Origin of the sequence: Cellulomonas sp. KRMCY2, assembly GCF_000526515.1 — a bacterium.
Taxonomy (GTDB): Bacteria; Actinomycetota; Actinomycetes; order Actinomycetales; family Cellulomonadaceae; genus Actinotalea.
In genome coordinates this window covers 2058721-2115891 of sequence record NZ_JAGF01000001.1, presented here as the reverse complement: position 1 = coordinate 2115891, position 57171 = coordinate 2058721, and the positions used below count along the sequence as shown (strand labels likewise).

Genomic DNA, 57171 nt, shown 5'->3' with positions numbered 1-57171 from the left:
CTTGTTCTTGAACGCCGATCCGCACAGCACCGGGTACGCCTCGCTGGCGATGGTCATCTTGCGGATGCCCGCCTTGATCTCGGCGACCGAGATCTCCTCACCGTTGAGGTACTTCTCCAGGAGCTCCTCGGAGCTCTCGGCGATGGCCTCGATGAGGTCGGCACGGTACTGGGCGGCCTTCTCGACCAGGTCGGCCGGGATCGCCTCGGTCGAGTACTCCTCGCCGAGGGCGGTCTCGCCGCGCCAGATCAGGGCCTTCTGCTCGACCAGGTCGACAACCCCGGTGAACTCGCTCTCCTCACCGATCGGCAGCTGGATGACCAGCGGCTTGGCCTTGAGGCGGTTCACGATGGTGCTGACCGTGAAGTAGAAGTCGGCACCGAGCTTGTCCATCTTGTTGACGAAGCAGATGCGCGGGACGTCGTACTTGTCCGCCTGCCGCCACACCGTCTCCGACTGGGGCTCGACGCCCTCCTTGCCGTCGAAGACGGCAACCGCACCGTCGAGCACCCGCAACGAACGCTCGACCTCGACCGTGAAGTCGACGTGACCCGGGGTGTCGATGATGTTGATCTGGTTGTTCTTCCAGTAGCAGGTCGTCGCGGCGGACGTGATCGTGATGCCGCGCTCCTGCTCCTGCTCCATCCAGTCCATCGTCGACGCACCGTCGTGCGTCTCGCCGATCTTGTAGTTGACCCCCGTGTAGAAGAGGATCCGCTCGGTGGTCGTGGTCTTGCCGGCATCGATGTGGGCCATGATGCCGATGTTGCGGACCCTGTTCAGGTCGGTCAGCACGTCGAGTGCCACGTGTGAAGCCCTTCTTCAAGCAGTCGGAGTCCGGCGCTGCGGCGCCTGCCGGGGTTACCAGCGGTAGTGCGCGAAGGCCTTGTTCGACTCAGCCATCTTGTGCATGTCCTCGCGACGCTTGACCGCGGCACCCAGGCCGTTGCTCGCGTCGAGGATCTCGTTCATCAGGCGCTCGGTCATCGTCTTCTCGCGACGGGCGCGCGAGTAGTCGACGAGCCAGCGCAGCGCCAGTGTCGTCTGGCGGACCGGACGGACCTCGACCGGGACCTGGTACGTCGCGCCACCCACGCGGCGCGAACGCACCTCGAGGGACGGGCGCACGTTCTCCAGGGCGCGCTTGAGGACGACGACGGGGTCGCCGCCGGTCTTGTCGCGGGCACCTTCGAGGGCGCCGTAGACGATGGCCTCGGCGACGGACTTCTTGCCGTCCAGGAGAACCTTGTTGATCAGCTGGGTCACGACGGGTGAGCCGTAGACCGGGTCGATGATGAGCGGCCGCTTCGGGGCCGGGCCCTTGCGAGGCATCAGCTCTTCTCCTTCTTGGCGCCGTACCGGCTGCGGGCCTGCTTGCGGTTCTTGACGCCCTGCGTGTCGAGGGCGCCCCGCACGATCTTGTAACGGACACCGGGGAGGTCCTTCACCCGGCCGCCGCGCACGAGCACGATCGAGTGCTCCTGCAGGTTGTGGCCGACGCCCGGGATGTAGGCCGTGACCTCAATCTGGCTCGAGAGCTTGACGCGCGCGACCTTGCGGAGCGCGGAGTTCGGCTTCTTCGGCGTGGTGGTGTAGACGCGGGTGCAGACACCGCGCCGCTGAGGGCTCCCCTTGAGAGCCGGCGTCTTGGACGACGTCTGCTTGGACGTCCGCCCCTTGCGCACGAGCTGCTGAATCGTGGGCACTACTTCTCCGTCGTGTCGGTCTGGCTCTGGTCGACCGGTGGTTGCCCGGTCATGAGGTCCGGCTGCTGCCGATCCTGGGATCTTTCGTCCTGCACCGACCCCCGCATCCGGGCGTGTCGCCCACCTGAGCGCGGCGCCGACCGCCAGGTTCTTCTGGACGGTTGGACCGCGCGGCGGTGGACAGCCACCCGGCACCCGTTCCGAGCGCCGCTCCCCGGTCACCCGGGGGACGTCGTCGAGCGTGGTGCACGCGCGAGGGCCCGACGGCGCGGGCACGGTCTCCTACGGTACCGGCACGTCCCGGCATCGTCAAAAGCGACCGCGCGTCGCGCCCGGTACCCCGCCGTTCGGCAGGCCGGTCGAACGGCCGAGGGGGCCGACCCTCGCAGGTCGACCCCCTCGGCGCCGTGCAGGTCGACCTCAGCGAAGGTCGCCGAAGTCGATGTCCTCGAGCGGGATCGCCTCGCCCGAGCCCATGCCGAGCGGCGGGAAGTCGATCTCGTCGTAGCCGAAGCTGGGGTACAGCTCGGCCTTGGCGGCCTCGGTCGGCTCGACCGTGATGTTGCGGTACCGGGGAAGCCCGGTGCCCGCCGGGATCAGCTTCCCGATGATCACGTTCTCCTTGAGGCCGAGCAGCGGGTCGCTGCGTCCGCTCATCGACGCCTCGGTGAGCACGCGGGTCGTCTCCTGGAAGGAGGCCGCCGACAGCCACGAGTCCGTCGCGAGCGAGGCCTTGGTGATCCCCATGAGCTCGGGCCGGCCGGACGCCGGCTGTGCACCCTCGGCGATCGCCCGGCGGTTGAAGTCCTCGAAGCGACCGCGCTCGGCGAGCTCGCCGGGCAGGAGGCCCGTGTCACCGGAGTCGAGCACCGTCACGCGCCGCAGCATCTGCCGCACGATGACCTCGATGTGCTTGTCGTGGATGTCCACGCCCTGGGAGCGGTAGACCTCCTGGACCTCGTCCACCAGGTGCTTCTGGGTGGCGCGGGGGCCGAGGATGCGCAGCACCTTCTTCGGGTCGACCGCACCGAAGACGAGCTGGGTGCCGACCTCGACGTGGTCGCCGTCCGAGACCAGCACGCGCGAGCGCTTGGTGATCGGGTAGGCGATCTCCTCGGAGCCGTCGTCGGGTGTCAGCACGATGCGCCGCACCCGGTCGGACTCGTCGATCGAGATCCGGCCGGAGAACTCGGCGATCGGGCCCTCACCCTTGGGGGTGCGCGCCTCGAAGAGCTCCTGGACGCGGGGCAGACCCTGCGTGATGTCCTCCGCCGAGGCGACGCCACCGGTGTGGAAGGTACGCATGGTCAGCTGGGTCCCGGGCTCACCGATGGACTGGGCGGCGATGATGCCGACCGCCTCACCGATGTCGACGAGCTTGCCGGTGGCCAGCGAGCGGCCGTAGCACTTGGCGCAGGTGCCGACCCGCGACTCGCAGGTCAGCACGGAGCGGACCTTGAGCTCGGTGACCCCGGCCGCGAGGACCGCGTCGATGACCACGTCACCGGCGTCGTCCCCGGCCCGTGCGATGACGGTGCCGTCCGCCGCGACGACGTCCGTCGCGACCGTACGGGCGTAGATGCTCGTCTCGACCTTGTCGTGACGACGCAGCACACCGCCCGGTCCGACCTCGCCGATCGGCAGGGTCAGGCCGCGCTCGGTCCCGCAGTCCTCCTCGCGGACGATGACGTCCTGGGACACGTCCACCAGACGACGCGTCAGGTAGCCCGAGTCGGCGGTCCGCAGAGCGGTGTCCGCCAGACCCTTGCGGGCGCCGTGCGTCGCGATGAAGTACTCGAGGACGGACAGGCCCTCGCGGTAGTTGGACTTGATCGGGCGCGGGATGATCTCGCCCTTCGGGTTCGCCACGAGACCGCGCATACCGGCGATCTGACGGACCTGCATCCAGTTGCCTCGGGCACCGGAACCGACCATGCGCATGACCGTGTTGCGCGCAGGGAAGTTCTTCTGCATCGCCTTGGCGACCTCGTCGGTCGCCTGCGTCCAGATCTCGATGAGCTCCTGACGGCGCTCGTCGTCGGTGATCAGACCCTTCTCGTACTGGGCCTGGATCTTGGCGGCCCGCGCCTCGTGCTCCTCGAGGATCGCCGCCTTCTCGCTCGGCGTCGCCACGTCGGAGATCGCGATGGTCACGCCCGAGCGGGTCGCCCAGTGGAAGCCGGACTCCTTGAGCGCGTCGAGGCTCGCCGCGACCTCCACCTTGGGGTACCGCTCGGCGAGGTCGTTGACGATGCCCGAGAGCCGCTTCTTGTCGACGACCCCGTTGACGTACGGGTAGTCGACGGGCAGCAGCTCGTTGAACAGCGCACGACCCAGCGTGGTCGGCACGAGGCAGCGGTCGCCAGGCTTCCAGTCCTCGGCCAGGCCGAAGTCGCCGTCCCCGGGGATCAGGTCGTCCATCCGGATCGTGACCACGGCGTTCAGGTCGAGCGAGCCCTGGTCGAACGCCATGATCGCCTCGGAGACCGAGCTGAACATGCGGCCGGCGCCGGGTGCGTCCTCGAGCTTGTCGGCGGTCAGGTGGAACAGACCGATGATCATGTCCTGGGAGGGCATGGTGACCGGACGGCCGTCCGACGGCTTGAGGATGTTGTTGCTCGAGAGCATCAGGATGCGCGCCTCGGCCTGGGCCTCGGTCGACAGCGGCAGGTGCACGGCCATCTGGTCGCCGTCGAAGTCGGCGTTGAACGCGCCGCAGACGAGCGGGTGCAGGTGAATGGCCTTGCCCTCGACCAGCTGGGGCTCGAAGGCCTGGATGCCCAGACGGTGCAGCGTCGGTGCCCGGTTGAGCAGCACCGGGTGCTCGGTGATGACCTCTTCGAGCACGTCCCACACCTGGGGGCGGGCACGCTCGACCATGCGCTTGGCGCTCTTGATGTTCTGCGCGTGGTTGAGGTCGACAAGACGCTTCATCACGAAGGGCTTGAAGAGCTCGAGCGCCATCTGCTTGGGCAGACCGCACTGGTGCAGCTTGAGCTGCGGGCCGACGACGATGACCGAACGGCCCGAGTAGTCGACGCGCTTGCCGAGCAGGTTCTGACGGAACCGCCCCTGCTTGCCCTTGAGCATGTCCGAGATGGACTTCAGCGGCCGGTTGCCCGGGCCGGTGACCGGACGTCCGCGGCGGCCGTTGTCGAACAGCGCGTCGACGGCCTCCTGGAGCATCCGCTTCTCGTTGTTGACGATGATCTCCGGGGCGCCGAGGTCGAGCAGGCGCTTGAGCCGGTTGTTGCGGTTGATCACGCGCCGGTACAGGTCGTTGAGGTCGGACGTCGCGAACCGGCCACCGTCGAGCTGGACCATCGGCCGCAGGTCCGGCGGGATCACCGGGACGGCGTCCAGGACCATGCCCTGCGGCGTGTTGCTCGTCGTCAGGAACGCGTTGACGACCTTGAGCCGCTTGAGGGCGCGCGTCTTGCGCTGGCCCTTGCCGTTCTTGATCGTGTCGCGCAGCGAGGTCGCCTCGGCGTCGAGGTCGAAGTCCTGCAGGCGCTTCTGGATCGCCGCAGCGCCCATCGCGCCCTTGAAGTAGTTGCCGTACCGGTCGGTCAGCTGACGGTAGAGCAGCTCGTCGCCCTCGAGGTCGGCGACCTTGAGGTTCTTGAAGCGGTCCCAGACCGCGTCGAGGCGCTCGAGGTCGGCGTCGGCGCGCTTGCGGATCTGCGTCATCTCGCGCTCGGCGGAGTCGCGGACCTTGCGGCGCGCGTCGGAGCGCGCACCCTCGGCCTCGAGCTCGGCCAGGTCGGCCTCGAGCTTGCGCGCACGCTTGTCGATGTCGACGTCGCGCCGCGTGGTGATCTCCTTCTTCTCCAGGTCGATCTCGTTCTGGAGGTTGGGCAGATCCTCCTGCCGGCCGTCGATGTCGACCTCGGTGATCATGTACGCAGCGAAGTAGATGACCTTCTCGAGGTCCTTCGGCGCCAGGTCGAGCAGGTAGCCGAGGCGCGACGGGACACCCTTGAAGAACCAGATGTGGGTGACCGGGGCGGCCAGCTCGATGTGGCCCATGCGCTCACGGCGGACCTTCGACCGGGTCACCTCGACGCCGCAGCGCTCGCAGATGATGCCCTTGAAGCGCACGCGCTTGTACTTGCCGCAGTAGCACTCCCAGTCCCGCGTGGGACCGAAGATCTTCTCGCAGAAGAGACCATCCTTCTCCGGCTTGAGCGTGCGGTAGTTGATGGTCTCAGGCTTCTTGACCTCGCCGTGTGACCACCCGCGGATGTCCTCCGCGGTCGCAAGACCGATGCGCAGCTCGTCGAAGACGTTGACGTCGAGCAAGATGTCCTACTTCCTTCGTCTGTCTGTGTTCACCGTGACAAGGCCGGTGAGAGCCGGTGGCCGGGGGGCCGGGGGGCGCTGGGCCCCCCGACCTCCGACGGGATCAGATCTCTTCGATGCTGGAGGCGTTGGGACGGCGGGACAGGTCGATGCCCAGCTCCTCCGCTGCGCGGTAGACCTCGTCGTCGTTCTCCTTCATGTCGATCGAGACGCCGTCCGAGGACAGCACCTCCACATTCAGGCAGAGCGACTGCATCTCCTTGAGGAGCACCTTGAAGGACTCCGGGATGCCCGAGTCGGGGATGTTCTCCCCCTTGACGATCGCCTCGTAGACCTTCACGCGGCCGGGGACGTCGTCGGACTTGATGGTCAGGAGCTCCTGCAGGGTGTGGGCGGCGCCGTACGCCTCGAGTGCCCACACCTCCATCTCGCCGAACCGCTGTCCACCGAACTGCGCCTTACCACCGAGCGGCTGCTGGGTGATCATCGAGTACGGGCCCGTCGAACGGGCGTGGATCTTGTCGTCGACCAGGTGGTGAAGCTTGAGGATGTACATGTAGCCGACCGCGACCGGGTCCGGGAACGGCTCACCGGAACGGCCGTCGAACAGACGAGCCTTGCCGGTCGAGTCGACCATCCGGACGCCGTCACGGTTCGGCTGCGTGACATCGAGCAACCCGGTCAGGACCGACTCGGGCACACCGTCGAAGACCGGCGTCGCCACCGGGGTGCCTGCGTCGCTGCGAACAGCGGCCGGCGGCACGTCCTTGACCCAGGTCGCCGACGGGTCGGCGAGCTCGATGTCCCAGCCCTGCTTGGCGATCCATCCGAGGTGGGTCTCCAGGACCTGGCCGACGTTCATCCGGCCGGGCACGCCCAGCGGGTTGAGCACGACGTCGACAGGGGTGCCGTCCTCGAGGAACGGCATGTCCTCGACCGGGAGGATCTTGGAGATGACGCCCTTGTTGCCGTGCCGACCGGCGAGCTTGTCACCGTCGGTGATCTTGCGGCGGGCGGCGATGTAGACGCGGACCAGCTCGTTGACACCGGCGGGCAGCTCGTCGCCGTCCTCACGGTTGAACGTGCGGACCTCGATGACAGTGCCGGACTCGCCGTGCGGGACCTTGAGCGAGGTGTCGCGCACCTCGCGCGCCTTCTCGCCGAAGATCGCACGGAGCAGCCGCTCCTCCGGGGTCAGCTCGGTCTCGCCCTTGGGCGTGACCTTGCCGACCAGGATGTCGCCGGCGGTGACCTCGGCGCCGATCCGGATGATCCCGCGCTCGTCGAGGTCCGCGAGGACCTCCTCGGAGACGTTCGGGATGTCCCGCGTGATCTCCTCCGGGCCGAGCTTGGTGTCGCGCGCGTCGACCTCGTGCTCCTCGATGTGGATCGAGGACAGGACGTCGTCCTGGACGAGGCGCTGCGACAGGATGATCGCGTCCTCGTAGTTGTGGCCCTCCCACGACATGAACGCCACGAGCAGGTTGCGGCCGAGGGCCAGCTCCCCCTCGTCGGTCGCGGGCCCGTCGGCGAGCACCGAACCGACCTCGACCCGCTCACCCTCGACGGCCAGCACGCGCTGGTTGTACGAGGTGCCCTGGTTCGAGCGGCGGAACTTCGCGACCCGGTAGGTCGACGTCGTCGCGTCGTCGTTGGCGATCGTGATCAGGTCGGCGGAGACCTCGGTCACGACGCCCGGCTTGCTCGCGACGATGACGTCGCCGGCGTCGATGGCTGCACGACGCTCCATGCCGGTGCCGACCAGCGGCGCCTCGGAGCGCACCAGCGGCACGGCCTGGCGCTGCATGTTCGCGCCCATCAGGGCACGGTTGGCGTCGTCGTGCTCGAGGAACGGGATCATCGCGGTCGCGACGGACACCATCTGTCGCGGTGAGACGTCCATGTAGTCCACGGCCTCGCCGGGGACGATCTCGACCTCTCCGCCCTTGGTCCGGACCAGGACGCGGTCCTCGGCGAACTGACCGCTGGGCTTGAGCGCCGCGTTGGCCTGGGCGATGACGTGCCGGTCTTCGTCGTCGGCCGTGAGGTAGTGCACCTCATCGGTGACGCGGCCCTTGGTGACCTTGCGGTACGGGGTCTCGACGAAGCCGAACGGGTTGATCCGGCCATAGGTGGCCAGCGAGCCGATCAGACCGATGTTCGGGCCTTCAGGCGTCTCGATCGGGCACATGCGCCCGTAGTGCGAGGGGTGGACGTCACGGACCTCCATGCCGGCACGATCACGGGACAGGCCGCCCGGGCCGAGCGCCGAGAGACGACGCTTGTGCGTCAGGCCGGCGAGCGGGTTGTTCTGGTCCATGAACTGCGACAGCTGAGAGGTGCCGAAGAACTCCTTGATCGACGCCACGACAGGGCGGATGTTGATCAGGGTCTGCGGCGTGATCGCCTCGACGTCCTGCGTCGTCATGCGCTCACGCACGACGCGCTCCATCCGGGACAGGCCGGTACGGACCTGGTTCTGGATGAGCTCACCGACCGCACGGATGCGGCGGTTGCCGAAGTGGTCGATGTCGTCGGTCTCGACGCGGACGTCGATGGCCTCGCCCGCCTTCTTGCCGGGGATCGTCGCGACCTCGGCGTGCAGCGCGGCCATGTACTTGATGGTCGCGACGATGTCGGTGACCGACAGGACCGAGTCGCTCAACGGCGCGTCGATGCCGAGCTTCTTGTTGACCTTGTAGCGCCCGACCTTGGCCATGTCGTAGCGCTTGGGGTTGAAGTAGAAGTTGTCGAGCAGCGCGCGGCCGGCCTCGACCGTCGGCGGCTCACCGGGGCGGATCTTCCGGTAGATGTCGAGCAGCGCCTCGTCCTCGGTGTTGACGTGGTCCTTCTCGAGCGTCTCCAGCACCGCCGGGAACTGGGCGAACTCCTCGCGGATCTCCGCCTCGCTCAGGCCGAGGGCCTTGAGCAGCACGGTGACCGACTGCTTGCGCTTGCGGTCGACCCGGACGCCGACGGCGTCGCGCTTGTCGATCTCGAACTCGAGCCACGCACCGCGGGACGGGATGATCTTGGACGTGAAGATGTCCTTGTCGGACGTCTTGTCAGCGGTGCGCTCGAAGTAGACGCCCGGCGAGCGGACGAGCTGGGAGACGACGACGCGCTCGGTGCCGTTGATGATGAACGTGCCGCGCTCGGTCATCAGCGGGAACTCGCCCATGAAGACCGTCTGGCTCTTGATCTCACCGGTGGTGTAGTTCACGAACTCCGCGGTGACGAACAGCGGCGCGGCGTACGTGAAGTCCTTCTCCTTGCACTCCTCGGCCGTGTACTTCGGCGGCTCGAATCGGTGATCCCGGAAGGACAGCGACATGCTGCCGCCGAAGTCCTCGATCGGCGAGATCTCCTCGAAGATCTCCTCGAGACCGGAGGTCTCCGGGACGTCCTGCCGACCTGCTTCGACGGCGGCGGCAACGCGCTCCTGCCATGCGGCGTTGCCGAGCAGCCAGTCGAAGTTCTCGGTCTGCAGACCCAGAAGGTCCGGTACCTCGAGCGGCTCGTGGATCTTGGCAAAAGAGACGCGGCGCGAAGCAGTGCGGTTCGCGATAGCGTCGGCGTTGAAGGCAGAAGGGGTGCGCGAGGCAGCCAAGAGGGGTCCTTCCCTGCGGATCGAGTGCACGCGCGCCAGCCGGAGAGGCCTACCTGCTCAACCAGCCCATGACGATCAGTTCGGCAGCCGGGCAGGGCTCGGGACCGAGTGGCGGGTTGAGGGGTGCAGGCACAAGCCAGCGCAAAGCGCTAGCGTACCCGCTCGTCCTTGGGGTGTCCAGTCGGTCATCCGACGACTCCCGGGCCGCGCTCAGGCTCCACTCTCGCACACACCTGCCCGGAGCCGCACGACATCCGCGCCCGGACCCGCGCGTCGCCGCGCGGGTCGGTGCGTGCCGCGCCCGCAGCCGCGCGGGTCGGCACGTGCCACCGCGCGCCGACCCGCAGCCACCGCCCGCCCGCGGCAGAGAGCCCCACCGCCGACGTGTGGAGCGTCCGAACCCCATGTGGAGCGTTCCGACCCGGCTCGCCCGGCGCGCCGCAGACCGATCGCTCCACTCGCTGACCGGACGCTCCACACCTCGGAGCAGGGTGGCGCTGCGGCGAGCCGGGTGTGCGCGAGCCGGGTGTGCGCGAGCCGGGTGTGCGCGAGCCGGGTGTGCGCGAGGCCCGCACCTCGGAAGGTGCGGGCCTCGCGTCATGCTGGTCGGCGCTGCTGCGCCGGGTGACTCAGAGGGACGAGCTCACTTGACGGTGACGGTCGCGCCGGCACCCTCGAGGGCTGCCTTGGCCTTCTCGGCAGCCTCCTTGGTGACGCCCTCGAGAACGGGCTTGGGTGCCTCGTCGACGAGGTCCTTGGCCTCCTTGAGGCCCAGGCTCGTCAGCGCGCGCACCTCCTTGATGACCTGGATCTTCTTCTCGCCGGCTGCCTCGAGGACGACGTCGAACTCCGTCTGCTCCTCTTCGGCCTCGACCTCGGCCGCGGCGCCGCCGACGGCCGCGACGGCGACCGGAGCGGCAGCGGTGACCTCGAAGGTCTCCTCGAACTTCTTCACGAAGTCGGAGAGCTCGATGAGGGTGAGCTCCTTGAAAGCGTCGAGCAGCTCGTCGGTGGTGAGCTTCGCCATGGTGGCGTGTCCTTCCTTGTTGCCCCGCTCGTGAGAGCAGGAGGGGTGGTGTGTCGAGAAGAGGCTGCGGAGCCGTCAGTGCTGCTGACTAGGCCGCCTGCTCCTCGGTCGCCCGCTTCTCGCGCAGGGCATCGATGGTGCGCACGGCCTTGGCCGTGGGCGCGGTGAACAGGTACGCAGCCCCGAAGAGCGACGCCTTCATTGCGCCGGCCAGCTTGGCCAGCAGGACCTCGCGGGACTCGAGGTCCGCGAGCTTGTTGATCTCCGCAGCGGTCAGGGCGCGTCCGTCGAGGACACCACCCTTGATGACGAGCTGCGGGTGAGCCTTGGCGAAGTCACGCAGGCCCTTGGCTGCCTGGACCGGGTCACCGGTCACGAAGGCGATGGCCGAGGGACCGGCGAGATGGGCGTCGATTCCCTCGACACCCGCCTGCTTGGCCGCGATGGCCGAGAGCGTGTTCTTCACCACGGCGTAGGTAGCGTCGCCGCTGAGCGCGCGCCGCAGCTGCTTGAGCTGGGCGACGGTGAGCCCGCGGTACTCGGTCAGCACGACAGCGCTCGACTCGCGGAAGTTCTCCGTGAGCTCTGCGACTGCGGCTGCCTTGTCCGGCCTCGCCATGGCAATCCTTCCGGTGGTCGTACCGCTGTCGTCGGACGCACCGAGGGCCACACAATGAGAAGAGCCCCGCGCAGGCGCGGGGCTCTTGGCCGGACCATGCGCACGCGTGCGCGCCGATCCTTCTGAGTCACTCACCTGCGCTGGTCCCCGCTCGTTGCGGAACTTCGGTCCACCACCTCGTCACCCGGGGGTTTCGAGGCAGCCGACGACCTGCGGTCTTGGGCAACGGACAGACTACGGGAGGCCGGGACCGGAGCCAAATCGCCGACCCTTCGCCGGTCACAGACAGCGCCGGCCACGCTCCTGATTCACCGACGGACCCGATCGGCGGGTCCACGGTCGGAGACGGGCCATGGTGGCAGCGACGGGAACCGAGACGATCACGGCAGCACCCGACGTCGCCGTGGCCTGCCAGCGCTGGTTCCAGGCCAGGCCCGTACCCGATCTTCCGGTGCCCGTGGCGCAGCTACCCAGGACGCCGACGACGGGCCGGGGCGTTCGGATCGCCCTGCTCGACGGGGAGGTCGACGGCACCCATCCCGACCTTCGGGGCGCCCACCTGCAGGTCAAGCCGGGCGCCCGCCCGATAGGGCCGGCCTCTCCCGCCGGGCAGGCCACTGCGCACGCCTCGCTCCTCGTCGGCCAGGGCAAGGCACATGTGCTGGGACTCGTCCCGGAGGCCGAGCTGCTCGTGGCGCCGGTGCTGGGCGCCGACGGCCGGACATCCGACGAGCTGATCGTGCGGGCGGTCCGCTGGGCCCTCGCCGAACGGGCTCAGATCCTGGTCCTGCCGTTCGGCCGTCGGCGTCTGGCTCGGGGCGTCGCGACCGCGCTGCGGACCGCGGTGGACCGGGGTGTGCACGTGCTCGTCTCCGCAGGCGACCTGGGGCCGGAGGTGCTCACCTTCCCGGCGTCCGTGACCGGTGTGCTGGCCGTGGCCGGCTACGACGACAGCGGGCTGCTCCCGGAGTCCAGCGCCCTGGCGGACCTTGCCGCACCTGGCCGTGACGTCCCGGCCGCCGGACCGGATCGAGCCGTCCGACTGCGGGGCTCCGCGCCTGCGGCCGTTCTCGCCGCCGGCGCGTGGGCGGCACAGTCGGCCGGCCTGCGACGGCGTGGCTGACCGGGGCTCGCGAGACTAGCGAGGCGGGTCGCCGCCGAACAGGGCCCCGTCCAGGATGACACCCGGCGCCGAGGCGAAGCAGGAGAGCGGGACAGGTTCGTCGATGCTCGAGCAGGCCGCGGCGAGCGCCGCCGGCGGCGGTAGGCCGTCCCGGAGGCTCCGGTGCATCGTCGGCATGACGGCCTCAGCGACGTCGTCGCGCAGCGGCGCGAGCGCGGCGACCACGGCTCCGGCGCCGAGGCGGAGCAGGACGCTCGCGAGCCCGAGGACCTCGCCGCCGGGTCGGACGGTCGCGCGCCCCACCTCGCAGGCGGACAGGACGACCAGCGAGCCCGGGAGCGACGACCCCTCGAGCTCGTGCGCGAACAGGGGTCCGTCGGCGAGCCGGACCCACGAGAACAACGGGTTCTCGGCCTCGTGGTGCCCGTGCACCGCGAGGTGCACGACGCCGGCCGTCCGCAGGGCGTCGGCGGCTGCCGCGCACACGGCGTCGTCCCCCACGAGGCTCGCGGCCCGCGACCAGACACCGGCGACGGCAGCCACCTCGTCCTGCGAGTGGGTCAGGCCCGGTCCGGCGACGGCGACGACACCCACGCCGGCCCGCCGTTCGTGACCGGACCCGGACCCGAGCCGGGTCCCGACGCTGGTGGCGAGGCCCTTCCGCGAGGGGGCCATCCCCCACGGCAGCGTGACCATCCCACCACCCGCGACCACGTGCAGGCACCCCGCGCAGCCGACGGGGGCCAGGAGAAGGTTGTCCAGGTGCGCCAGCCCGCGAGCCAAGGTCCGGGACGCCACGTCGCGCAGGGCCGGCGCGAGGATCGGGTTCGCCAGCACCTGAAGGTCGGCCCGCAGCCGCCGGGCGAGCTCGTCGACCTCGGCAGCGTCCGCGAGGTTCAGCAGGCGCAGCCCCGATGGGTCGGCGACGACGGCGTGCACGCGACCCCGGTGCACGACGTAGTCGACGACGGTGGCCGGGTCGCCCTCGGCGGCACCGCTCCGCACGGTCGCCACCAGGTCGTGGGCGCTCATCGCCCTCGGCGCACCGACGCCGTCACCGAGCTGCCACGACCGCTCGCGCGCGGCGGCGCGCAGGCGGGCGGCGTCACGTCGCAGACTCTCGCGCTTCGCGGTCGCGGTCGGGTCGGCATCTGGCGGGAGGAGCCGAACCCGCTCGACGCACTGCCGGAGCTCGGCAAGCACCTCGGCGAGGACCGGGTCGTCCGGAGGCCGCACGCGCGCCGGCCCGGCGAAGGTCGCGCGACCCCGCTCGACGGCATCGAGGACCGCTGCCGGGTCGGCATCGGCGAGCGCGGCCCCGACATCGGCCTCGGTGAGGTGGTCACCGTGCACGGCGGCCGCCGCCACGGCCTCCACCGAGCCGAGCTGCCGCCGGTGCTCGGCCAGGACGGCCTGGCCGGCCCGGACGTACCGCCGTGCCCGCAGCGTGTCGTGCTCGGCGAAAGCCAGCTGGGCCTTGACGAGGCGCACCTGGACGGCGAGAGCCAACGGCTCCCGCCCGGTCAGCCTCCCGGCCGAACCGAGCGCTGCGTGCGCCTGCCGACGGAGGCCGCCGGCTGCCGCGGCCTCCGCGGCCGTGACCAGCGCGAGCCGCGCGAGCTCGCGGCCGGCTGCGCCCCCGCTGGTCCGCGCGCGCGCGCTCAGCGCGGTCGCCTGCGCCGCGACCCTGCGGAGTGTCGCGGTCGATGGCGCCTCGGCCGCCAGGAGCACAGCGAGCTGCGCGCGGACGACCGTGAGGTCGGCCCGCGCCAGCCACGGCTGGTTGCGCCGCCGCAGGAAGGTACTGCGGGCCGAGCGCGCCCAGCGCAGGGCGTCCTTCGGGCGTCGCGCGAGGAGCGCGCAGTGCGCCCTGGCGAGCAGGACCTCGGCGAGGTCGTGCGGGAGCCGGTTGGCGGCGAACAGCTCCCCTGCCCTGCCGAGGCTGATGTCCGCCTCGGTCGTCAGACCGGCCTCGACCAGCACCCGGGCCCGGTCCAGGAGGGTCATCGCCGGCGAGGCCCCGTGCTCGATCCGCGCGGCCTCCGCCATCGCAGACAGCGCTGCAGGCAGGTCCCCCGAGAGGAACTCGAGGTACCCGAGGTTGTGGCGGGCCTTGTGCAGCAGCAGGTGGTTGCCGATCGACTCCGCCCGCCTGGCGCACGCCTCGAGGTCCGCCCGCGCCTTGAGGCGCCGACCGTGCTCGAGGTGCAGGGTCCCGCGGTTCAACAGGATGCGGCACGCGTCGACCGGCTCGGCGTCGTCGAGACGTGCGGCCGCACGGTCGAGCTCACGCAGAGCGGCCTCTGGCTGCCCGGCGCGCATCCGGAGCAGTCCCCGCTGCCCGAGGATCGCGACCTCGACAGCACGGGCCCCCGCCGCTCGGGCCCACCGGTCGGCGGTGTCGAGGATCGCGTTGCTGGCCTCGACATCCCCGCGCAGCTCGAAGCTGCTGGTGACCAGTCCGAGCAGGGCGCGGGCGCGCACGTACGCCGTCTCAGGGTCGGCCGGGTCGCCGGAGCCCGGCTCGGGACCGAGGCGGCGCAGCGCTGCACGGAAGCTCGAGGCCGCCCGGCCAGGGTAGCCGCGCGCGTTGTGCACGAGCCCGGCGTCGAGCTCCTGGCGGGCGGCCTCGAGCCCGCCCACGGCGATCATCGGCCGACTCCGTCGGGCCCGCCCGCGAACCACGGCGCCGGCGCGCCGGTCACGAGCCGGGCCTGAGACCCGTCGTCGTCGTGATGGCCTCCCAGGTGCGCTTGCACCGCGACGTCAGCGTGTCCTCCCACGAGGCGCCCTCGCCCGAGTCTGCACCTGTCTCCCGCTGCGCGAGCAGGGTGGCGGCGAGCTCACCGGCGAACACCGGCGCGGCGAAGGACGTTCCGCTCCACACCCCGAAGCCCCCGCCGAAGGAGTCGGGGTCGATCGTCGCCCGGTCCTCCCCCGTCGCGCTGCCCGGCAGAGCCCGCGAGGAGGTCTGCGCGCCGCCGAAGGTCGTCGGGAAGGTGCTCACCAGCGCGGCACCGGGACGCCGGCACGTGACCCACGCTCCGTCGTTGCTGAACAGGGCCGTCGTGCCGTCCGGGTTGAGGGCACCGACCGTGAGGACCGGTGGCTCCTCGAGGCTCAGCGCCCCGGGGTCAAGGGGCTTCGGCGGCTCGACGGTCCGGTCGAGCGCGGGCGCGAACGCGGCCGGGAACATCGGGCGCTCGACGGCGTGGTTGCCGGCCGCCGCGACGACCGCCACCCCGTGCCGGCGCAGGGCGGCGAGGCAGTGCGCCAGAGGCTCGTCGAAGGCCACATCCTCGGGGCGCTCGTGGTAGTAGCCGAGGGAGAGGTTGAGGATGTCGACGGGGTGGTGGTCGGCACGACCCAGCAGCCCGAGGATGTGGAAGAGCAGCAGACGGCGAAGGGACCGCAGCAGGTCCCACTCCGGGACGATGCCTTCGCCGCCGTACAGTCGGCAGGACAGGACGACGGCGTCCGGGCAGCCCTGGTGCACGAGGCCCGCGATGAAGGTCCCATGGCCGGCAGCCGGGTCGAGACCACCCGTCAGTGGCGCCAGCGACATGCCACCGACCTCCGCGTCCCGGACGGCCGGCTCGGCCGGCGGGTACAGGCCGATCGGCTCCCCGAGCACCCGCGGGTCACGCTCGACCACGGCGGCCCCGAGCCACGGGTGCTTGCCGGTGCCGGTGTCCAGCACCGCAACCACCGGGCGCCGGAGCCCTTTCGCGGTCCGATCGATCGACGCGCCCCGCTCATACCTCCTGGCGGGCGCCGGTCCGACCCAGGTCACCGGGGCCCGGCCGCCCCGTCCGGGCGAGGCGTACTCCGACAGCGGAGCAGCCGGGTGCGACTCGGTGTACGGGTGCGACTCGGTGTACGGGTGCGACTCGGTGTACGGGTGCGACTCGGTGTACGGGTGCGACTCGGTGTACGGGTGCGACTCGGTGTACGGGTGCGACTCGGTGTACGGGTGCGACTCGGTGTACGGGTGCGACTCGGTGTACGGGTGCGACTCGGTGTAGGGCGCACCGCCGATCGCGGGTCCACCGGTGGCGACCAGGACGTGGTCGAGGCTCAGCACCGCCCCGGCAACCGCCGAGCGGCCGCCGAGCGCCTCGACCAGCTCCCATGCATCGGGAGGCGGCGTCACGGATCCCACGGCCGGCTCGATGCGCAGGCCGAACCCTGACATGTCCTCGAGCACCGTCTGGACGCGGTCCCCGAGGTCGGCCCGACGCAGCAGGGCGAGGTCGGCCAGGTCACCAGGCTCAACCGTGACGGACCAGCCGCGCGCGGCCGCCGCCTGAGCCACGTCGGACATCTCCGGCGCACGGTCGGCCGTGATGCCGCGGACCAGGATGCGGTCACCGACGTACGTCGTCGGTTCTGGGGGCCGCACGCCGGCACGCCGGACCGCGGTCAGCGGGTTCAGGGTGCGGACGCGCCAGGCGAGAGCCGCCGGCCCTTCGTCCCGGAGCGCTCCGGGCTTCTGCTCCGCGCCCCGGTCCGGCACCTGCTCTGCGTCCTGACTCATCGGCTCCTCTTCTCAGGCAAGGCTGCGGACAACGGTGGTCACAGGTCGATGACGGGCGTGCTCACGGCGTGTCCCTCGCCGTCCAGACGCCGCAGGACCAGACTCGCCGGCCCGGGTGCGACGTCGGGCAGCGAGAACCGTCCGTCGGCGTCCGACCGGGTGCCGACGCAGCCGTCCGGCCGGTAGAGCTCGACCACGAAGGTCGTGGCCGGTGCGCTCCAGCCGTCGATGCGGACACCGCCGCCCGGCCCCGCCGAGAGCGAGATGAGCACGGTCACCGAGTCGGTGCTGAAGGTGATCGTCCGGGTCTCGACCGACGCCGTCCCCGTCCAGTCGCTCTCCCCGCGCAGTGCCAGAGCGGGCGTCTCGACCCGGCGCAGCTCCATGAGCTCGGCGTGCAGACCCTCGAGCGTCAGCGCGAAGAGGCTGCGCTCGACGAGGCCGTCCGGCACCGGGTCCGCTGCGCTGACGAGGCGGGCGAGGTCGGCCAGCACGGCGTGGTCCGACGACGTCATGGGCTCGTTCTCGGGGTACTCGGTCATGCGTCGGCCCACCCTTCGTCGCGGTCGAGCAAGGTGCGCAGCTTCGCGAGGCACCGGCCGCGGGTGACGCCCACGGCCGTGACCCGGACCCCGGTGGCCTCCGCGATGGCCTTGTAGTCGGGACGGTCGGCGATCGCGACGAAGCGCAGGATCTGCTGACACCGTTCCGGGAGGTCGCGGAACCGGCGCCAGAGCACCCGGTCCCGCTCGTCACGGAGCACCGGCTCGTCCGGCGGCGGGTCCGTCGACCGAAGCTCCCTGGCCGGCGACAGCTCCGCATCGGGCAGCTCGGTCGTCCGTCGGTCGTGCTCCCGGCGATGTCGCGTCGCCTGCCAGGCTGCCCGCCGCGCGCTGACCACGAGCCACTTCAGGACGGCGTCGGGGTCCCGGATCGACTCGGCGTTCCGGACGAGCGCGAGCCAGATCCCCTGGACGACGTCCTCGGCCTCGTCGCGTTCGACGCCCTGGGACCGGACGATGTGCCACAGCAGAGGCGTCGCCTCGCGCACGAGGTCGGCGAGCAGGTCGGTCCGCCCGGCGCGGTAGGCCGCCAGGGCCACCGAGGCGCGACCACTGAGCGTCGCAGGGGCGACGTCGATGTCGCCGGTCGTCCCGTCCGCAGTCCGGTTCATCGATCGGAGCCCTTCCCGGTCCTGGGGAGATCCGAGCGTACGGCCGCGTGTCGCCGGCCCACAACCACCCTCGCCATCGCGCCCCTCCTCGTCCGGCTGAGCGACGCAACCCGGAGCGCTGCCGTCCGGGCGCCGCACCTGAGATGTCGACCTCAGGACCTCAGGAGCGCGGTGGCACCGATCTGTGACCGTCCGGGGACGGGGAGCTCGATCGACGATCGTGCCGGGGAATGCCGCAGGCCCGGCCCCCGCACGGGGGACCGGGCCTGGTGCGACAGAGGGACGTCAGCCGGCGTCGGTCTCGTCCTCGGTCAGGTTGCGCGTCTTGTTCTGGTCGACCGGGATGCTCGGGCCCATCGTCGTGGCGACGAAGGCCTTGGTGATGTAGCGGCCCTTGGACGACGCGGGCTTGAGGCGCAGGACCTCGTCGAGCGCCGCGGCGTAGTTCTCGACCAGCTGGATGTCGGTGAAGGTCGTCTTGCCGATGATGAAGTGCAGGTTCGAGTGCTTGTCGACCCGGAACTCGATCTTGCCGCCCTTGATCTCGGCGACGGCCTTGGCGACGTCCATCGTGACCGTGCCGGTCTTCGGGTTCGGCATGAGCCCGCGCGGACCCAACACCTTTCCGAGGCGACCGACCTTGCCCATCATGTCCGGCGTGGCGACGGCCGAGTCGAAGTCGGTGTACCCGGCGGCCACCTTCTCGATCAGCTCGTCGCCACCGACCTCGTCGGCACCCGCGGCGCGAGCCTGCTCGGCGCGCTCACCGGTGGCGAAGACCAGGACCCGTGCGGTCTTGCCGGTGCCGTGCGGCAGGTTGACGGTGCCCCGGACCATCTGGTCCGCCTTGCGGGGGTCGACCCCGAGGCGGAAGGCCACCTCGACCGTCGCGTCGTACGTGGTCGACGACGTGGCCTGGGCCAGTCGGACGGCCTCGAGGGGCGCGTAGAGACGCTCCCGGTCGATCTTCTCGTTCGCGGCGCGATACGCCTTGCTGTGCTGTGCCATCTGCTCTTCTCCTTGGTCGGCAGTCGTGGTCGTCGGGCCGCACATGGCCCTGCCACTGGGTGCTGCTGGGTCGTGCTGGGTCGTGCTGGGTCGTGCTGGGCGTACGGGTGCTGCTGGGTCGTGCTCAGCCCTTGACCGTGATGCCCATCGACCGGGCGGTGCCGGCGACGATCTTCGACGCGGCGTCGAGGTCGTTGGCGTTGAGGTCCTCGAGCTTCACCTGGGCGATCTCGCGGACCTGCGCGGCCGTCAGGGTCGCGACCTTGACGGTGTGCGGGGTCGGCGAGCCCTTGGCGACGCCGGCGGCCTTCTTGATCAGCTCGGCTGCCGGCGGGGTCTTGGTGATGAAGGTGAAGGAACGGTCCTCGTAGACCGTGATCTCCACCGGGATGACGTCCCCGCGCTGCGACTCGGTCGCGGCGTTGTACGCCTTGCAGAACTCCATGATGTTGACGCCGTGCTGGCCCAGGGCAGGGCCGATCGGCGGCGCCGGCGTGGCAGCGCCGGCCTTGATCTGCAGCTTGATGAGGCCGCTGACCTTCTTCTTGGGAGGCATGTCGGGTCCTTACGTGGTGACTACCGGGTGTCCGGCGACGTCGCGCGACGCCACCGGGTGTGTTCCTCAGATCTTGGCGACCTGGTTGAACGACAGCTCGACCGGGGTCTCCCGGCCGAAGATCGAGACGAGCACCTTGAGCTTCTGGCCCTCGGCGTTGATCTCCGAGATCGTCGCCGGGAGCGTGTCGAACGGCCCGTCGGTGACGGTGACCGACTCGCCGACGATGAAGTCGACGGCGATCTTCGGAGCAGCGGCAGCGGCCGCCTTGGCCCGCTCGGTGACCGGCGCCAGCATCGGCGCGAGCATCGAGAAGACCTCGTCGAGGGTCAGCGGGACCGGCTGGTGCGTGTGACCGACGAAGCCGGTGACGCCCGGCGTGTGCCGCACGGCGCCCCATGACTGGTCGGTCAGGTCCATCCGCACCAGGACGTACCCGGGGATCCGCACCCGGCGCACGACCTTGCGCTGGGCGTTCTTGATCTCGGTGACCTCTTCCATCGGCACCTCGACCTGGTGGATGTACTCCTCCATGTTGAGGCTCTGGATGCGGTTCTCGAGATTGGCCTTCACGCGGTTCTCGTAGCCGGCGTACGAGTGGATGACGTACCACTCGCCGGGCTGGATGCGCAGCTGGTTCCGGAACTCCTCGACCGGGTCGACCTCTTCCGGCTCAGCAGGGGTCTCCGGCTCGGGCTCCGGCTGGTCCTCGACGGCTTCGGCATCGCCGTCCGCGGCGTCGACCTCGGTCCCGGCGTCCGCCGGGTCGACAACGGCCGCGTCGTCACCGTCGGTGGCGACGTCGGCCACGACACTCTCGGCGACCGGCGTCTCGTCCTGCTCGGTCGGCTCCAGCGACTTCTGCGACACGGGGTGAACCTGCTTTCTGCTGACTGCGTGCTCTGGCTTGACGGGTTGGTGCTCCGGACGCTGCGGCGTCTGGCGGCCGGGACTCGGCTAGCCGCCGAAGACCCAGGCGACCAGCGATCCGATGCCGAGGTCGAGCACGGTGACGAAGGCCATCACGACACCGACGAACACCATGACGACCGACGTGTAGCGCAGCAGCTCGGCCCGCGTGGGACGGACCACCTTCTTGAGCTCCGCGACGATCTGGCGGATGAACCGGGCGATGCGTGCGAACAGGCCGAGACGGGCCTTCTGGCCGCCACGCGCCGGTCGCGAGCCGCCGCGCCCCGTGCCCTCGGCACCGGAGGCTGCCGCCCGTGCGGATTCGCTCACAGTTGGTCCCTACGTCTCGTCCGTGTGTGGTGCGCCCGGCGCACCCAGGGGTGCTGACCCGACGCGTCGACCGTGCGGCCGACCGTTCACGCAGGGCAGGAGGGACTCGAACCCACAACCGCCGGTTTTGGAGACCGGTGCGCTACCAATTGCGCCACTGCCCTTCGAGCCGCGGCCAGGAGGTCGTCAGCCCACGTGCGGCGGCGGCGTCCTCGTGATGCGCCGGACCTGCTCGAGGGCATGGCGCATCATGGCGGACGTCAACCACCAGCGGTCGAGTGTACGTGCTCCGACGGCGTGGGTCGAACGCGCAGTCCGGTGGACGCCGGACGACCCGCCGCCCCGACGGCGGCGACCCTCTGCCACTATGGACCGGTGAGCCAGACACCTGCGCACCGAGCCCCGTCCGTCGCGTCGCACACGCGGATCTCCACGCGGATCGGCGCGATCGCCGAGTCCGCGACCCTCGCGGTCGACGCCAAGGCCAAGGCGCTCAAGGCGGCCGGGCGCCCGGTGATCGGTTTCGGCGCGGGCGAGCCGGACTTCCCCACGCCGCAGTACATCGTCGAGGCGGCGATCGCCGCCTGCTCGGTGCCGGCCAACCACCGGTACACCCCGGCGGCCGGGCTTCCGGACCTGCGTGCGGCGATCGCAGCCAAGACGCTGCGCGACTCGGGCTACCCGGTCGACGCGAGCCAGGTCCTGGTCACCAACGGTGGAAAGCAGGCCGTCTACCAGGCCTTCACGACGGTCGTCGACGTCGGCGACGAGGTCCTGCTGCCGGCGCCGTACTGGACGACCTACCCGGAGGCGATCCGGCTGGCCGGCGGCGTCCCGGTCGAGGTGTTCGCCGGTGTCGACCAGGGCTACCTCGTCACGGTCGAGCAGCTCGAGGCAGCCCGCACCGAGCGGACCAAGGCCCTGCTGTTCTGCTCGCCGTCCAACCCGACCGGTGCCGTCTACTCCGCCGAGCAGACGGCCGAGATCGGCCGCTGGGCCCTCGAGCACGGGATCTGGGTGATCACCGACGAGATCTACGAGCACCTGACCTACGACGACGCCGCCTTCACCCCGATCGTCCGCGTCGTGCCGGAGCTCGCCGAGACCGCCATCGTGCTCAACGGCGTCGCGAAGACCTACGCGATGACCGGCTGGCGGGTGGGCTGGATGATCGCGCCGAGCGATGTCACCAAGGCCGCGACCAACCTCCAGTCGCACCTGACGTCGAACGTCGCGAACGTCTCGCAGCGGGCTGCGATCGCCGCGGTGACCGGCGACCTGTCGGCCGCGCACGAGATGCGCACCGCCTTCGACCGCCGGCGTCGCACCATGGTCGAGATGCTCTCGGAGATCGACGGCGTGGTCTGCCCGACCCCGAAGGGTGCGTTCTACGCCTACCCGAGCGTCGAGGGCGTGCTCGGCAGGACGATCCGAGGCGTCACCCCGACGACGTCGGCCGAGCTCGCTGCCCTGATCCTCGAGCAGGTCGAGGTCGCCGTCGTTCCCGGTGAGGCCTTCGGACCGAGCGGGTTCCTGCGTCTGTCCTACGCGCTGAGCGACGACGACCTGGTCGAGGGCGTCGGCCGGATCCAGCGCCTGCTCGCCGAGGCGCAGTAGCCGGACGCGTCGGCACCGCGTGCCCACCGAGGGCCGCGTCCACCGATCGGTGGACGCCAGATCCCATCCGTCGGTGCTGCCGGTCGGTGGTCGTCGTGAGCCAGGGTTGAGCCATGACACAGCCCCATGACGTCGCGGTGCACGTCCGCGACCTGCACAAGCACTACGGCACCAAACGTGCCGTCGACGGTCTGGACCTGACGGTCGAGCGCGGCGAGGTGTTCGCCGTCCTCGGGCCGAACGGCGCCGGCAAGACCACGACGATCGAGATCCTCGAGGGCTTCCGCGAGCGGGACAGCGGTGAGGTGTCGGTGCTCGGTGTCGACCCGCAGCAGGCCGCCCGTCTCTGGCGCAGCCGGATCGGCGTCGTCCTGCAGAGCGCCGACGACCAGGCCGAGCTGACCGTCGCCGAGCTGGTGCACCACTTCTGCCGGTACTACCCGGGTTCGCGGGACGCCGACGAGGTGATCGCAGCCGTCGGGCTCACCGACAAGGCAGCCACCCGCACACGGCAGCTCTCCGGCGGTCAGCGCCGCCGACTCGACGTCGCGCTCGGCATCGTCGGCCGGCCCGAGCTCCTCTTCCTGGACGAGCCGACCACCGGCTTCGACCCCGAGGCGCGCCGGTCGTTCTGGGGCCTCATCGAGGGCCTGCGCGACGACGGCACGACGATCCTGCTGACCACGCACTACATGGAGGAGGCCGAGCACCTGGCCGACCGCTGCGCCATCGTGCGTGACGGCCGGGTTGTGGCGCTCGACTCCCCCGCAGCCCTCGGCGACCGTGCTGCCCGGCAGGCCGTCGTGCGCTGGATCGAGGACGGCGTGCCGCGGGAACGGACCACGCCGACGCCGACCGCCGTCGTGGCCGACCTGGCAGCCCGGCACGCTCCGGGGGAGGTGCCCGGCCTCGAGATCGTCCGGCCCACGCTCGAGGACGTCTACCTCAGCCTCACCGGTGCCGTACCCGTGCACACGGTCGCCCTCGAGGCCCTCATCCCCACCCACGACGACCAGACGGAGACCGTTCGATGAGCGCCGCGACCACCACCGCCCCGACGGCAGCCGGAACCCTGGCCCTGCCGTCGCTGCTCAGCCTGTCGGTCGCCCGGACGAGGCTCGAGCTCACGACGTTCTTCCGGGAGCGCGACGCCGTCGTGTTCATCTTCGCCTACCCGGTGATCATGCTCGCGATCTTCGCGACGGTGTTCGGCCAGGACGGCGCGACCGTCGGTCCGGAGCCCGGGATCCCGTTCGGGCAGTACTTCCTGCCCGGCATGGTCGCCACCGGGGTCATGCTCTCGAGCTTCCAGAACCTGGCGATCTCGATCGCCGTCGAGCGGGACGAGGGCGGGCTCAAGCGCCTGCGCGCGACGCCGATGCCGGCGTCTGCGTACTTCCTCGGCAAGATCGGCTCGGTGCTGGTCACCTCGCTGGTCCAGATGGCGCTGCTGCTGGCTGTCGCCGGTCTGATGTTCGACATCGACCTGCCCACGACGGTCGACCGCTGGCTGACCTTCGCCTGGGTCTTCGCCCTCGGCACGGCGACGGGAGCGGTCTGCGGCGTCGGTTTCTCCTCGGTGCCCCGCTCCGGCCGGAGCGCATCGGCCGTCGTGACGCCGATCGTCCTGGTCCTGCAGTTCGTGTCCGGGGTCTTCTTCGTCTTCAACGACCTGCCCCGGTGGATGCAGCAGGTGGCCGAGGTGTTCCCGCTCAAGTGGATGGCCCAGGGCATGCGGTCGGTCTTCCTGCCCGACCAGGCCGAGGCGTTCGAGGTCTCGGGGTCGTGGCAGCACCCGACCATCGCCCTGGTGCTCGCGGCCTGGCTCGTCGTCGGCCTGGTCCTCGGGATCAGGACCTTCCGGTGGCGGCGGCGCGATGACGGCTGACGACGGCGTACCGTCGGTCGGGCGATGACGACGAAGAGCACCCGGTCGGCGGCGGGACCTCCTGCCGCCGACCGTCACCGGTCTGCCCGGACCGTGCTGTCGGAGCGGGCCGACTTCTGGGCCAGGTCCCTGCGCGGCTGGGACCTGGCGTTCTACCTCGGCTGTGCGATCGCGGCCTGCGCCATGCTCGTGACCGGCGGCCTGGTCGCGGCGGTCGCGCTGAGCATCGGCATCCTCGTCCTGCTGGTCGTGACGTACCTGACGATCGGACGACGCGCGGCCGTCTCCGGCAGCGAGCCGCTGGCCCTGGCCTACCTGGCCGTCCTGGTGGTCGCGACGGTGGCCCTGGTGTGGATCGACCCTGTCTCCACGATCATCCTGTTCATCGCCTACTCCCAGATCTGGTTCTTCTCGCCGAGTCGGCGGATCGGCGTCGCGATCTGCACCGTGCTGACCATCGGTGTGTTCGGTGCGCTCGTGGTCACCAGCCCGGAGGAGGGTGTGGCGAACATCGTCGCCCAGGGCGCACTGGCGCTGGCCTTCGCCGTCCTGCTCGGTCTGTGGGTGACCCAGGTCGCCGAGCAGAGCGAGGACCGGGCCGACCTGATCGCCCGACTCGAGGCAGCTCAGGAGGAGCTCGGGCTGTCGCACCACGCAGCCGGCGTCGCCGCCGAGCGCGAGCGGATGGCCCAGGAGATCCACGACACCCTCGCGCAGGGCTTCACCAGCATCGTGATGCTCGCGCAGACCGCGAGCGCCGACCTGCACCGGGGCGAGGCCGAGCGCGCCGCGGAGCGGATGGCACTCGTCGAGCAGACTGCCCGGGACAACCTCGCCGAGGCCCGCGCGCTGGTGGCCGCCTTCGTCCCGGCGGGGCTGCAGGGCTCGACCCTCGGCGAGGCGCTCGAACGCCTCGCCGGGCGCTTCGAGCAGGAGACCGGCGTGCGCGTCGAGCTGATCGTGCCGACCACCGGGCCGGGGGTGCCGGTGCTCACGCGGGACACCGAGGTCGTCCTGCTGCGCGCCGCGCAGGAGGCCCTGTCCAACGTGCGGCGCCACGCCGCCGCCCAGCACGTCCGGCTCATGCTCTCGGCCGGCGGCGACCCTGCCGACGGCACCGCAGGGGTCCGCCTCGAGGTCGTCGACGACGGCAGCGGGATCGCCCCGTCGGCGCAGGAGGGCATCGGCCTGCGCGGGATGCGCGCGCGCGTACGCTCCGGCGGCGGGGAGGTCGCGGTCGGCGGGGTAGCCGAGGGTGGTACCCGGGTGGTGGTCACCCTCCCGATGCCGGACGGCGACACGACCGACAGTGCCACGACCGACAGTGACCCACCCGATGACGGCACGACCGATCAGGAGACCGCACCATGACGATCCGCCTCGTCGTCGTGGACGACCACCCGGTGGTCCGGGCCGGGATCGTCGGTCTGCTCGGCGGCGAACCGGACCTCGAGGTCGTCGGCGCGGCCGCCGACGGCGTCGAGGCGATCGGGCTCGTCGAGTCCCTGCGGCCCGACGTCGTCCTGATGGACCTGCGGATGCCGGTGATGGACGGTGTCGAGGCGACCGGGCGCATCCTGGCGATCGCGCCCCAGGTCCGGGTGGTGGTGCTGACCACCTACGAGACCGACGCGGACATCCTGCGTGCGGTCGAGGCCGGCGCGACCGGCTACCTGCTCAAGGACACGCCCCGTGAGGACCTCGTGGAAGGTGTGCGGGCCGCGGCACGCGGCGAGACGGTGCTGGCGGCGTCGGTCGCGCGTCGGCTGATGTCCCAGGTCCGCAGCGGTCAGCAGGAACGGTTGACGGCGCGTGAGCTCGAGGTGCTCGCCGGGGTCGCCCGGGGTGGCAGCAACGCGCAGATCGGGCGCGAGCTGTTCATCGGCGAGGCGACGGTCAAGACCCACCTGCTGCGCATCTTCACCAAGCTCGGTGTCGACGACCGGACCCGGGCCGTGACGGTCGCCCTGGAGCGCGGCATCCTGCGGTCGCCCTGAACGGTGCCTGCGTCCGGATGTCCCGCGAGTCCTCGGCAGGCGCCGCGACCCGTCGGCGGCCAGACTCGTACCCACACCGAGGACAGGGAGGGCGGCTCATGAGCCAGATCCTCATCGCCGAGGACGAGGAGCGCATCGCCTCGTTCGTCGCCAAGGGCCTGCGCGCCGCCGGGCACGCGCCCCTGGTGGTCGGCACCGGCCGTGAGGCGTACGACCTCGCCGCGGCCGGCAGCGTCGACCTGCTGATCCTCGACCTCGGGCTGCCCGACGGGGACGGCTTCACCGTGCTGCGCCGGCTGCGCGAGGCGGGCAACGCCGTACCCGTGATCATCCTGACGGCGCGGACCTCGGTCACGGACACCGTGGCCGTGCTCGAGGCCGGTGCCGACGACTACATGGCCAAACCCTTCCGGTTCGAGGAGCTCCTCGCGCGGGTCCGGCTGCGGCTGCGTCCACGCAGCGAGGGGAGCAGCAGCGACACGACCACGCTGCGCCACGGCACCCTCGGCCTGGACCTGCGCACCCGCAAGGCCGATGTCGACGGCCGCGAGGTCGACCTGTCCGCACGGGAGTTCGCCCTGACCGAGGCCTTCCTCCGCAACCCCGGCCAGGTCCTCAGCCGCGAGCAGCTGCTGTCCCGGGTGTGGGGCTACGACTTCGACCCCGGCTCCAACGTGGTCGACGTGTATGTCCGCTACCTGCGCAAGAAGCTCGGCACGGATGTCATCGAGACGGTGCGCGGCATGGGGTACCGGTTGGCGGACGGGCCCTCGGCGGTCACGCGCGGCTGAACCGGGGCGGACGCCACCGCCGGGGTCCCGGCCTCGCGTGGTGACCCTGGCGACCGGCACGTACCCTCGGAGCATGGCCCGCGGCGCGACTCTGGTGAACGGCGGCGCCGCGATGGTCGCGCTGGGCGTGGTCGCGTGCGTGATCGCCTTCCCGACCGCACCGCACCCTGAGCTCGGCGGCCCGGTGACGACCTCGTTCGTCGACCAGGTCCCGACGCCTGCGCCGGCGGGCGGGATCCAGGACGTGCTGCCGGCCGCGCAGGTGCCGGCGGCCTCGGACGCCGACGCCCTGCCGTCCGACCAGGGCGCGGCCGTCGCGGCAGCTCCCGCGCTCCCGGCTACCGACCACGCCGGACCTGCACCCGCCCTGGACGACCGGACCGCGCGCGACCCGGACCGCACGGCCCCGACCACGTGGGGCCAGGGCGACACGACGCGGGACGGCGACGGCTACCGCGAGCGCACGGCCGATGGCACGGCGTACCACGACGGCGCCGGCACCTGGGAGCCCACCGGCGACGGGATGCTTCCGGCCGGCCGCGACCTGTCCGGCGACGGCGACGGCCGGGACGACGGCCGCGGCGGACGGTGAGTGCTCCCGGACGCTTCGCCCGGCCCCCGGCGACCGTCCGGGTACGGGTCATGGCAGCCGTCCTGCTCCTCGCCGCGCTGGCGCTGACGATCGCCGGCTCCACCGCCTACGTGCTGCAGGTCCGACGCACCGACCTGCGCATCGACGCGTCGCTCGCGCGGGCCGTCACGGAGATCCGCGAGGCTGCCGACACGGGCGTCGACCCGGAGACGGCCGAGACGTTCACCAACGTCTCGGACCTGCTCTACCGGACGGTCCAGCGCCGTGCCCCGGCGCTGGAGGAGGGCGTGATCGCCCTGGTCGACGGACGTCCCCGGTGGCTCGCCCCCCGCAGCACGCCACTGCGGCTCGAGGACGACGAGGAGCTGATCGCCGAGCTCGCCGCCCTGCCGACCGACGGTGACGTGACCCTGCGGACAACCAGCACGCCGATCACGCAGTACCGGTACGTGGCCGTTCCGGTGACCATGCCCGTAGGCGGCGAGCAGGGACTGTTCGTCGTCGCACACGACAGGGGGGCCGAGCACGCGAGCCTGCTGGCGACGTTCCGCACCTACGTGCTGGTCGCGCTCGCCTCGCTCCTGGTGATCGCTGTCGTCGGCTGGTCCGTCGTCGGGCGGCTGCTCGCGCCGCTGCGGCGGGTGCGCAGCAGCACCGAACGGATCACCCGGTCCGACCTGTCCGGACGCATCCCGGTCACCGGCAGCGACGACGTCGCCGCCGTCGCGGTCGCCGTCAACGGCATGCTCGACCGGCTGGAGTCGGCGTTCGACGCCCAGCGCCGGCTGCTCGACGACGTGGGCCACGAGCTGCGCACGCCGCTGACCATCATCCAGGGCCACCTCGAGCTCGCCGACCCGACCGATCCCGACGACGTGCGCACCGCCCACGGCATCGCACTGGACGAGCTCGACCGGATGCACCGGCTGGTCGAGGACCTCATGGTCCTGGCCAGGGCCGAGCGGCCCGACTTCGTGCGCCGCGCGCCGGTCGACCTGGGCCGGCTCACGGACGACGTGCTGGACAAGGCACGGACGCTGGGCGACCGCCGGTGGTCGGTCGCCTGCCGGGCGGAGGTCGTGGCCGACGTCGACGGTCAGCGCCTGACCCAGGCCTGGCTCCAGCTGGCCGCGAACGCGGTGCGCTTCTCGGGCCTGGGCACAGCGATCACGATCGGCAGCGAGGCCGACGACGGCGTCCTGCGGCTGTGGGTCCGCGACGAGGGGATCGGCCTGGCCGCCGCCGAGGCCGCGCGGGTGTTCGAACGCTACGACCGTGGACACCAGGGGGTCGCCGCCGATGGCGCCCTGGAGCCGCCCCAGGGCCGCGACGAACGACGGCGGGACGCACGGCGTAGTGACGCGCGGCGGACGACGGACGGTGCCGGGATCGGGCTGGCGATCGTCGCGGCGATCGCCGCTGCGCACCAGGGAACGGCTCGGTGGGAGCAGCCGGACGGCCCCGGTGCCCGGTTCGTGATCGAGCTCTCGTCCGGGACGCCCGGCCGGGACAGCACTACCGGACCTGCCCGGCACCGGCCCACCGACGACTGACCCACCGGCGCTGTGCGCAGCCGGTGGGTCAGTGGATCGGGGCAGTCAGGCCCCTGGGGTGCCGGCTCGGTCAACGACCGCCGTCGTGGCCACCGCGGTGGTGCCCGCCGCCGAAGCCGTCGCGGTCACCGTCGTGCTCGCCGTCACGGTCGCCGTCACCGTCACACTCGCCGTCCTTGCCGTCGACGGCCGGGTCGACCGGCGCCGGGTCGGCAACGGCCTGAGCCTCGAGGGCCGCAGCGGCGTCACGCACGGCCTGCTCGGCGGCGGCGGACTCGGCAGCGGCCTGGTCGGCAGCGGCCTGAGCAGCAGCAGCGTCGGCGGCGGCGACTGCTGCCGCCTCGGCGGCGGCCTGCGCGGCTGCGGCCTTGGCGGCCGCCTGCTCGGTCAGCGCCTGGAGCCGGGCCACCAGCTGGGCGTGCAGGGCGACAGCGGCGTTGCGCGCCTCGATCGACTGGACGGTCGACGACTCGGTGGTGGTGGTGGTCTCCGTCGTCCCACCGGTGCCGAAGGCGGCCGAGCCGCTGAGCAGGGCCAAGCCGGTCAGAGCACTCACGGCCGTCACGATTCTGCGGTTCTTCATCGTTCCCCCTCTCGAGGCGCCGATCTGGCGCCCGATCGAGCTCTCATCCTGCGGCACCCGCGTGAGAGCGCCAGGTGAGCGCGATGAGGGTTCTCTCATCGTGGCTGGCACACTGACCCGATGCGCGACCTGGTGACTCTGCCGAAGGCGCACCTGCACCTGCACTTCACCGGGTCGATGCGCAGCGCGACCCTCGCCGACATGGCCGCGGCGCGTGGCGCTCGCCTGCCGCGTGCGCTGCTCGACGGCGACCCCGTGCGGCCGCCGGTCGACGAACGCGGCTGGTTCCGCTTCCAGCGCCTGTACGACGCCGCGCGCGCCTGCGTCCGCACCGAGGCGGACATGCGCCGGATCGTCGCCGAGGCCGCGGCCGACGACGCGGTCGAGGGGTCGGGACGGCTCGAGCTGCAGGTCGACCCGACGTCGTACGCGCCGTTCGTCGGCGGCATCACGGCGGCGCTCGAGATCATCCTGGACGAGGCGCGCTCGGCGAGCGCTGCGACCGGCGTCGAGGTGGGCGTGATCGTCGCCTCGTCGCGGGTCCGGCACCCGCTCGATGCCAGGACCCTCGCGCGCCTGGCGGCCCGGTATGCGGGGCACGGCCCGGGACAGGTCGTGGGCTTCGGCCTGAGCAACGACGAGCGCCGTGGCGTGACGGCGGAGTTCGCACCAGCCTTCGCGATCGCCCGCCGGGCCGGGCTCGCGTCGGTGCCGCACGGCGGCGAGCTGTTGGGCGCGGAGCACATCCGCGAGGTGCTCGAACACCTCGCGCCGGATCGGTTGGGCCACGGCGTCCGGTCGGCCGAGGACCCTGGTGTGCTGGCCGACGTCATCGAGCGTGGGGTCGCGCTCGAGCTGTGCCCGGCATCCAACGTGTCCCTCGGGGTGTACGCAGAGGACCACCACGTACCGCTGCGGGCGCTCGTCGCCGCCGGGGCGACGCTGGCCCTCGGTGCGGACGACCCGCTGCTGTTCGGGTCACGGCTCGTCGCGCAGTACGAGGTCGCACGACGCGTGCACGGCCTCGACGACGCCGAGCTCGCCGAGCTGGCCAGGGGCTCGGTCCGGGCCTCGCGGGCGACGCCAGCGACCCGCACGCGGCTGCTCGCGGGGATCGACGCATGGCTGGCCGAGCCCGACCGCCCCGCCACGGGCGACCGCACCGCAGCAGTCGGCACCGCCGCCGCCGGTACCGCAGCCGCCGGTACCGCGGGCTGACCGCTCGAGGCGGATCGAGGTCAGAGGCTGCAGCCGACGAGCACCGGTTCGGGCTCGAGGTCGATGCCGAACGTGTCGCGGACGCCGTCGCGCACGGTGCGCGCCAGGGCGAGGAGCTCGGCCGTCGTGCCGCCGCCGCGGTGGGTCAGGGCCAGCGAGTGCTTCGTCGAGAGGCCGACGGTGCCCGGCAGGCCGAAGCCCTTGCCGAAGCCGGCGTGCTCGATCAGCCATGCGGCGCTGGTCTTGACCAGGGTCGGGTCGACGGCGCCCAGGCTCGGCCCGGTCGTGCGCTCGGGGCGCGCCGAGCGCACCTCGAACCGCGGCGCGCCGTCGGGCAACGCATCGGCCAGCGAGGCCTCGACGACCGGGTTGGTGAAGAAGGAGCCGGCACTCCAGGTGTCGTGGTCGGCAGGGTCCAGGACCATGCCCTTGCCTGCCCGCAGCCCCAGGACCGTGGCGCGCACCTCGTCGAGCGGGGCCCGCCCGCCGACCTCGACGCCGAGCCGCCTGGCCAGCTCCGTGTACCCGACGGGCGCCGAGAGGGTGCCGAGCCGCAGCTGGAAGCCGACGTCGAGCACGACGTGCCGGGGAGTCGGTGCGAAGGACGACGGCGTGCCGTCCGGGCCGCGCAGCGAGCGCTTGAGCACCGAGCTGCGATAGCCGAAGTCGAGGTCGACCACCGAGAACGTCCGGATGCGCAGCTCCCCGCGGTCCCAGACCCGGACCGTCGACACGACGCCGGCGACCTCCTGGCCGTAGGCGCCGACATTCTGCACGGGTGTCGCACCGGCCGAGCCGGGGATGCCGGCGAGCGCCTCGATCCCCACCCAGCCCTCGGACACGGCACGGTCGACGACGTCGACCCACGGCGTCCCGGCGGGCACCAGGATGCTCGCTCCCCCGCACGTGTCGGCAGCCTCGACGGTGATGCCGCTGCGGACGTCACGGACCACGAGTCCGGGGAACCCGTCGTCGTGCACCACGACGTTCGACCCGCCGCCGAGGACCAGCACGGGTTCACCGGAGGCGTCCGCCTCGCGTACCGCGGCCGCGAGGTCGTCCGCCGACGTCGTCTCCAGGTAGCGCCCGACGGGACCGCCGAGTCGCAGCGTGGTCAGGTCCGCAAGCGTCGGCGCACTGCTGTGGAGGTCGGGGCTGTGGAGGTCGGGATCGGAGGTCGTCACGGGCTCCAGGCTAGGGCCGCGGGCGGATCAGGACGCGGTGCGGCTGCCGACCGACCCGGGCAGGGGCTCGGCGAATCCGGTTCGGGCTCAGGGCGGTGGCCAGGACGGCGAAGGACGCAGCCCGATCGACCGGGTCGGTCGTGCGCGCCGGGCGGCCCCGGCTGCCCGGCCCGCTCACGGCGTCGGAGGACGGCACCACGCAGCCGGCCGGTGCGCCGCCCGGTCGTCGTTCACCGCTCGGCACCCCGGACGGCTTCGACGTCGGCGGTGCCCGCTGCGCCCTGGGGTCCCGCTGCGCCCTCGGGTCCCGCTGCGCCCTCGGGTCCCGCCGCGCCCTGGGCTCCGGCTGCGCCCGCGGCGGTCGGCAGCGGGTGCAGCGCCTTGAGCACCAGGAGGCCGATCAGCACCGGGGCGGCGACCGCCAGCAGAGCCTGTCGGTAGCCGACGTGCTCGGCGAGCAGGCCGATCAGCGGTGGGCCGACGAAGAACGCGCTGTAGCCGATGGTCGCGACGACGGCGATCCGCGGGGCCGCCCGGCGCGGGTCGTCCGACGCGGCGCTCATGCCGACCGGGAAGCCGAGCGCGGCACCCATGCCCCAGAGCACCACCCCGACCAGGGCGAGACCCAGGCTCGGCACCAGGGCGAACATGGCCAGGCCGACGAGGGACAGGCCGGCCGACAGCCGCAGCACCGCGACCCTGCCCCACCGGTCCAGCAGGCCGGTGCCGAGCAGCCGCATCGCGGTCATCGCGGTGACGAACACACCGAAGGTGAGGGCCCCGACCTCATGCTTCGCACCGAAGCCGTCGACGACCGCCACGCCGACCCAGTCGTTCGCGGCGCCCTCGGTCAGGGCGGCACCGAGCACGACGAGGCCGATCAGGAGCGTGCGGGGCTCGAGCCACGCGGTGCGGGGGACTGTGCCTGCGGCAACCACGCCGGCCTCGTCGACGTGCTCGTGCGGGTGCGCGTCGTGGGTGCCCTCCGGCAGGAAGGAGCGGGCGCACAGGACCACGCCGACCAGGCTCAGGCCGAGGACGACGGCGAGGTGCGCGATGACGGGTGCGGCCAGCCATGCGGCGACCGCGCCGAGACCGGCGCCGGCCATCGTGCCGAACGAGAAGCCGGCGTGGAAGCGGGGCATGATCGCCTTGCCGAGCCGCTGCTCGACAGCGGCGCCCTCGAGGTTCATCGCGGCGTCCCACACGCCGGTACCTATGCCGAAGATCACCAGTGACGGGACGACCCACCAGACCGAGCCCAGGGCGACCCCGGTCGCGGCGAGCAGCAGACCGGCGACGTTGACCACGGCGAAGCCCAGGATGGTGCGCCGCGCACCCAGCCGCTGGACGACGAGGCCGGACAACGGCAGGGCAGCGATCGAGCCGATCGAGCCGACGAGCAGCAGGAGCCCGAGCTGCTCGGGGCGCATCCCGAGCTCGTCGCGGACCGCGGGCAGCCGGGCGGCCCAGCTGGCGAAGTTGAACCCGTTCAGGGCGAAGGTGATGAAGACTGCCGTCGACGCGGCCCGGAGGCTGCGGTCGCTCCCGGTACCGACCGGTGTGCTCACCGCTGCCCCTGGCTGCTCAACTGATGCTCCTGGACGATCTGCTCGAGGGTCACCGGCCGGCGGACGGGCTCACCCGGCAGGACGTGCTCGGAGGCATCCTGCCGCATGGCGGCCCGGTCCGGCACCCGGACCGTGGCCGGCGAACGGACCGTGGCCGTCGCACCGACCGTGTCCGCGGCATCGATCCGGCCCGACAGCGCGGTACCGGCCACGAGGGCGACGGCGATCAGGAGCAGCGCATGCCGCGTGCCGATCTGCTCGGCGACGACGCCGATCAGCGGTGGCGCGGCGATCGAGGCCACCGACGCGAAGGCGGACACGACCGCCACCCGCCCGGCGGCGCGCAGCGGGTCGGTCGAGACCGCGGCCATGCCGATCGGCACCACGAGCCCGGCGCCGAGGCCCCACCCGACCACGCCGACGGCGGCGAGCAGAAGGTTCGGCGCCAACCCGAACAGGGCGAGCCCGGCGAGCGAGACGATGCCCGAGCCGGTCAGGACGACCGCCCGGCCGAACCGGTCGATCAGCCTGGTCCCGGCGAGGCGGGCCGCGGTCATCGACGCGACGAAGACACCGAACACGACAGCCGCCACCGCCTCGGGCTCCGCGAAGCCGTCGACGACGGCGATCGCGAGCCAGTTGTTGGCCGACCCCTCGGAGAGGGCCGCCGACATCACGATGACCCCGACGAGCAAGGTCCTCGGCTCGCGCCATGCACTCAGCGCGGTGCGGAGGCCCGCGCCGCGTCGGGGTGGTGGTCCGTCCTGCAGCGGGGCCGCGGCCACCGGGGCCGGCACGACGGGCAGCACCGCACCCGGTACGGCGAGCAGCCGCCAGACCAGCGTGAGCAGGCTCACCGCGCCGAAGTGCACGAGCAGCGGCATGTGACCCCAGGAGGCGAGCGCACCGACGAGCGAGCCCAGCACCGCGCCGACCGAGAAGGCGGCGTGGAACTGCGGGACGACCGTGCGCCCCATCCGGCGTTCGATGACCACCGTCTCGACGTTCATCGGGACGTTGCCGAGCGCGAAGGACATGCTCATCAGCAGGACGCCGAGCACCAGGACACCGACGCTCCCGACCGTCGGGCCGAGCCCGAGCAGCACGTTGGCGGCGGAGAAGATGACGGCTGCGGTCAGGAGCGTCGTCCTGCTGCCCCATCGCGCGACGAAGGCGCCGGCGATCAGGACCGTGCTCAAGGAGCCGACAGCGCCGACGAGCAGGATCGTGCCGAGCTCTGCTGTCGACAGGTCGAGCGACGCGCGCACCGAGGGGAGCCGCGCGAGCCAGCTCGAGACCGTCAGGCCGAGCAGGAGGTACAGGCCCAGCAGCTGGTGGCGGGCCGTGCGGACCTCGGGGGCGAGGTCGATGTCGGAGGGGTGCCGGGAGGGTCGGCGAGGCGTGGGGTGCTGGGCTGCGCGGTCGGCGCGGGGCTCGAACATTGCGGGTGGGACTCGATCCGGGGTGACGCAGGTGGACGGGTGGCAGGGAAGGAACAGGCGGGCAGGGTGGCGCGACGTCGAGCCGGGGAGGGGTCGTCGCGTCCGGTGGCTCGTCGGCGATGCCGATGTCGAAACGATTCGAGACCTCGCCCACCAGTCTGCCGATAGGCTGGCGCACCGTCAACCGAGAATGCCGATCCGGGCGGGTGAGATGGCACACACGAGACCCACGCTGGCCGATGTCGCGAGCGCCGCGCAGGTATCGGTCTCGACCGCCTCGCTCGCGTTCTCGGGTGCCGGTCCGATCGCCGCCGGGACCCGGGACAGGGTCCGGGCCGCGGCACTCGCGCTCGGCTACACCGGCCCCAACCCGCTGGGTCGGTCGTTGCGCAGCGGCCGGTCCGGCATCGTCGCCGTGGTGATCGGGGACCAGCTCAGCCGGAGCTTCCGGGACCCGGTCGCGATCAAGGTGCTCGACGGTCTGGTCGGGACCCTCGGCACGATGGGCCTCGGCGTCCTGCTCGTCCCGGGCATGCCCGCCACGAACGGCACCGCCGACCTCGACCCGCTCCTCGCCAGCGCCCCGATGGACGTCGCCGTCCTGGTCTGGGGCTCCCGGCGCGCCGACCCCGTCCTCGCGGCCCTCCAGCGGCGCGGCGTGCCGGTCGTCATCGGCGAGGGCCCCGCGGTCGACGGTGTGCCGCTGGTCGGCATCGCCGACCGGCAGGGGACCGCAGACCTTGCGCGGTACCTGACCGGCCTCGGCCACCGGCGGATCGGCGTCGTGACCCTGCCCTTCGGCGGCCCGCGGCGCAACGGCTTCGTCGACGCGGCGCGGATGGAGCAGCTCGACTGGACGCCCACCCGGCACCGTCTCGAGGGTCTCGCCGACGCCGGCGTGGACCCGACGGCCGTGGTCGAGGCCAAGGCCTCGCTCGTCGAGGAGGGCCAGGCGGCCGGTCGGCTCCTGCTCGACGTCGACGAGCCGCCGACCGCCGTGGTCGCGCAGTCCGACCTGCTCGCCGCCGGCGTCCTGATCGCGGCGCGCGACCTCGGCCTGCGCGTCCCGCAGGACGTCTCGATCGCCGGCTTCGACGGCCTGGACCTGCCGTGGATGGCCCCGGACGTGCTGACGACAGTCAGCCAGCCGCTCGAGGCCAAGGGCGAGGCCCTGGGGCGCGCGGTCGCCAAGCTGCTCGCGGGCCAGGTCCCGCCGCCGGTGCGGCTCGACGTCGAGCTCCGGATCGGCACGACGACAGCGCCTCCGCGAGGCTGAGCGCGGCTCGGGAGCGGGCCGCGTCGATCAGGAAGGTCGGGAGCGTCGATCAGGAAGCTCGGGAGCCGGCCGCTCAGAGCCGGACGAGCGCCTGGGCCTTGCCCAGCACGCGGGCCCCGTCGACGGTCACCGTCAGATCGACGCGCACGGTGCGGGCCTCGACGTCGACCACCCCGATCACCGCGGTGACCTCGATCGTCGCGACGCCCGGGTCCGGGACCGGCACCGGCCTGGTGAACCGGACGCCGTAGTCGACCACCGCACCCGGGTCGCCCGCCCAGTCCACGACGAGGTTGACCGCGGCCGCCATGGTGAGCATCCCGTGGGCGATGACGCCCGGCAGGCCCACCTCGGTGGCGAAGCGTTCGTTCCAGTGGATCGGGTTGAGGTCGCCGCTCGCACCGGCGTAGCGGACCAGGTCCCGTCGCTCGAGCGTGACGTTCCGGGTGCCGACGGTCTGTCCGACCTCGAGGTCGGCGAGCTGCGGGCGGCCGGGCGTGCCGTTCACGCGCGCACCGCCAAGGTCGAGACGACCGTCGCGACCGGCGTGCCGTCGGAGTCGGCGATCTCGCAGCGGGTGGTCACCATCGCGAGACCGGCCCGCTCGACGAGCTGGTCCACGTGCAGGACGGTGACCAGCTCGTCCCCGGCGTGGATCGGGCGGTGGTGCGTGAAGCGCTCGTCGGCGTGCACGACGCGGCTGAAGTCGATGCCCGCGTCAGGGTCGTCGATCAGCTGGGCCTCGGCGCGCTGGGCGATCACGACCGCGAAGGTCGGCGCTGCCACGACGTCGGGGTACCCGAGGGCCCGCGCGGCGTCGACGTCGTGGTGCGCCGGATGGGTCGCCCCGACAGCCCGCGCGAAGTCGCGCAGGTGCTCACGGCCGACGGCGTAGGCCGCCGTCGGCGGGTACACCCGTCCGGCGACTGCTGGGTCGATGGCCATCGGCGCGTTCGTCCGTGCGGACGGTGCGGCTCGACCGGTCAGCGGGTCTCGCGGTGCGCGGTGTGCTTGCCGCAGCGCGGGCAGAACTTCGCCAGCTCGAGCCGGTCGGGGTCGTTGCGGCGGTTCTTCTTGGTGATGTAGTTCCGCTCCTTGCAGTCCACGCATGCGAGCGTGATCTTCGGGCGGACGTCCTGGGACTTGCTGGCCACGGTCTTGCCACCTCTCGCGCCGCCTACGCAGCGCCTGGTCTGTCATGCGTCTGTCATGCGCACGCACCGCCGGCCGGTACATGCTGTCCACTGTGGTAGCGGGAGCGGGACTCGAACCCGCGACACCACGATTATGAGCCGTGTGCTCTAACCACCTGAGCTACCCCGCCGCATCGGTACCGTGACGACCGTCCGACGGCAAACCGTCGTGACGACATCCAAGCACCAACAGAGCCCCGAAAGGGAATCGAACCCTTGACCTTCTCCTTACCATGGAGACGCTCTACCGACTGAGCTATCGGGGCAGCGCGTGCCAGGGTACACGGGCTCAGGCACGCGGGCGAAATCGTGACCGGCGCCGCCCGGGTGACATGACCAGCGGGCGGCGCCGTCGTCTCGAGGGCCTCGTCGGCCCGTGCTCGCTCAGCCGGCGGGCGGCAGTGCGCCGAGGACCATGCCGCCGTCGACGGCGAGCTCGGCACCGGTGATGTAGGACGCGTCGTCGCTGGCCAGGAAGGCCACCGCCGCGGCGATCTCACGGACCTCGCCGATGCGCGGCATCGCCTGGGTCGCGAACATCGAGTCGTCCGCGCCGGCAGCCATCGGGGTGCGGATCCCGCCTGGGTGGATCGAGTTGACCCGGATGCCGAAGCGCCCGAGGTCCAGCGCGGCCTCCTTCGTCAGGCCCCGCAGGCCCCACTTGCTCGAGGTGTACGCGGCGAGGCTCGGCAGACCGACGAGGCCGGCAGCGGACGAGATGTTGACGATCGAGCCACCGCCCGCGGACTTCATGTCCGGCACGACGGCCTTGATGCCGAGGAACGGTCCGACGAGGTTCACCGACAGGACACGGCGGAAGTCCTCCTCCTCGGCGGTGTCGACGCTCGCGTAGGACAGGATGCCGGCGTTGTTGACCAACGTCGTGACCGGGCCGAATGCCGCATGGGTCGCCTCGATGGCTGCTGCCCACGACGCGGCGGACGAGACGTCGAGGTGGACGAAGATCGTCGAGTCGGGCAGCTCGGCCGCGAGCGCCTGACCGTCCGCGTCGAGCACGTCCGCGATGACGACCCTGGCGCCCTCGGCCACCAGCCGCCGGGTGTCCTCGGCGCCCATCCCGCGTGCGCCACCAGTGACTATCGCGACCTTGCCGTCCAGACGCGCCATCGTGTGCTCCGTCTCCGACCGGCACTCAGCCGGTTGCTGGGCCGCGAGAACCTGAGGTGTCGGACCGCGGCGTCGTGCTCCTCACGCTAGGCAGCGTGCACCGGCACCAGTAGAGGCGAACGTCCCGGTGGGTGCGGTCCAGCCCGAACGCCGAAGCGCCCCGGTCCGGCGCGTGGCCGGAGCGAGGCGCTCCTTGGTGGCAGGTGAGGGATTCGAACCCCCGTAGGCTACGCCGGCTGATTTACAGTCAGCTCCCTTTGGCCGCTCGGGCAACCTGCCACGTGCACCCCCGCCGACGAACTGCTCGTGCGGCACAGGTGCGGATGGAAGGATAGCAAGTCCGCGCGGCCCTTGAGCACACGGGCCGGCCCACCGGAGCCTCGGTCGCCCCCGACGGCGACCACACCGACCCAGGAGGAGACATGGCAGCCGAGTCCTCGTTCGACGTCGTGAGCAAGGTCGATCGCCAGGAGGTCGACAACGCGCTGAACCAGGCGGCCAAGGAGGTCGCCCAGCGGTACGACTTCAAGAACATCGGCGCCTCGATCGCCTGGAGCGGCGAGACGATCGTGATGACCGCGAACTCCGAGGAGCGGGTCAAGGCGATCCTGGACGTGCTCGAGACCAAGCTCATCCGCCGCGGCATCTCGCTCAAGGCGCTCGAGACCGGCGACCCCAAGCAGTCGGGCAAGGAGTACCGCCTCGAGGCGTCGATCAAGGAGGGCCTGAGCAGCGAGAACGCGAAGAAGCTCGCCAAGATCATCCGCGACGAGGGGCCGAAGGGGATCAAGACGCAGATCACCGGAGACGAGCTGCGCGTCTCGGCCAAGAGCCGCGACGACCTGCAGGCCGCGATCGCCCTGCTCAAGGACGCCGACGTCGACGCCGCACTCCAGTTCGTCAACTACCGCTGACCCCGCTCAGTAGCGGGTGATGGGGCCGGGGCCGGCCATCTGCTCGAGGCGGGCGATCCGCTCGGCCATCGGCGGGTGGGTCGCGAACAGCTTGGCCATCCCGGCGCCGCGGAACGGGTTCGCGATCATCAGGTGCGACACGTCGACCAGGTCGCGGTTGGCCGGCAGCGGAGCGCGCTTCGTCCCGCGCTCGAGCTTGGCCAGCGCGGAGGCCAGGGCCATCGGGTCGCCGGTCAGCCGCGCACCGTCCTCGTCGGCGTCGTACTCCCGGGTCCGGCTGATCGCGAGCTGGATGACCATCGCCGCGATCGGCGCCAGGAAGACCATCGCGAGCATCGCCAGCGGGTTGCCGCCGCGCTCCCGGCCGCCACCGCCGAAGAACATCAGGAGCTGCGCCACCGCCGTGATCATCCCGGCGAGGGCCGCGGCCACGGACGACGTCAGGATGTCGCGGTTGTACACGTGCATGAGCTCGTGGCCGAGCACGCCGCGAAGCTCACGCTCGTCGAGCAGCGTGAGGATCCCCTCGGTGCAGCAGACGGCGGCGTGGCGCGGGTTGCGACCCGTCGCGAAGGCGTTCGGCGCCATCGTCGGGGAGACGTACAGACGCGGCATCGGCTGACGTGCGGAGGTCGAGAGCTCACGGACGATCCGGTACATCGCCGGCTGCTCGATCTCACTGACCGGGTGCGCGTGCATCGCCCGGATCGCGATCCTGTCCGAGTTCCAGTAGCCGTAGGCGGTCCCGAGCAGGCCGAGACCGGCGAACAGCCAGACGTACCGGCCTTCGCCGATCACCGCGCCCAGACCGAGCACGACGACCCAGAGCACCCCGAAGAGCGCCGCCGTCTTGAGCCCGTTGTAGTGCCGCCGATCCACCCGCGTTCCCCTCTCGTCGCGCGACGCCGCCGAGCCCTGAGACCGCCGGCGCATCTGCCAGGACAACGCGGCGGCCGGCCGGCACGTTCCCGTAGGCTGTGCGCGCCGTCCTGCGGCGGCCCTGCGTCCCGCGACTCCCCTGGAGCATCCATGCGCACCACCCGCATCCTCGCCCTGGCCGCTGCGACCGCGCTGACCCTGGCCGCATGCTCCCCGGCCGACGACGCCGAGGCGCCCGCCGACGACGACGCCGGCCTGGCCACCCTGACCGACGGCACCCTGACCATCGGCACCTCCGACCCGAGCTACGAGCCGTGGGTCGTGGACAACGACCCGACCAACGGCGAGGGCTTCGAGTCCGCCGTGGCCTACGCCGTCGCCGCACAGCTCGGCTTCGACGCCGCGCACGTCGAGTGGGTCCCGGTGACCTTCGACCAGATCATCGCGCCCGGCGCCAAGTCCTTCGACATCGCGATCAACCAGGTGTCGATCAGCGACGAGCGCCGCGCCAACCTCGACTTCTCGTCGAGCTACTACGACACGGCACAGGCCGTGGTGACGGTCGAGGGCTCCGCCGCCGCCGATGCCACGACCCTCGCCGAGCTCGCCGACCTGCGGATCGGCGCGATGGTCGGCACGACGAGCGCACAGGTCGCGCAGGACTCGATCGCGCCGAGCACCGACGTCCAGCTGTTCAACGACAACGACCAGGTCAAGCAGGCGCTGACCTCCGGCCTGGTCGACGCGATCGTCGTCGACCTGCCCACCGCGCTGTACATCACCGCGGCCGAGCTGGACGGCGGAATCCTCGCCGGACAGCTGCCGACCGGTGACGCACCGGACCAGTTCGGGCTCGTGCTCGACAAGGGCAGCCCGCTGACCGATGCCGTGACCGCCGCTGTCGACGCCCTGCGCGCCGACGGCACGCTCGCCGACCTCGAGGCCGAGTGGTTGACCGACGCCGCCGGCGCACCGGTCCTCGACTGACTGCCACCACCTGCCGCTGACGACCATCGACGACTGCTGACCATCCCGTGAAGCGACGCCCGACGTGACCGTCTGGACGCCGTCCGAGCGTCAGCGTGCCCGGCTGGCCTACCGGCAGGGCCAGGCGAGGCGGTCGACGGCGGTCGCAGTCGCCAGCACCGTCGCGGTCACCGCCGTCGCCGTGGGGGCGCTGACCAGCTCGCCGGGCTGGCCGCGCGTGCGACAGTCCTTCTTCGACCCCGACGCCGCGATCGCCGCGCTCCCCCGGGTGGCCGAGGGGCTGTGGCTCAACGTGCGCGTGATGGCGGTCAGCGCCGTGCTCATCGTGGTCGTGGCGCTCGGCCTTGCCATCGCCAGGACGCTGCGCGGCCCGGTGTTCTTCCCGCTGCGGGCTGCGGCCACAGCCTACGTGGACATCTTCCGCGGGCTGCCGCTGATCCTGGTGCTGCTCCTGGTGGGCTTCGGGCTCCCGGGGCTGCGACTGCAGGGCATCCCGAGCTCGGCCGTGCTGCTCGGCGGCCTGGCGCTGGTGCTCACCTACTCCGCGTACGTCGCCGAGGTGTTCCGGGCCGGGATCGAGTCGGTGCACCCGTCCCAGGTCGCGTCGGCCCGCTCGCTCGGCCTGAGCCGCGCACAGACCATGCGCACCGTCGTCCTGCCGCAGGCCGTGCGCCGGGTGGTCCCACCGCTGCTCAACGACCTCGTCGCGCTGCAGAAGGACTCCGGGCTGATCTCGATCCTCGGCGCGATCGACGCCGTGCGCGCCGCGCAGATCTCCACGGCCCAGTACGCCAACTTCACGCCCTACGTGGTGGCCGGGGTGCTCTTCGTCGCGCTGACCATCCCGTTGACCCGGCTCACCGACGCCCTGTCGAGGCGCGGCGGCTGGGCCGGCGCCACGAGCGGCCTGGCGGGCGGGGGTGCGCTGCGATGACGGCTCTGCTGCACGTCGAGGGGGTCCGCAAGGCCTTCGGCCCCAACCTGGTGCTCGACTCGATCGACCTCGACGTCGATGCGCACCGCTGCGTCGTCCTGATCGGGGCGTCCGGCTCGGGCAAGTCCACCCTGCTGCGCACCGTGAACCTGCTCGAGGAGGTCGACGACGGCGTGATCCTGCTCGAGGGCGAGGACATCACGGACCCGCGCATGGACGCCGACGCCGTCCGCGCCCGGATGGGCATGGTGTTCCAGGCCTTCAACCTCTTCCCGCACATGCGGGTGCTGGACAACGTGACCCTCGCCTCGCGCCTGGTGCACAGGGCGCGACGGGCCGACGCCGAGGAGCGCGCCCTGGCGATGCTCGAGCGGGTGGGGCTCGCCGACAAGGCGCGGGCGTTCCCCGACGAGCTGTCCGGCGGCCAGCAGCAACGCGTCGCGATCGCGCGGTCGCTGGTCAACTCGCCGCGACTGATGCTGCTCGACGAGGTCACCAGCGCCCTGGACCCTGAGCTGGTCGGTGAGGTGCTCGACCTGCTGACCGACCTCAAGCTCGAGGGCATGACCATGGTTGTCGCGACGCACGAGATGGGCTTCGCCCGCCGGGTGGCGGACGAGGTCTGCTTCCTGCACGCCGGGCGGGTGCACGAGCGCGGCACCCCCGACCAGGTGCTCGACGACCCACAGGAGCAGCGGACCCGCGACTTCCTGCGTCGGCTGCGCTGAGCGGCTCCCCACGGTTCCGTCGCCGCTCCCGCGTGGTCGCCGCTCCCGCGTGTGGAGCGTTCGGTACCCGACACACCGGTGTGTCGGGTACCGAACGCTCCACTCGGGGGCGGAGCGCTCCACTCGGGGGTCGAGCGCTCCACACGAAGCGGTGGGACGCTCGACACGAACGGGTGGGTCAGGTCTCGCGGCGGATGACCGCGAGCATCTCCTCGCGCGGGACCACCTTGATCCGCTCGCGCCCGTGCGGGGCGCCGAGGGCCTGCTCGTAGGTGTCGAGCACCATCCAGCCGGACCACTCGACCGGCTCGACCCCGCGGGCGGCAAGGTGCGCGATGACGGCGGCCGGGTCCGGCTCGGTGGCACGCTCCAGCGCATCCACGTCGGAGACCAGGTGCTTGATCGTCTCGGCGGCGTCCGACTTCGTGTGCCCGATCAGTCCGACCGGTCCGCGCTTGATCCACCCGGTCGTGTAGACCCCGGGCACCGGGGTGCCGTCGGCCTCGACCACGCGGCCCTCGCGGTTGGGGATCACGCCGGCGATCTCGTCGAACGGCAGGTCGGCCAACGGTGAGCCGAAGTAGCCGACCGCGCGGTAGACGGCTTCGACGGGCCAGTCATGGAGCTGACCGGTCCCTGTCACCGAACCGTCACCGGTGAGCACGGTGCGCTCGGTGCGCAGGCCGGTGACGTGGTCCGGCCCGAGGACGGCGACCGGCCGGTGCAGGAAGTGCAGGTGGATCCGCCGGCTCGCGGTCAGGTCCTCGGGCTCCTTGAGAGTCCAGTCGGTGAGGGTCTTGACGACCTGCTTGGTCTGGTTCGAGGAGTGGATGGCGGCCATCGAACCCTCGTCGAAGTCGAAGTCCTCCGGGTAGACGATCACGTCGACGTCGGGTACGTGGCCCATCTCGCGCAGCTCGAGCGGGCTGAACTTGACCTGCGCCGGCCCACGCCGGGCGAAGAGGTGGACGTCGGTCACGGGGTTCGCCAGCAGGCCCTGGTGCACGTTGTCCGGGATCTCGGTGGGCAGCAGGTTCTCCGGGTGCTTGCTGAGCATCCGTGCGACGTCGAGCGCGACGTTGCCCGCGCCCAGGACGGCGACGTGCTTGGCCTCGAGCGGCCAGGTGCGCGGGACGTCCGGGTGGCCGTCGTACCAGGAGACGAAGTCCGCTGCGCCGTAGGAGCCCGGCAGGTCGATGCCGGGGATCGGCAGATCGGCGTCCCGGATCGCCCCGGTGGAGAAGATCACCGCGTCGTAGAAGCGCCGCAGGTCCGTCAACGTCACGTCGGTGCCGTAGTCGACGTTGCTGAGCAGTCGGATGTCCCCGCGCTCGAGGATCTTGTGCAGCGCGACGATGATCTGCTTGATCCGTGGGTGGTCGGGCGCGACGCCGTACCGCACCAGGCCGAACGGCGCCGGCAGCCGCTCGAAGAGGTCGATGCCGACCTCGAGCCCGGACTTGGACAGGATGTCGGCGGCGTAGACGCCGGCCGGCCCCGCGCCGACGATGGCGACGCGCAAGGGGCGGGTTGTGCTCACGGGAGAAGGACACCTTCCGGGAGGGGACGGCTCGGGCGCCGGGCGGGCGCGCCACGCCAGGACACGGCTCAAGTGTAGGCGGGTCGCCAGGTCCGCAACCGGAGTGTGCACCACGTGGGACGACCCGCCTGGCGAAGGCCGACGACGGCGCGTCCAGGGCGTAGGTTCGCGTGATGCAGCCCGCCCCCGGACCGGCCACCGACCCGGCGGCCGCACCCGGGCCCCCGCACGAGGCCGGGCGCACCGCGCACAACCCGGCCGGCGCGCCGTCGGACCTGGACCGGACGGGGCTCGCTCTCGGCTTCGGCGCCTATCTGCTGTGGGGCTTCCTGCCGCTGTACTTCCCGTTGCTCGAGCCGGCCGGACCGGTCGAGATCATCGCGCACCGGGTGGTCTGGTCGTTGCTCTTCTGCCTGCTCATCCTGCTCGTCACGCGGACCTGGGACACCTTCGTCGCCGCGGTGCGCAACCGGCGGACCCTGGCGACGCTCGCCCTGGCCGGCGTGCTGGTCGCGACCAACTGGCTGATCTTCGTGCACGGCGTGCTGAGCGGTCACACCGTCGACACCGCGCTCGGCTACTACATCAACCCGCTGGTGACTGTCGTCCTGGCGGTCGTCGCGCTCGGCGAGCGGCTGCGCACCGCGCAGTGGGTGGCCCTGGGCATCGGCGGGACGGCGGTCGTGGTGATCACCGCGGGGGTGGGGCGGCTGCCGTGGATCGCCCTGGCCCTGGCGGCGACCTTCGGCACCTACGGACTGATCAAGAACCGGGTCGGGCGCACGGTCACGGCGGTGGCCGGCCTCGCCGTGGAGACCGCCGTCGTCGCGCCGCTGGCCCTCGGCTACCTGCTCTGGCTCGCCGCGACCGGCGCCGGGGCCTTCGCGACCAACGGCGCCGGGCACGCACTGATCCTCGCGGCGTCCGGGGTGGTCACCGCAGTGCCGCTGCTGCTGTTCGGCGGTGCGGCCCGCCGGCTGCCGCTGAGCGTCGTGGGCATGCTGCAGTACCTCGCGCCGACGCTGCAGTTCGTCGTCGGGGTGGTGGTGTTCGGCGAGGAGATGCCGGTGGCCCGGTGGTGGGGCTTCGCCCTGGTGTGGGTCGCGCTCGCAGTCCTGACCACCGACGGCCTGCGGACCTCCCGGGTCGATCGGCTCGCACGCCGCGCGCGCCTCGCGGCTCAGGCCTCGAGCACCGTCAGCCAGTAGTCCCCGAAGGCCACGGCAGCACCGGCCGGCACGCGCACCTGCTGCTCGGGCGCGCACAGGATCTGCTGCCCGTCGGCCAGGGTCACGATCGTGCCGTTGGTGGAGTTGCGGTCGTGCAGCCAGACGCCGTCGGCGTCCACCCCGATCGCCAGGTGCGTCTTGGAGACGGACTTGGCCCGGTCTGCGACGACGATGACCTGGTCCGGGGTGCGCTCACCCGGCCGGGGCGTGGGGTTGCGGCCGATCAGGGCGGTGCCCTCGAGGAACACCCTGCGGTCGTCCCAGAGCAGCAGCGTCGCGCACGGCACCGCTCGGGCACCGTGCGGGATCTCCTCGACAGCGCGCCGCGAGGCCGACGACATCCGGGTCATCTCGACGTCGTCGTCGAGCTCCTTGAACGCGGGTGCGGGCGCCGGCGCGGGCGCGGCCCTCGGTACGACGGGCTCGTCGAGGCCGCTCGCGAGCAGTGGTCGCGGGACCGAGGAGATGATGCCGCCCCCGGCTGCGTGCCGGGCGCCGCGCGTCGGGGCGCTCGCCAGGGCGGCATCCGCGGGCAGGGCGCGCTCGGGTGCCGAGGCGGACCCAGGTGTCGGCGCGGTGTCCGACGCCTGGGCGTGCTCGCTGTCCGGCACGGACTCCGATACCCGCGGAGCCTCCCGGCTCACGACGGGCTCGGGGGCCGGCGGAGCCGGGACCGGTGGCAGGCCGAGGTCGGAACCCACGGGGCCGACCCGAGGGACCGGCTGTGCCGGCACGGCCGGCCGGTCCATCCACGGCGCTGGTGCGGCCGGGGGAACGGGCGGGAACGTCGGCCCGAGGACCAGCAGGGGCGCCGGCACCGGCGGTGCAGGCGGGGCCGGCGGAGCCGGGACCGGTGGCAGGCCGAGGTCGGAACCCACGGGGCCGACCCGAGGGACCGGCTGTGCCGGCACGGCCGGCCGGTCCATCCACGGCGCTGGTGCGGCCGGGGGAACGGGCGGGAACGTCGGCCCGAGGACCAGCAGGGGCGCCGGCACCGGCGGTGCAGGCGGGGCCGGCGGCGCAGGCGGGGCCGGCGGCCCGCTGTCGGACGGGCTCTGCAGCAGGCCGTCCAGACGCCGGACGGCCTCGGGTGCGCCCACGCCGGGGCCGGCCGTCGCCGGGTCCCGGCCGACGGTCGTGTCGAACACCATGGTGCCGGCGACCTTGTCGTGCCACCCCTGCCGCCGACCGCTGGAGTCGAAGAACGGCGAGACGTACACCAGCGCCTGCCCGACGACGACCAGCGACCCGGCGGCCGGGACGAGCAGCCGCAGGAACGCCCGGCCCATGCCGACCGGCTGCCCGGTCCGCGCGCACAACGCTCGCAGCCCGACGAGCTTCTTCCCGACGGTGAAGCCGCGGGTGCCCAGGAACCACCACTGGAAGACCCCGAAGCCGAGCAGGATCACGTAGCCGACGCCGAGGATCGGCGAGACGCTGACCACGGGCACGCCCGACGGGTCCTGCATCGACCGGATCAGCGGGAGCATCCCCGCGACGACGAAGCCACCACCGAGGATCACGAAGGCGACCATGTCGATGACGTAGGCCAGCAGACGCTTGCCCATCGTGGCGGGAACGGCTCCGGGCGTCGGCATGCGGTCTCGTCACCTTTCCTGGTCGATGGGAGTGCGCTGGTCGATGGGCGTGCGGTTGCGGTGCGCGCCGTGCCCGTTCAGGGCACGGCTGCCGGCTGGCGCGGGGGGCACCACAGGGCACATCGGCATCGCGGGGCCCTGACCTGAGCCCGGTCACCCGATCGCGTGCGGTCCGCAGCGCACCTCACCCCGGGGAGCGCGGGCGGGGCCGTCGTGCCCGCAGCTGGGAGACGAGCACAGCGGCCGTGCACACGACGACGCCGGCCAGCAGCCACCATGCGGAGATCGCCTGCGCCGGGGCGAGCAGGTCCTCGTCCGCGTGCACCTCGAGGGCCGCAGCGACCGGCCCGGCGGCGGGCGGCGCAGGGTGCACGGGGCTCGCCGGACCGGGCGCCGAGCCGTCGTCGACGAAGGCGAGCGCGGCCGACGGACGGACGACGCCCCAGCCGACCATGTCGTCGCGGGCGTCGAGGCTCACCCGGGCCGCGGTGACCTCCAGCCGGTGCGCCCACTGCGCCGGGCTCTCGTCCGGGAAGCGCTGCGCGACCAGGGCCGCCGCGGCGCTCACGTAGGCGGTCGCGAAGCTGGCCGAGGCCTGGTCGGCGGCGAGCAAGCAGTCCCCGGCGGCGAAGTAGGTGGTGAGCACGTTCGTGCCAGGTGCTGCGACATCCACGTGCGGGCCGTGGATGGAGTCGTCGGTGGCCTGGTCCTGGTCGTCGACGGCGGTGACCGCGAGCACCTCGGGGTAGGCCGCCGGATAGCGCGGGGAGTCCTCGGTCTGGGTGGTCGTGTTGCGGTTCCCTGCGCTGGCGACGATCAGCGAACCGGCCTCGGTGGCGACCCGCACGGCGTCCCGCAGCACCGCGTCGTCGATCGGCGAGCTGATCGAGACGTTGATGATCGCTGCGCCGTGCTCGGCCGCGTACCGGATGCCGGCGGCGACCAGGTCGTTGCGCGGTGCGGTGCCGGACTGCTCGTCGTCGACGTAGTAGACCCGGACGGGCAGGATCGTCGCGGCCGGCGCCAGGCCGACCACTCCCGAGCCCACCACGGGCCGCGCGGCGATCTGCCCGGCGATCGCGGTGCCGTGGCCGGCGACGTCGGTGAGCCCCGTCGGGTCGCCCTCGAGCCCGACCAGGTCGACGCCCGGCAGCACGGCGCCGGCGAGGTGGGCGTTGGCGGGGTCCACCCCGGAGTCGACGACGGCCACCACGACCCCGGCCCCCGAGGCGAGCCGCCACGCGGCGTCCGCCCCGAGCCGGGCCAGGGCGGGTGGCGCCTCCGGCCGGAGCACAGTGACGTCCGGGCTGCACTCCTGCGTCGTCGCCCGCGCGGCGGGAGCCGAGGCGACCGACGCCGCGATGCCCAGCACCGAGCCCGCAGCCAGGACGGCGCACGCGACCAGGACCGGGACGATCGGCCCCGGTGCTGCCCCGGGCGCCCCGCGCGCACCGGCGGTCATGATCCGGTGGCGCCCTGGTAGGGCTGGGCCGCGGCCGTGTCGTTGAGCGCGGGACCTGACGCGAACAGGGCGATCCACTCCTGCGGCACAGGCGTGACGTCCGCGGCCGTGTAGCCGAGGCGCGCGAGGATCTCGTCGGTGGCCGAGACCGGGAAGGCGGTGCCGGTCTGGTCGATCAGCAGGATCGGCCCACCGAGGCCGGGGCCGGCCGTCGACTGCACCAGCGCGCCACCCGCCGACTCGACCCCGATCCGGGTCGGGCTGCCGTCGGCGGCGAACAGGATCTCGGCGCTGGCGGCCAGGTGCACCGTCGGTGCCGTACCCGGCCCGACGTCGGTGTCCAGCAGCGCGCACGCGGAGTCACCGGCCGGCAGCACCTGCGGTGCCACCAGCGGCCAGTCGGCCGGGACTGTCGGTTGCGCGGCGGTGTCCATACCGGCGATCTGCAGGCCCGTGACCCCGATGTCCGGGCCGGCGGCCTGTCCGGACCCGAGCCGGTAGAGGCTGTCGGCCACGTCCGAGAGCGGCGCGAGCTCACCGTCCGGGTTCACGACGTAGCGCCGACCGTCGTCGGTGACCGTGAGCACCGAGCCCACCAGCGCGCCGGGCGGCGCCACGACGCCCGGCGGTACGGGCGAGCCGACACCGTCGACGACGAGCGGGGCGAGGTCGGCGCCGGGCGGGAAGAGGTTGAGCCACAGTGCACCGACCGCCCACGGGGTCTGCGTGTCGAGACCCATCGCGCGCAGCACGGCGGTGCCGTACTCGCTGGGCACCCGGTGGCGGCGCCCGTCGGTCACCACGTACTGCTCCCCCGCGGTCTCCACCAGGACTCCGAGGCGTGGCAGCGTCGGGTCGGCGGCGGCCGCCACGACGGCTGCGTCGACCTCCGCGACGATCGCCGCCACCTCCGGACCGTCGGACAGCACGGTGGCCAGCAGGCCGGTCGGCGCGGTGCACGAGATCCAGCCGGTGTTGATCAGGCGGTCGTCCCGGGGCAGCGCGTCGGGGGCACCGGGGATGCCGCGCGTCACGCCGCGGGGCGCATCGGCGATCTTGTCCTCGCCGACCTGCAGCACCGCGAACGAACCGGCCGGGATCATCAGCCGCGCGCTGGTCACGTTCAGGACGGGGTACAGGATCCCCTCGACGGCGACGTAGCGGGAGCCGGTGTCCGTGGTGACGAGCGTGTTGTTGTCCCAGCCGTCCTTGAGCGCCGGCTTGAGGTACCCGGACGCGAGCCCGCCGAGGATCAGCAGCACGGTCAGGGCGATCCCGGCGACCAGACCCCGCATCGGCTTGGTCGCCTCGAGCTCGCGCCCGCCGGGCGCGCCGGAGACGAACGCGGTGAGCAGCCGCCGTCGGCTGTACGTCTGGGCCTCGATGAGCTCCTTCTTGGTCGCCATCGTCGGGTCAGACCAGCCCGGAGGCAGCAGCACCGAGCGGCAGCAGGAGCACCAGGCAGAGCAGCTCGAGGGTGTCGGCCAGCCGGCCCATCGCCACCCGTCGGCGCGGGGCGACCAGGCTCAGCGCGATCACGAGGGCCGCGGCGGTTCCGGCGATGACCGCCAGCACGGGGCGCCAGGACGGGTGGGCGGCGGCAGCGAGCACCCCGGTCATCGTCAGGCCGATGATCCCGGCGCCCATCACCACCATGACGTCCTGCCGGGAGTAGGTCTGCCGGACGCTGAGCAGCATCCCGACGAAGGCGACAGTGACCAGCAGCGTCCCGGCGAACCCGGTGGTCACGACGGCGGGCGCCGCGACCAGCGCGAGCGCTGCGACGGCCAGCCGCAGGGAGACCTGCAGCCGGTGACCACTGCCGTACTGCTCGCGCACGGCGACGGGATCGACGCCGGCCGGGTCGAGCAGGATCTCGGTGTCGCTGCGCGGCGAGACGACCCGCAGCGGCGTGCTCGCCAGGGCCAGCCACGGGATGCCGTTGCCGGCGGTGACGACGATCGCCACGACCAGCGCGAGCACCGTCCCCGGCACGACGTCGGCCGCGGCCACCGTGCCGCCGACGACGGCGAGGGTCAGCCCGAGCACCGCCGGTGCGACACAGATCTCGCGCCCGGTGGTGAGTGCCGGGATGCCGAGCAGGGCGACGACGAGCATGCCGATCCCCGCGTACGCCGTCGGCGGGCCCCACGAGGCCGGCTCGCTGCCGACCGTGAGCCCTGCGACGAGCCCGAAGGCGGTGGCCGTCAGGACGAGCGTGCGCGCCCCGACGTCGTGCGCGCCGACCCGCGCGACGACGGCCGCCGCGCCGAGCACGAGCAGCGCGCCGGCGACCGCGATCACCGGCGGGAACAGCGACGACGGTTCCGCGCCGAGCAGCAGGACGGCGCCGGCGAGCAGGAAGGCGGCAGCGGCGAAGACCGCGGTGAGGGCGGAGTCCTGAGGTGTCCACGGTGCGTACTGGCCCTCGACGGCGTCGGCGACGGCCTCCACGACGTCGTCGTAGACGCGCACCTGGACGACCTGCGCTCCGGACTCGAGCGCGAGCACGGCCCCGTCCTCGACACCTTGGGCCTGCAGGCTGCGGTCGGAGTCCAGTGTGGCACCGTCGGACCGGACCAGCCGGAAGCCGCCGTAGACCGTCGCGGGGTCGAGCAGACCGAGGGTGCGGGCCAGGCCCGGCACCAGCTCGGCGACGGGCACGTTGCCCGGGGCCCCGAGGTCGACGGAACGATCGCCCGCGGTCACCGAGACCCGGACGAGCGTCCCCAGCGCTCCAGGGGTCGAGGTCGCAGCGGTCATCCGGGTCCTTCGGTCGGTTCGCCTGGCTGGAGCACGTCGGCCGTCAGCATAGTGAGCCCCGGCGTCGGGCGGGGTGGCCTGTCCCGGTTGCGACCCTATTGATCAGATTCTCCGGATTCACCCTCCGGGCCGGTCCTGAGTCGTCTACGGTGGGGCACGGTGTCCGGTCTCGGGTGCCCGTGCGGCCGTGCCGGTCATGTGCCGGTTATGTGCCGGCTGTATGCCGGTTGTGCCGGTCGTGCGCTGGTCTGGCCCTGCTGGGGCCATATGAGGGGGAGGTGGCTATGGCGGGCGAAGTTTCTGCAGCCGATGGTGCGCTCAAGGCTGGTGCGGCTGCTGTCGCACAGTCCCGTGCCGAGCTCAAGCAAGAGCTGAGCTCACTCGAGGGGAAGCTGGCCGGTATCGGCAGCGCGTGGAAGGGTCAGGGCGCGGTGGCGTTCACCACGTTGATGAACCGGTGGCGCGACGACGCCACGAAGATCATCAACGCGCTGAACGAGTTCGAGGCGAACCTCCAGTCCTCGCAGTCGTCCTACACCGCAGCCGACGACGCACAGTCCTCGGCCATGAGCCGGCTCACCAGCCGGCTCGGCTGACCCCCGACCCGGCACGAAAGGCCACACCTGATGAGCGACCTGAAGGTCAACTTCTCTGCGCTGTCCACTGCGGCAGCCGACATCGGCTCGGGCGCGAACAAGCTCGAGCAGACCCTTGCCAGCATGGACAAGTCCCTGCAGCCGCTGCGGGCCAACTGGTCCGGCGAGGCCTCGGCCTCCTACGAGGGCTCCAAGGCCAAGTGGACCGCCGCGATCACCGACATGAAGGCCCTGCTGGCCGACATCGGCCGTGCGGTGGACACCTCCGGCCAGGACTACAAGTCCACCGAGACCAACAACGCGGCTCGCTGGTAGCAGCGGAACAGCACGTCCAGCACCACATCGAGCAACGCCCCGGCGCGCGCGATCAGCCGCACCGGCACCGCTGGTGACAGTGACGGTCGCCCCCAACCCGATCCGGGTTGGGGGCGCGCCGCCGCCGCCACCGGGTAGGGGGAAACCATGGAGGACGCAGTGGCACAGTCCGTCGAGATGACCGCCTCGGTCGTCGCCAGCAGGGTCTCGCTGCTGAACCAGCTGCTGGACGACCTCGACACCGCGCAGCCCTCGCTGGCCCACGTGGAGGAGCGGCAGTCGGCGTCCATGTGGACGGACATCCCGTCGTGCGCGGCGTTCGTGGCGAACTACCAGGATGCTCTCTGGACGACCCAGCAGAACCTGCGCACGATCCGGACCGAGATCGAGGCCCTGGCCGTCGGGCTCAAGGCCAGTGCCGACGCCTTGACGGACATCGACGAGACCACGCGTCAGGACCTCGTCGACCTGGTGGCTCGGCTCGACGAGGATCGCCCCGCCCAGTCCCCGGCCCGGCCGGCGGGCGTGGTCGTGGACGCGCCGCCAGCGAACACGCCGTCGGGACACATGTAGTGCCCGCTCTCCGGTCCTGGTCGGCGCGCGCGGCCACCCTCCTCGCCGCCGTGCTCGCGCTGGGCGTGCTGGCTGGTCCGGCGGCGGGGGTCGCCGACCCGAGCGATGAGGGTCTGTGGTACGCGACGCAGACCAGCATCCCGACGGTCCACGAGGTCACCCGCGGTGCGGGCATGACGATCGCGGTGATCGACGGGCCGATCAACCCCGACGCCCCCGACCTGGTCGGTACCGACCTGGTCACCCATGACGGCCTGTGCGCCAACGCCGACGGGTCGATCACCCCGGGCACCAGCACCGAGGATGCCGCCGAGCACGCCACGGCCGTGGTCTCATTGCTGATCGGCACCGGCACCGGTGTCGGTGGCCGGCGCGGGGTGCTCGGGGTGGCTCCCGAGGCCCGGGTCCTGCACTACAACATGGTCCCCGCGGGTTGGGTCGAGGGCATCCCGGCGAACCAGAACCCGACCTGCTACATCGACGGCCTGCCGCTCGGCGACGTGGTGGCCCAGGCCGCGGCGATCGACCTGGCCGTGGCCGAGGGCGCCGACATCATCAGCATCTCGTCCACCGGCGCATCCGATGTCAGGTTCGGCGACGCGCTCGCCCGCGCCTACCAGGCCGGGGTGATCCTGGTGGCCGGGGTCAACAACGTCGAGGGCGAGGGCCTGGGCTTTCCCGCCGACGCCAACGGCGCGATCGCCGTGGAGATGGTCGGCCCCAACGCGGAGCTGATCGATCCGACCATGGTCAACGAGTACCTGACCATCCTGGCCCCCGGCGCGCAGATCCGGGTCCTCGCCGCCAATGGTGGGGCCTGGGACACCTACGAGATCGCCCAGGGATCCTCCTTCGCGACCCCGTTCGTGGCCGGGGCCCTGGCCCTGGCCTGGTCGGTGCACCCGCAGGCCACGGCCAACCAGATGATCCAGTCCCTGATCCGCAACACCGGCGACACCCCCGACCACGAACCGGTCCACGACGACACCTGGGGTTACGGGACCATCTCGACGAAGAACCTCCTCACGATCGACCCCACCGGCTACCCCGACGTCAACCCGCTGCTCCGCCCCTTCACCGACGAGCACGCCATCCCGTCCACCGAGCTGATCCTCGGCCACGGCCCCGAACCCACCGAGACCCCCGAGCCCACCGGCGAGCCCACGGTCGAGCCGACCGCCGAACCCACGACCCCGGCCCCGGACCCGGGCACGGCCTCGACGTTCCCGGTGCTGCCCGTAGCCCTGGGCGTCGGCGCACTGCTGCTGGTCGCCGGCCTGGCCACCGCCGTCCTGCGCGCCCGCCGGCCCGCAAGCCCGCCGACGACACCCAACCCACCGACCGCCTGAGGCCTGACCAGTGAGAGGGGACCTGTGATGGGCACCAACGAGAACCAGCTCGCCAAGAGCGACGAGGCCAACACCGTCACGACGATCTGGGACCAGATCACCCTGGACTCCGCGTCCACCACGCTCGACGAGACGGCCACGGCCCTGCGCGGCGTCGGCAGCGAGACCGGCTTCACCGGGAGCACCGGGGACGCGGCCTGGGAGGAGTGCTCTGCCATCGCCGGCAAGCTCAACCAGTGCTCCGACCAGATCACAGCGATCAAGGCGGCCCAGGAGACCGCGCGGGAAGCCCTCGTCGCGGCGCAGTCGGCGTACTCAGCGCTCCCGAGCGAGGACCTGCCTGCGGGCCTGCGCACCGAGATCAACCTCAAGCGGAGCTCCGACATCCCGGTCAACGTCCCGGGAGTCGGGCTGGTCGCGGCCGACCAGGCGGCCTACGCGTGGCTCCAGTACCGCCGGCAACAGCGTGAGGCCGCGTCCGCCATAGCCGTCTCGACACTCAACGCCAAGATGGCCGTCGCGGCCAGTGATGTGACCGCGGCCGCCCAGCGCGACTTCGTCGGGGACGACAGCACGGGCACCGACGGCGGCACGGGCACCGGCACGAGCCGCACGTCGCGGTCGTACAACCCGATCACCGGCACCGACCCCTACACCGGTGGCGGGACCTCGACCGGCACGGGCACGGGTACCGGCACCGGTACCGGTACCGGCACCGGCACCAGCACGGGTACTGGCACAGGTACGGGTACTGGGACGGGTACTGGCACTGGCACTGGCACGGGCACTGGCACCGGCACTGGTACGGGCACCGGCACGGACCCGAGCTTCTGGACGACATCTCCCGGCGGCGGCAACGCTGACGGGTCGGTGGCCGGAACCGTCGGCGGCACGTCCGGGTCAGGCACCGGCTCGGGTCTCGGTGCGGGTGGTCACGGGTTGACCGCGGCCGGCGTCGGGACGACCGGCGGCGTGGCCGCGGGCGGGTTGGCTGTCGGCGGCGCGACGCTCGGCGCCGTGGGCCTGAGTCGGATGGCCGGTTCTGGTGGCCTGGGGGCCGGAGGCGCGTTCGGCGGCGCAGCCGGTGGTTCGGCCAGTGGTTCGGCGATGATCGCTCCCGGCGGGTCCGCCGGTGGTGCGGGCGGGTCCGGTGGGGCTCGAGGCGCGGGCGGGGCAGGGTCCCGCTCCGGTGGCCTGACCGGTGCTGCCCGCGGCTCCGGCCTGGCACAGGGCACCTCCGCTGCGCCCGGCAGCGCAGGGGCTGCGGCCGGTTCGCGCGGCGGGGCCATGATGGGCGGCGGCGGCGCGATGGGCGGCGGCGGGGCCGGCGGCGGCAGCTCGAAGTCCCGGCGGCCCGGTGGCGGCGGGTACCTCGGGCCCGACGTGGACATCGAGGACGGCCAGGCGATCGCCCTGGGCGACGGCGCACGTGCCGGTGTCCGCGGTCAGCAGCCCGCTCCGGTCGAGCCCGATCTGGTCGACCTGGTCGACGACGACACCTGGTGACACCTTGCGGGGACCGCCCGAGCCTCGGCGGTGCCACAGGGCCCGTCGCCGACGTCCCTGAGGTGAGGGCACCTCGGCGACCACGGCGTCGCTGACAGCGCGCGGACCCTACCGACGAGGCCGGACGGTGAAGGTCCGCTGACCAAGACGGACGGTCCCACCCGCAGGGACCACCAGCCGCTCCCCGGCAACCCCCTGCACCGACGACCCGTCCGCGCTGAGCACGAACGTGCCGTTCGCGGAGTGGTTGTCCTCGACCCAGAAGCCATCGCCGTCGATGCCGAAGACGGCGTGGGTACGGGAGAGCGACCGACCCGGGTCCTCGATCGCGATCACGTGGTCGCAGGGCGCGCCGTCCGGCGGGGTCGGACGACGGCCGACGTAGCCCGGCCCGGAGACCGTCATCGCCACCCCCGTGTCCAGCGTGATCACATACGACGACGCGACCGCCGGGCGGATCGGCGCAGGGTCGATCGGCAGAGGCGACGCAGGCACGGGCACGGCCGAGGCGGGCACCGCCGGTGCAGGCACGCGAGGCGGCGGCAGGTCCGGTGCCGGCGGGATCACGACCTGCTGGACCGGCGCCACGACCTGGTGAACCGGCGCCGCGACCTGCTGGACCGGCGCCACGAGGGACGCCATCGGCGGGACCGGCTGCACCGGCGGCACGGGCTGCACGGGCACCGCCGACTGCGGGACCGGACCGGGGCGGACCGGAGCCGGCGGGAGGACGGGCGCGACGGACGACGGAGCGGTGACGACGGGGGCCTGGAACACCGGCAGCTCGTCGGCGAGTGGGTCGCCACGCAGGGCACGAACGTCGACGACAACCGTGCGAGCGGCCTTGTCGTGCCAGCCCTG

General features: G+C 72.2%; 51 protein-coding genes and 4 tRNA genes (2 of these 55 cut by a window edge). 21 read left to right on the top strand and 34 right to left on the bottom strand.

The features are described from left to right. From fusA to rplJ, 7 genes are all read right to left on the bottom strand, one after another. Positions 1–807, bottom strand: partial view of an elongation factor G gene (gene fusA / locus K415_RS0110225; protein WP_024286956.1) — the 5' end (the start) only. 1296 nt of this gene lie to the left of the window's left edge; the window shows 807 of its 2103 coding nt (coding positions 1–807); its start codon is at positions 805–807; its stop codon lies beyond the left edge, outside the window. Positions 808–861: 54 nt separating this feature from the next. Further along, a complete protein-coding gene (gene rpsG, locus K415_RS0110220) occupies positions 862–1332 on the bottom strand; it encodes a 30S ribosomal protein S7 (RefSeq protein WP_024286955.1) in 471 nt (156 codons plus the stop codon). Next, a complete protein-coding gene (gene rpsL, locus K415_RS0110215) occupies positions 1332–1706 on the bottom strand; it encodes a 30S ribosomal protein S12 (RefSeq protein WP_024286954.1) in 375 nt (124 codons plus the stop codon). Before rpsL ends, rpsG begins: the two co-directional genes overlap by 1 nt. Positions 1707–2126: 420 nt before the next feature. Then, entirely contained in the window at positions 2127–6008 is a 3882-nt protein-coding gene (locus K415_RS0110205) for a DNA-directed RNA polymerase subunit beta' (protein ID WP_024286953.1), read from the bottom strand. Between the two features lie 103 nt (positions 6009–6111). Further along, positions 6112–9618 carry a DNA-directed RNA polymerase subunit beta gene (gene rpoB / locus K415_RS0110200; protein ID WP_024286952.1) on the bottom strand — a complete coding sequence of 1169 codons (3507 nt, stop codon included), beginning with the start codon at positions 9616–9618 and terminating at the stop codon, positions 6112–6114. 643 nt (positions 9619–10261) lie between these two features. Continuing rightward, positions 10262–10645, bottom strand: coding sequence for a 50S ribosomal protein L7/L12 (gene rplL, locus K415_RS0110195; protein ID WP_024286951.1), 384 nt, complete (start codon positions 10643–10645; stop codon positions 10262–10264). Between the two features lie 88 nt (positions 10646–10733). Next, a complete protein-coding gene (gene rplJ, locus K415_RS0110190) occupies positions 10734–11264 on the bottom strand; it encodes a 50S ribosomal protein L10 (RefSeq protein ID WP_024286950.1) in 531 nt (176 codons plus the stop codon). A 352-nt stretch (positions 11265–11616) separates the two neighbouring features. On the opposite strand from rplJ, the gene K415_RS0110185 reads away from it, so the two are divergent. Then, entirely contained in the window at positions 11617–12387 is a 771-nt protein-coding gene (locus K415_RS0110185) for a S8 family serine peptidase (protein WP_024286949.1), read from the top strand. Positions 12388–12402: 15 nt separating this feature from the next. On the opposite strand, the gene K415_RS0110180 is transcribed toward K415_RS0110185, so the two are convergent. The 9 genes from K415_RS0110180 to K415_RS0110140 form a co-directional block, all read right to left on the bottom strand. Further along, complete coding sequence (locus tag K415_RS0110180; protein WP_024286948.1) at positions 12403–15039, bottom strand: CHAT domain-containing protein; 2637 nt, start codon at positions 15037–15039, stop codon at positions 12403–12405. A 49-nt stretch (positions 15040–15088) separates the two neighbouring features. Then, positions 15089–16924 carry a S8 family serine peptidase gene (locus K415_RS22760; RefSeq protein WP_024286947.1) on the bottom strand — a complete coding sequence of 612 codons (1836 nt, stop codon included), beginning with the start codon at positions 16922–16924 and terminating at the stop codon, positions 15089–15091. A 38-nt stretch (positions 16925–16962) separates the two neighbouring features. Then, positions 16963–17466 carry a hypothetical protein gene (locus K415_RS0110170; protein WP_024286946.1) on the bottom strand — a complete coding sequence of 168 codons (504 nt, stop codon included), beginning with the start codon at positions 17464–17466 and terminating at the stop codon, positions 16963–16965. After that, a complete protein-coding gene (locus K415_RS0110165; RefSeq protein WP_024286945.1) occupies positions 17463–18098 on the bottom strand; it encodes an RNA polymerase sigma factor in 636 nt (211 codons plus the stop codon). Before K415_RS0110165 ends, K415_RS0110170 begins: the two co-directional genes overlap by 4 nt. A gap of 285 nt (positions 18099–18383) precedes the next feature. Next, on the bottom strand, positions 18384–19106 hold the full coding sequence (gene rplA / locus K415_RS0110160; protein ID WP_024286944.1) for a 50S ribosomal protein L1: 723 nt from the start codon (positions 19104–19106) through the stop codon (positions 18384–18386). Between the two features lie 124 nt (positions 19107–19230). Next, a complete protein-coding gene (gene rplK, locus K415_RS0110155) occupies positions 19231–19662 on the bottom strand; it encodes a 50S ribosomal protein L11 (protein ID WP_024286943.1) in 432 nt (143 codons plus the stop codon). Between the two features lie 66 nt (positions 19663–19728). Beyond that, positions 19729–20532 carry a transcription termination/antitermination protein NusG gene (nusG, locus tag K415_RS0110150; RefSeq protein ID WP_024286942.1) on the bottom strand — a complete coding sequence of 268 codons (804 nt, stop codon included), beginning with the start codon at positions 20530–20532 and terminating at the stop codon, positions 19729–19731. 87 nt (positions 20533–20619) lie between these two features. Next, positions 20620–20904, bottom strand: coding sequence for a preprotein translocase subunit SecE (gene secE, locus K415_RS0110145; RefSeq protein WP_024286941.1), 285 nt, complete (start codon positions 20902–20904; stop codon positions 20620–20622). A gap of 91 nt (positions 20905–20995) precedes the next feature. Then, a tRNA-Trp gene (locus K415_RS0110140) sits at positions 20996–21068 on the bottom strand. 211 nt (positions 21069–21279) lie between these two features. Between K415_RS0110140 and K415_RS0110135 the strand changes: the two genes are divergently transcribed. The 8 genes from K415_RS0110135 (at position 21280) to K415_RS0110100 (ending at position 29342) form a co-directional block, all read left to right on the top strand. Then, positions 21280–22521 carry a pyridoxal phosphate-dependent aminotransferase gene (locus tag K415_RS0110135; RefSeq protein WP_024286940.1) on the top strand — a complete coding sequence of 414 codons (1242 nt, stop codon included), beginning with the start codon at positions 21280–21282 and terminating at the stop codon, positions 22519–22521. 113 nt (positions 22522–22634) lie between these two features. After that, positions 22635–23555: an ABC transporter ATP-binding protein gene (locus K415_RS0110130; RefSeq protein WP_024286939.1), complete on the top strand. Its 921-nt coding sequence runs from the start codon at positions 22635–22637 to the stop codon at positions 23553–23555. Continuing rightward, positions 23552–24409, top strand: coding sequence for an ABC transporter permease (locus K415_RS0110125; RefSeq protein WP_024286938.1), 858 nt, complete (start codon positions 23552–23554; stop codon positions 24407–24409). The genes K415_RS0110130 and K415_RS0110125 overlap by 4 nt, the downstream gene beginning before the upstream one ends. 24 nt (positions 24410–24433) lie before the next feature. Then, positions 24434–25780, top strand: a complete 1347-nt coding sequence (locus K415_RS0110120; RefSeq protein ID WP_024286937.1) for a sensor histidine kinase — start codon at positions 24434–24436, stop codon at positions 25778–25780. Next, positions 25777–26406 carry a response regulator transcription factor gene (locus K415_RS0110115; RefSeq protein ID WP_024286936.1) on the top strand — a complete coding sequence of 210 codons (630 nt, stop codon included), beginning with the start codon at positions 25777–25779 and terminating at the stop codon, positions 26404–26406. Before K415_RS0110120 ends, K415_RS0110115 begins: the two co-directional genes overlap by 4 nt. 98 nt (positions 26407–26504) lie before the next feature. Continuing rightward, complete coding sequence (locus tag K415_RS0110110) at positions 26505–27197, top strand: response regulator transcription factor (RefSeq protein ID WP_024286935.1); 693 nt, start codon at positions 26505–26507, stop codon at positions 27195–27197. A 73-nt stretch (positions 27198–27270) separates the two neighbouring features. Next, positions 27271–27789, top strand: a complete 519-nt coding sequence (locus K415_RS0110105; RefSeq protein WP_155859429.1) for a hypothetical protein — start codon at positions 27271–27273, stop codon at positions 27787–27789. Positions 27790–27839: 50 nt separating this feature from the next. Beyond that, positions 27840–29342 carry a cell wall metabolism sensor histidine kinase WalK gene (locus K415_RS0110100; RefSeq protein ID WP_029663546.1) on the top strand — a complete coding sequence of 501 codons (1503 nt, stop codon included), beginning with the start codon at positions 27840–27842 and terminating at the stop codon, positions 29340–29342. A gap of 70 nt (positions 29343–29412) precedes the next feature. Here the strand turns inward: K415_RS0110100 and K415_RS22755 are convergent, their stop codons facing one another. Continuing rightward, complete coding sequence (locus tag K415_RS22755; RefSeq protein WP_155859428.1) at positions 29413–29925, bottom strand: hypothetical protein; 513 nt, start codon at positions 29923–29925, stop codon at positions 29413–29415. A gap of 120 nt (positions 29926–30045) precedes the next feature. On the opposite strand from K415_RS22755, the gene K415_RS0110090 reads away from it, so the two are divergent. Next, positions 30046–31143: an adenosine deaminase gene (locus K415_RS0110090; protein WP_024286931.1), complete on the top strand. Its 1098-nt coding sequence runs from the start codon at positions 30046–30048 to the stop codon at positions 31141–31143. A gap of 20 nt (positions 31144–31163) precedes the next feature. On the opposite strand, the gene K415_RS0110085 is transcribed toward K415_RS0110090, so the two are convergent. The 3 genes from K415_RS0110085 to K415_RS0110070 form a co-directional block, all read right to left on the bottom strand. Next, on the bottom strand, positions 31164–32327 hold the full coding sequence (locus tag K415_RS0110085) for a UDP-N-acetylmuramate dehydrogenase (protein ID WP_024286930.1): 1164 nt from the start codon (positions 32325–32327) through the stop codon (positions 31164–31166). Positions 32328–32557: 230 nt separating this feature from the next. Continuing rightward, entirely contained in the window at positions 32558–33898 is a 1341-nt protein-coding gene (locus tag K415_RS0110075) for an MFS transporter (RefSeq protein WP_024286928.1), read from the bottom strand. After that, complete coding sequence (locus tag K415_RS0110070) at positions 33895–35340, bottom strand: MFS transporter (protein WP_024286927.1); 1446 nt, start codon at positions 35338–35340, stop codon at positions 33895–33897. Before K415_RS0110070 ends, K415_RS0110075 begins: the two co-directional genes overlap by 4 nt. 211 nt (positions 35341–35551) lie before the next feature. Between K415_RS0110070 and K415_RS0110065 the strand changes: the two genes are divergently transcribed. After that, positions 35552–36616: a LacI family DNA-binding transcriptional regulator gene (locus K415_RS0110065; protein WP_024286926.1), complete on the top strand. Its 1065-nt coding sequence runs from the start codon at positions 35552–35554 to the stop codon at positions 36614–36616. 73 nt (positions 36617–36689) lie between these two features. On the opposite strand, the gene K415_RS0110060 is transcribed toward K415_RS0110065, so the two are convergent. The 7 genes from K415_RS0110060 to K415_RS0110030 form a co-directional block, all read right to left on the bottom strand. Next, positions 36690–37124: a MaoC family dehydratase gene (locus K415_RS0110060; RefSeq protein WP_024286925.1), complete on the bottom strand. Its 435-nt coding sequence runs from the start codon at positions 37122–37124 to the stop codon at positions 36690–36692. Then, positions 37121–37561 carry a MaoC family dehydratase N-terminal domain-containing protein gene (locus K415_RS0110055; protein ID WP_024286924.1) on the bottom strand — a complete coding sequence of 147 codons (441 nt, stop codon included), beginning with the start codon at positions 37559–37561 and terminating at the stop codon, positions 37121–37123. Before K415_RS0110055 ends, K415_RS0110060 begins: the two co-directional genes overlap by 4 nt. 38 nt (positions 37562–37599) lie before the next feature. Continuing rightward, entirely contained in the window at positions 37600–37770 is a 171-nt protein-coding gene (rpmG, locus tag K415_RS0110050; RefSeq protein WP_024286923.1) for a 50S ribosomal protein L33, read from the bottom strand. A 93-nt stretch (positions 37771–37863) separates the two neighbouring features. Continuing rightward, positions 37864–37940, bottom strand: a tRNA-Met gene (locus tag K415_RS0110045). A 62-nt stretch (positions 37941–38002) separates the two neighbouring features. Then, positions 38003–38075, bottom strand: a tRNA-Thr gene (locus K415_RS0110040). Between the two features lie 118 nt (positions 38076–38193). Continuing rightward, the gene (locus tag K415_RS0110035) at positions 38194–38937 is read right to left on the bottom strand and encodes a glucose 1-dehydrogenase (RefSeq protein WP_024286922.1); all 744 of its coding nucleotides are present in this window, start codon (positions 38935–38937) and stop codon (positions 38194–38196) included. A gap of 194 nt (positions 38938–39131) precedes the next feature. After that, a tRNA-Tyr gene (locus K415_RS0110030) sits at positions 39132–39216 on the bottom strand. Between the two features lie 143 nt (positions 39217–39359). Between K415_RS0110030 and K415_RS0110025 the strand changes: the two genes are divergently transcribed. Next, a complete protein-coding gene (locus K415_RS0110025; RefSeq protein ID WP_024286921.1) occupies positions 39360–39851 on the top strand; it encodes a YajQ family cyclic di-GMP-binding protein in 492 nt (163 codons plus the stop codon). A 6-nt stretch (positions 39852–39857) separates the two neighbouring features. On the opposite strand, the gene htpX is transcribed toward K415_RS0110025, so the two are convergent. Next, a complete protein-coding gene (htpX, locus tag K415_RS0110020) occupies positions 39858–40730 on the bottom strand; it encodes a zinc metalloprotease HtpX (protein WP_024286920.1) in 873 nt (290 codons plus the stop codon). Positions 40731–40880: 150 nt separating this feature from the next. Here htpX and K415_RS0110015 point away from each other — a divergent pair, with 150 nt between their 5' ends. The 3 genes from K415_RS0110015 to K415_RS0110005 all read left to right on the top strand — a co-directional run bounded on the left by K415_RS0110015 (position 40881) and on the right by K415_RS0110005 (position 43379). Beyond that, complete coding sequence (locus K415_RS0110015; protein WP_024286919.1) at positions 40881–41717, top strand: ABC transporter substrate-binding protein; 837 nt, start codon at positions 40881–40883, stop codon at positions 41715–41717. Positions 41718–41781: 64 nt separating this feature from the next. Continuing rightward, positions 41782–42651 (top strand): amino acid ABC transporter permease, encoded by an 870-nt coding sequence (locus K415_RS0110010; protein WP_024286918.1) that lies wholly within the window; start codon positions 41782–41784, stop codon positions 42649–42651. Beyond that, complete coding sequence (locus tag K415_RS0110005; RefSeq protein WP_024286917.1) at positions 42648–43379, top strand: amino acid ABC transporter ATP-binding protein; 732 nt, start codon at positions 42648–42650, stop codon at positions 43377–43379. The genes K415_RS0110010 and K415_RS0110005 overlap by 4 nt, the downstream gene beginning before the upstream one ends. A 178-nt stretch (positions 43380–43557) precedes the next feature. Here K415_RS0110005 and K415_RS0110000 read toward each other — a convergent pair whose 3' ends face one another. Continuing rightward, a complete protein-coding gene (locus tag K415_RS0110000; protein WP_024286916.1) occupies positions 43558–44919 on the bottom strand; it encodes an FAD-dependent oxidoreductase in 1362 nt (453 codons plus the stop codon). Positions 44920–45092: 173 nt separating this feature from the next. Between K415_RS0110000 and rarD the strand changes: the two genes are divergently transcribed. Continuing rightward, positions 45093–46127 carry an EamA family transporter RarD gene (gene rarD / locus K415_RS0109995; protein ID WP_024286915.1) on the top strand — a complete coding sequence of 345 codons (1035 nt, stop codon included), beginning with the start codon at positions 45093–45095 and terminating at the stop codon, positions 46125–46127. On the opposite strand, the gene K415_RS25010 is transcribed toward rarD, so the two are convergent. From K415_RS25010 to eccD, 4 genes are all read right to left on the bottom strand, one after another. Next, positions 46100–47746: an RDD family protein gene (locus K415_RS25010; RefSeq protein ID WP_024286914.1), complete on the bottom strand. Its 1647-nt coding sequence runs from the start codon at positions 47744–47746 to the stop codon at positions 46100–46102. The genes rarD and K415_RS25010 overlap by 28 nt on opposite strands. A gap of 184 nt (positions 47747–47930) precedes the next feature. After that, positions 47931–49208 carry a S8 family serine peptidase gene (locus tag K415_RS21730; protein WP_024286913.1) on the bottom strand — a complete coding sequence of 426 codons (1278 nt, stop codon included), beginning with the start codon at positions 49206–49208 and terminating at the stop codon, positions 47931–47933. After that, positions 49205–50614, bottom strand: coding sequence for a type VII secretion protein EccB (gene eccB / locus K415_RS0109980; protein WP_155859427.1), 1410 nt, complete (start codon positions 50612–50614; stop codon positions 49205–49207). The genes K415_RS21730 and eccB overlap by 4 nt, the downstream gene beginning before the upstream one ends. A 7-nt stretch (positions 50615–50621) precedes the next feature. Continuing rightward, positions 50622–51971 (bottom strand): type VII secretion integral membrane protein EccD, encoded by a 1350-nt coding sequence (gene eccD / locus K415_RS0109975; protein WP_024286911.1) that lies wholly within the window; start codon positions 51969–51971, stop codon positions 50622–50624. 284 nt (positions 51972–52255) lie between these two features. On the opposite strand from eccD, the gene K415_RS0109970 reads away from it, so the two are divergent. From K415_RS0109970 to K415_RS22745, 5 genes are all read left to right on the top strand, one after another. Next, positions 52256–52567 (top strand): WXG100 family type VII secretion target, encoded by a 312-nt coding sequence (locus K415_RS0109970; protein ID WP_024286910.1) that lies wholly within the window; start codon positions 52256–52258, stop codon positions 52565–52567. Positions 52568–52597: 30 nt separating this feature from the next. Beyond that, on the top strand, positions 52598–52882 hold the full coding sequence (locus tag K415_RS0109965; protein ID WP_024286909.1) for a WXG100 family type VII secretion target: 285 nt from the start codon (positions 52598–52600) through the stop codon (positions 52880–52882). Between the two features lie 147 nt (positions 52883–53029). Continuing rightward, entirely contained in the window at positions 53030–53455 is a 426-nt protein-coding gene (locus K415_RS0109960; RefSeq protein WP_155859426.1) for a hypothetical protein, read from the top strand. After that, complete coding sequence (locus K415_RS0109955; RefSeq protein ID WP_024286907.1) at positions 53455–54804, top strand: S8 family serine peptidase; 1350 nt, start codon at positions 53455–53457, stop codon at positions 54802–54804. The genes K415_RS0109960 and K415_RS0109955 overlap by 1 nt, the downstream gene beginning before the upstream one ends. Positions 54805–54831: 27 nt before the next feature. Continuing rightward, positions 54832–56310, top strand: coding sequence for a hypothetical protein (locus K415_RS22745; RefSeq protein WP_024286906.1), 1479 nt, complete (start codon positions 54832–54834; stop codon positions 56308–56310). Between the two features lie 108 nt (positions 56311–56418). Here K415_RS22745 and K415_RS0109945 read toward each other — a convergent pair whose 3' ends face one another. Then, positions 56419–57171, bottom strand: the 3' portion of a protein-coding gene (locus K415_RS0109945; RefSeq protein WP_024286905.1) for an RDD family protein. 852 nt of this gene lie beyond the right edge of the window; 753 of the gene's 1605 nt are visible here — the last part of the coding sequence; its start codon lies off the right edge, out of view; it ends in the stop codon at positions 56419–56421.

Excerpts from the sequence above, each read along its gene's own strand:
- K415_RS25010 (WP_024286914.1), bottom strand. The coding sequence starts at position 47,746 with ATGCCGACGCCCGGAGCCGTTCCCGCCACGATGGGCAAGCGTCTGCTG.
- rplL (WP_024286951.1), bottom strand. The coding sequence starts at position 10,645 with ATGGCGAAGCTCACCACCGACGAGCTGCTCGACGCTTTCAAGGAGCTC.
- K415_RS0110100 (WP_029663546.1), top strand. The coding sequence starts at position 27,840 with ATGGCAGCCGTCCTGCTCCTCGCCGCGCTGGCGCTGACGATCGCCGGC.
- K415_RS0110180 (WP_024286948.1), bottom strand. The coding sequence starts at position 15,039 with ATGATCGCCGTGGGCGGGCTCGAGGCCGCCCGCCAGGAGCTCGACGCC.
- K415_RS21730 (WP_024286913.1), bottom strand. The coding sequence starts at position 49,208 with ATGACCGCCGGTGCGCGCGGGGCGCCCGGGGCAGCACCGGGGCCGATC.
- K415_RS0110130 (WP_024286939.1), top strand. The coding sequence starts at position 22,635 with ATGACACAGCCCCATGACGTCGCGGTGCACGTCCGCGACCTGCACAAG.
- K415_RS0110105 (WP_155859429.1), top strand. The coding sequence starts at position 27,271 with ATGGCCCGCGGCGCGACTCTGGTGAACGGCGGCGCCGCGATGGTCGCG.
- K415_RS0110120 (WP_024286937.1), top strand. The coding sequence starts at position 24,434 with ATGACGACGAAGAGCACCCGGTCGGCGGCGGGACCTCCTGCCGCCGAC.
- K415_RS0110035 (WP_024286922.1), bottom strand. The coding sequence starts at position 38,937 with ATGGCGCGTCTGGACGGCAAGGTCGCGATAGTCACTGGTGGCGCACGC.
- rarD (WP_024286915.1), top strand. The coding sequence starts at position 45,093 with ATGCAGCCCGCCCCCGGACCGGCCACCGACCCGGCGGCCGCACCCGGG.
- K415_RS0110070 (WP_024286927.1), bottom strand. The coding sequence starts at position 35,340 with ATGTTCGAGCCCCGCGCCGACCGCGCAGCCCAGCACCCCACGCCTCGC.
- K415_RS0109965 (WP_024286909.1), top strand. The coding sequence starts at position 52,598 with ATGAGCGACCTGAAGGTCAACTTCTCTGCGCTGTCCACTGCGGCAGCC.
- K415_RS0110090 (WP_024286931.1), top strand. The coding sequence starts at position 30,046 with ATGCGCGACCTGGTGACTCTGCCGAAGGCGCACCTGCACCTGCACTTC.
- K415_RS0109970 (WP_024286910.1), top strand. The coding sequence starts at position 52,256 with ATGGCGGGCGAAGTTTCTGCAGCCGATGGTGCGCTCAAGGCTGGTGCG.
- K415_RS0110170 (WP_024286946.1), bottom strand. The coding sequence starts at position 17,466 with ATGACCGAGTACCCCGAGAACGAGCCCATGACGTCGTCGGACCACGCC.
- rplK (WP_024286943.1), bottom strand. The coding sequence starts at position 19,662 with ATGCCTCCCAAGAAGAAGGTCAGCGGCCTCATCAAGCTGCAGATCAAG.
- K415_RS0110115 (WP_024286936.1), top strand. The coding sequence starts at position 25,777 with ATGACGATCCGCCTCGTCGTCGTGGACGACCACCCGGTGGTCCGGGCC.
- K415_RS0110185 (WP_024286949.1), top strand. The coding sequence starts at position 11,617 with ATGGTGGCAGCGACGGGAACCGAGACGATCACGGCAGCACCCGACGTC.
- K415_RS0109960 (WP_155859426.1), top strand. The coding sequence starts at position 53,030 with ATGGAGGACGCAGTGGCACAGTCCGTCGAGATGACCGCCTCGGTCGTC.
- K415_RS22760 (WP_024286947.1), bottom strand. The coding sequence starts at position 16,924 with ATGAGTCAGGACGCAGAGCAGGTGCCGGACCGGGGCGCGGAGCAGAAG.
- eccB (WP_155859427.1), bottom strand. The coding sequence starts at position 50,614 with ATGGCGACCAAGAAGGAGCTCATCGAGGCCCAGACGTACAGCCGACGG.
- K415_RS0110065 (WP_024286926.1), top strand. The coding sequence starts at position 35,552 with ATGGCACACACGAGACCCACGCTGGCCGATGTCGCGAGCGCCGCGCAG.
- K415_RS0110165 (WP_024286945.1), bottom strand. The coding sequence starts at position 18,098 with ATGAACCGGACTGCGGACGGGACGACCGGCGACATCGACGTCGCCCCT.
- rplA (WP_024286944.1), bottom strand. The coding sequence starts at position 19,106 with ATGGCACAGCACAGCAAGGCGTATCGCGCCGCGAACGAGAAGATCGAC.
- eccD (WP_024286911.1), bottom strand. The coding sequence starts at position 51,971 with ATGACCGCTGCGACCTCGACCCCTGGAGCGCTGGGGACGCTCGTCCGG.
- K415_RS0110055 (WP_024286924.1), bottom strand. The coding sequence starts at position 37,561 with ATGGCCATCGACCCAGCAGTCGCCGGACGGGTGTACCCGCCGACGGCG.
- rplJ (WP_024286950.1), bottom strand. The coding sequence starts at position 11,264 with ATGGCGAGGCCGGACAAGGCAGCCGCAGTCGCAGAGCTCACGGAGAAC.
- K415_RS22745 (WP_024286906.1), top strand. The coding sequence starts at position 54,832 with ATGGGCACCAACGAGAACCAGCTCGCCAAGAGCGACGAGGCCAACACC.
- rpsG (WP_024286955.1), bottom strand. The coding sequence starts at position 1,332 with ATGCCTCGCAAGGGCCCGGCCCCGAAGCGGCCGCTCATCATCGACCCG.
- K415_RS0110005 (WP_024286917.1), top strand. The coding sequence starts at position 42,648 with ATGACGGCTCTGCTGCACGTCGAGGGGGTCCGCAAGGCCTTCGGCCCC.
- K415_RS0110015 (WP_024286919.1), top strand. The coding sequence starts at position 40,881 with ATGCGCACCACCCGCATCCTCGCCCTGGCCGCTGCGACCGCGCTGACC.
- K415_RS0110110 (WP_024286935.1), top strand. The coding sequence starts at position 26,505 with ATGAGCCAGATCCTCATCGCCGAGGACGAGGAGCGCATCGCCTCGTTC.
- K415_RS0110025 (WP_024286921.1), top strand. The coding sequence starts at position 39,360 with ATGGCAGCCGAGTCCTCGTTCGACGTCGTGAGCAAGGTCGATCGCCAG.
- K415_RS22755 (WP_155859428.1), bottom strand. The coding sequence starts at position 29,925 with ATGAAGAACCGCAGAATCGTGACGGCCGTGAGTGCTCTGACCGGCTTG.
- K415_RS0110125 (WP_024286938.1), top strand. The coding sequence starts at position 23,552 with ATGAGCGCCGCGACCACCACCGCCCCGACGGCAGCCGGAACCCTGGCC.